Annotated in this window: 49 protein-coding genes and 2 pseudogenes (1 of these 51 running past the window's edge); 14 read left to right on the plus strand and 37 right to left on the minus strand. The window is 51.3% G+C overall.

Translation table 11 applies throughout. From position 1 onward, the window contains the following. Positions 1 to 163 precede the first annotated feature (163 nt). The 3 genes from FEK47_RS21185 to FEK47_RS21195 all read right to left on the minus strand — a co-directional run bounded on the left by FEK47_RS21185 (position 164) and on the right by FEK47_RS21195 (position 5,226). On the minus strand, positions 164 to 469 hold the full coding sequence (locus FEK47_RS21185; protein WP_240730982.1) for a hypothetical protein: 306 nt from the start codon (positions 467 to 469) through the stop codon (positions 164 to 166). Positions 470 to 979: 510 nt separating this feature from the next. Beyond that, complete coding sequence (gene xerC / locus FEK47_RS21190; RefSeq protein ID WP_135487788.1) at positions 980 to 2,080, minus strand: site-specific tyrosine recombinase XerC; 1,101 nt, start codon at positions 2,078 to 2,080, stop codon at positions 980 to 982. 353 nt (positions 2,081 to 2,433) lie between these two features. Then, positions 2,434 to 5,226, minus strand: coding sequence for a CHC2 zinc finger domain-containing protein (locus tag FEK47_RS21195; protein ID WP_135487789.1), 2,793 nt, complete (start codon positions 5,224 to 5,226; stop codon positions 2,434 to 2,436). Positions 5,227 to 5,323: 97 nt separating this feature from the next. Here FEK47_RS21195 and FEK47_RS21200 point away from each other — a divergent pair, with 97 nt between their 5' ends. Then, the gene (locus FEK47_RS21200) at positions 5,324 to 5,725 is read left to right on the plus strand and encodes a helix-turn-helix transcriptional regulator (protein ID WP_135487790.1); all 402 of its coding nucleotides are present in this window, start codon (positions 5,324 to 5,326) and stop codon (positions 5,723 to 5,725) included. A 72-nt stretch (positions 5,726 to 5,797) separates the two neighbouring features. Further along, positions 5,798 to 6,091: a SymE family type I addiction module toxin gene (locus FEK47_RS21205; RefSeq protein WP_135487791.1), complete on the plus strand. Its 294-nt coding sequence runs from the start codon at positions 5,798 to 5,800 to the stop codon at positions 6,089 to 6,091. Between the two features lie 43 nt (positions 6,092 to 6,134). Here the strand turns inward: FEK47_RS21205 and FEK47_RS21210 are convergent, their stop codons facing one another. From FEK47_RS21210 to FEK47_RS21230, 6 genes and pseudogenes are all read right to left on the minus strand, one after another. Continuing rightward, positions 6,135 to 6,599, minus strand: coding sequence for a hypothetical protein (locus tag FEK47_RS21210; RefSeq protein WP_135487792.1), 465 nt, complete (start codon positions 6,597 to 6,599; stop codon positions 6,135 to 6,137). Continuing rightward, a complete protein-coding gene (locus FEK47_RS21215; protein ID WP_138183363.1) occupies positions 6,593 to 11,233 on the minus strand; it encodes an RHS repeat-associated core domain-containing protein in 4,641 nt (1,546 codons plus the stop codon). The genes FEK47_RS21210 and FEK47_RS21215 overlap by 7 nt, the downstream gene beginning before the upstream one ends. A gap of 4 nt (positions 11,234 to 11,237) precedes the next feature. Next, positions 11,238 to 11,666: a DcrB-related protein gene (locus FEK47_RS21220; RefSeq protein ID WP_135487793.1), complete on the minus strand. Its 429-nt coding sequence runs from the start codon at positions 11,664 to 11,666 to the stop codon at positions 11,238 to 11,240. Next, complete coding sequence (locus tag FEK47_RS21225) at positions 11,666 to 13,645, minus strand: type VI secretion system tip protein VgrG (RefSeq protein ID WP_135487794.1); 1,980 nt, start codon at positions 13,643 to 13,645, stop codon at positions 11,666 to 11,668. Before FEK47_RS21225 ends, FEK47_RS21220 begins: the two co-directional genes overlap by 1 nt. Positions 13,646 to 14,436: 791 nt before the next feature. Continuing rightward, positions 14,437 to 14,568 (minus strand): annotated as a pseudogene (locus FEK47_RS25160) (DUF5445 family protein); the annotation flags it as partial. Between the two features lie 98 nt (positions 14,569 to 14,666). Continuing rightward, a pseudogene (locus FEK47_RS21230) lies at positions 14,667 to 15,283 on the minus strand (glutathione S-transferase family protein). Positions 15,284 to 15,548: 265 nt separating this feature from the next. On the opposite strand from FEK47_RS21230, the gene ansP reads away from it, so the two are divergent. Continuing rightward, positions 15,549 to 17,048, plus strand: coding sequence for an L-asparagine permease (gene ansP / locus FEK47_RS21235; RefSeq protein WP_032173839.1), 1,500 nt, complete (start codon positions 15,549 to 15,551; stop codon positions 17,046 to 17,048). A gap of 197 nt (positions 17,049 to 17,245) precedes the next feature. Here the strand turns inward: ansP and FEK47_RS21240 are convergent, their stop codons facing one another. Then, positions 17,246 to 18,307, minus strand: coding sequence for a YncE family protein (locus FEK47_RS21240; protein WP_135487795.1), 1,062 nt, complete (start codon positions 18,305 to 18,307; stop codon positions 17,246 to 17,248). 241 nt (positions 18,308 to 18,548) lie between these two features. On the opposite strand from FEK47_RS21240, the gene pqqU reads away from it, so the two are divergent. Then, positions 18,549 to 20,651, plus strand: coding sequence for a TonB-dependent receptor PqqU (gene pqqU, locus FEK47_RS21245; RefSeq protein WP_135487796.1), 2,103 nt, complete (start codon positions 18,549 to 18,551; stop codon positions 20,649 to 20,651). A 378-nt stretch (positions 20,652 to 21,029) separates the two neighbouring features. Here pqqU and mcbR read toward each other — a convergent pair whose 3' ends face one another. After that, positions 21,030 to 21,695: a colanic acid/biofilm transcriptional regulator McbR gene (gene mcbR / locus FEK47_RS21250; protein ID WP_135487797.1), complete on the minus strand. Its 666-nt coding sequence runs from the start codon at positions 21,693 to 21,695 to the stop codon at positions 21,030 to 21,032. Between the two features lie 198 nt (positions 21,696 to 21,893). Beyond that, positions 21,894 to 22,931 carry an NADPH-dependent curcumin/dihydrocurcumin reductase gene (gene curA, locus FEK47_RS21255; protein ID WP_135487798.1) on the minus strand — a complete coding sequence of 346 codons (1,038 nt, stop codon included), beginning with the start codon at positions 22,929 to 22,931 and terminating at the stop codon, positions 21,894 to 21,896. 180 nt (positions 22,932 to 23,111) lie between these two features. Between curA and mddA the strand changes: the two genes are divergently transcribed. Continuing rightward, positions 23,112 to 23,630 carry an L-methionine sulfoximine/L-methionine sulfone acetyltransferase gene (mddA, locus tag FEK47_RS21260; RefSeq protein ID WP_130222672.1) on the plus strand — a complete coding sequence of 173 codons (519 nt, stop codon included), beginning with the start codon at positions 23,112 to 23,114 and terminating at the stop codon, positions 23,628 to 23,630. After that, positions 23,627 to 24,076 carry a DMT family transporter gene (locus FEK47_RS21265; protein WP_001548534.1) on the plus strand — a complete coding sequence of 150 codons (450 nt, stop codon included), beginning with the start codon at positions 23,627 to 23,629 and terminating at the stop codon, positions 24,074 to 24,076. The genes mddA and FEK47_RS21265 overlap by 4 nt, the downstream gene beginning before the upstream one ends. On the opposite strand, the gene ydcY is transcribed toward FEK47_RS21265, so the two are convergent. Both ydcY and FEK47_RS21275 read right to left on the minus strand, forming a co-directional pair. Continuing rightward, entirely contained in the window at positions 24,077 to 24,310 is a 234-nt protein-coding gene (gene ydcY, locus FEK47_RS21270) for a DUF2526 family protein YdcY (protein WP_135487799.1), read from the minus strand. Positions 24,311 to 24,395: 85 nt separating this feature from the next. Further along, on the minus strand, positions 24,396 to 24,569 hold the full coding sequence (locus tag FEK47_RS21275; RefSeq protein WP_130219308.1) for a GhoT/OrtT family toxin: 174 nt from the start codon (positions 24,567 to 24,569) through the stop codon (positions 24,396 to 24,398). Between the two features lie 194 nt (positions 24,570 to 24,763). Between FEK47_RS21275 and yncL the strand changes: the two genes are divergently transcribed. Then, complete coding sequence (yncL, locus tag FEK47_RS21280) at positions 24,764 to 24,859, plus strand: stress response membrane protein YncL (RefSeq protein WP_074399477.1); 96 nt, start codon at positions 24,764 to 24,766, stop codon at positions 24,857 to 24,859. Positions 24,860 to 24,957: 98 nt separating this feature from the next. Here yncL and patD read toward each other — a convergent pair whose 3' ends face one another. The 8 genes from patD to hicA all read right to left on the minus strand — a co-directional run bounded on the left by patD (position 24,958) and on the right by hicA (position 32,673). Further along, a complete protein-coding gene (patD, locus tag FEK47_RS21285; protein ID WP_135487800.1) occupies positions 24,958 to 26,382 on the minus strand; it encodes an aminobutyraldehyde dehydrogenase in 1,425 nt (474 codons plus the stop codon). Positions 26,383 to 26,403: 21 nt separating this feature from the next. After that, complete coding sequence (locus FEK47_RS21290; protein ID WP_130222678.1) at positions 26,404 to 27,198, minus strand: ABC transporter permease; 795 nt, start codon at positions 27,196 to 27,198, stop codon at positions 26,404 to 26,406. Continuing rightward, positions 27,188 to 28,129 carry an ABC transporter permease gene (locus FEK47_RS21295; protein WP_001251315.1) on the minus strand — a complete coding sequence of 314 codons (942 nt, stop codon included), beginning with the start codon at positions 28,127 to 28,129 and terminating at the stop codon, positions 27,188 to 27,190. The genes FEK47_RS21290 and FEK47_RS21295 overlap by 11 nt, the downstream gene beginning before the upstream one ends. Further along, a complete protein-coding gene (locus FEK47_RS21300) occupies positions 28,130 to 29,143 on the minus strand; it encodes an ABC transporter ATP-binding protein (protein WP_130222682.1) in 1,014 nt (337 codons plus the stop codon). Between the two features lie 17 nt (positions 29,144 to 29,160). Continuing rightward, a complete protein-coding gene (gene ydcS, locus FEK47_RS21305; protein WP_130222684.1) occupies positions 29,161 to 30,306 on the minus strand; it encodes a putative ABC transporter substrate-binding protein YdcS in 1,146 nt (381 codons plus the stop codon). Positions 30,307 to 30,547: 241 nt separating this feature from the next. Then, positions 30,548 to 31,957: a PLP-dependent aminotransferase family protein gene (locus FEK47_RS21310; RefSeq protein ID WP_138183364.1), complete on the minus strand. Its 1,410-nt coding sequence runs from the start codon at positions 31,955 to 31,957 to the stop codon at positions 30,548 to 30,550. Positions 31,958 to 32,036: 79 nt separating this feature from the next. Beyond that, positions 32,037 to 32,453: a type II toxin-antitoxin system antitoxin HicB gene (hicB, locus tag FEK47_RS21315; protein WP_135487817.1), complete on the minus strand. Its 417-nt coding sequence runs from the start codon at positions 32,451 to 32,453 to the stop codon at positions 32,037 to 32,039. A gap of 43 nt (positions 32,454 to 32,496) precedes the next feature. Next, positions 32,497 to 32,673, minus strand: coding sequence for a type II toxin-antitoxin system mRNA interferase toxin HicA (hicA, locus tag FEK47_RS21320; protein ID WP_000813796.1), 177 nt, complete (start codon positions 32,671 to 32,673; stop codon positions 32,497 to 32,499). A gap of 221 nt (positions 32,674 to 32,894) precedes the next feature. On the opposite strand from hicA, the gene FEK47_RS21325 reads away from it, so the two are divergent. Continuing rightward, a complete protein-coding gene (locus FEK47_RS21325) occupies positions 32,895 to 33,125 on the plus strand; it encodes a YncJ family protein (RefSeq protein WP_130219296.1) in 231 nt (76 codons plus the stop codon). A 92-nt stretch (positions 33,126 to 33,217) separates the two neighbouring features. On the opposite strand, the gene rlhA is transcribed toward FEK47_RS21325, so the two are convergent. Further along, a complete protein-coding gene (gene rlhA, locus FEK47_RS21330) occupies positions 33,218 to 35,179 on the minus strand; it encodes a 23S rRNA 5-hydroxycytidine C2501 synthase (RefSeq protein ID WP_135487802.1) in 1,962 nt (653 codons plus the stop codon). Between the two features lie 72 nt (positions 35,180 to 35,251). Next, the gene (locus tag FEK47_RS21335; protein WP_135487803.1) at positions 35,252 to 35,788 is read right to left on the minus strand and encodes an XRE family transcriptional regulator; all 537 of its coding nucleotides are present in this window, start codon (positions 35,786 to 35,788) and stop codon (positions 35,252 to 35,254) included. Positions 35,789 to 35,840: 52 nt separating this feature from the next. Between FEK47_RS21335 and ydcO the strand changes: the two genes are divergently transcribed. Then, on the plus strand, positions 35,841 to 37,052 hold the full coding sequence (gene ydcO, locus FEK47_RS21340) for a BenE family transporter YdcO (RefSeq protein WP_135487804.1): 1,212 nt from the start codon (positions 35,841 to 35,843) through the stop codon (positions 37,050 to 37,052). Positions 37,053 to 37,086: 34 nt separating this feature from the next. Here ydcO and FEK47_RS21345 read toward each other — a convergent pair whose 3' ends face one another. From FEK47_RS21345 to tehA, 3 genes are all read right to left on the minus strand, one after another. Continuing rightward, positions 37,087 to 37,755 (minus strand): DUF3313 domain-containing protein, encoded by a 669-nt coding sequence (locus FEK47_RS21345; protein ID WP_064527441.1) that lies wholly within the window; start codon positions 37,753 to 37,755, stop codon positions 37,087 to 37,089. Between the two features lie 299 nt (positions 37,756 to 38,054). Next, positions 38,055 to 38,648, minus strand: a complete 594-nt coding sequence (tehB, locus tag FEK47_RS21350; RefSeq protein ID WP_130219288.1) for a tellurite resistance methyltransferase TehB — start codon at positions 38,646 to 38,648, stop codon at positions 38,055 to 38,057. After that, a complete protein-coding gene (tehA, locus tag FEK47_RS21355) occupies positions 38,645 to 39,637 on the minus strand; it encodes a dicarboxylate transporter/tellurite-resistance protein TehA (RefSeq protein ID WP_135487805.1) in 993 nt (330 codons plus the stop codon). The genes tehB and tehA overlap by 4 nt, the downstream gene beginning before the upstream one ends. Before the next feature lie 123 nt (positions 39,638 to 39,760). On the opposite strand from tehA, the gene ydcK reads away from it, so the two are divergent. After that, entirely contained in the window at positions 39,761 to 40,741 is a 981-nt protein-coding gene (gene ydcK / locus FEK47_RS21360; RefSeq protein WP_135487806.1) for a YdcK family protein, read from the plus strand. Here ydcK and rimL read toward each other — a convergent pair. From rimL to FEK47_RS21380, 4 genes are all read right to left on the minus strand, one after another. Next, positions 40,733 to 41,272 (minus strand): 50S ribosomal protein L7/L12-serine acetyltransferase, encoded by a 540-nt coding sequence (gene rimL, locus FEK47_RS21365; protein WP_130219282.1) that lies wholly within the window; start codon positions 41,270 to 41,272, stop codon positions 40,733 to 40,735. The two genes, ydcK and rimL, sit on opposite strands and share 9 nt — an antisense overlap. A gap of 62 nt (positions 41,273 to 41,334) precedes the next feature. Then, entirely contained in the window at positions 41,335 to 41,559 is a 225-nt protein-coding gene (locus FEK47_RS21370; RefSeq protein WP_064527431.1) for a YdcH family protein, read from the minus strand. Between the two features lie 140 nt (positions 41,560 to 41,699). Continuing rightward, complete coding sequence (gene opgD, locus FEK47_RS21375) at positions 41,700 to 43,355, minus strand: glucan biosynthesis protein OpgD (RefSeq protein ID WP_130219280.1); 1,656 nt, start codon at positions 43,353 to 43,355, stop codon at positions 41,700 to 41,702. Positions 43,356 to 43,579: 224 nt separating this feature from the next. Next, on the minus strand, positions 43,580 to 44,923 hold the full coding sequence (locus FEK47_RS21380; protein ID WP_131161509.1) for a VOC family protein: 1,344 nt from the start codon (positions 44,921 to 44,923) through the stop codon (positions 43,580 to 43,582). A 216-nt stretch (positions 44,924 to 45,139) separates the two neighbouring features. Here FEK47_RS21380 and FEK47_RS21385 point away from each other — a divergent pair, with 216 nt between their 5' ends. Next, positions 45,140 to 46,063, plus strand: coding sequence for a LysR substrate-binding domain-containing protein (locus FEK47_RS21385; RefSeq protein ID WP_130210229.1), 924 nt, complete (start codon positions 45,140 to 45,142; stop codon positions 46,061 to 46,063). 30 nt (positions 46,064 to 46,093) lie between these two features. Here FEK47_RS21385 and FEK47_RS21390 read toward each other — a convergent pair whose 3' ends face one another. Next, positions 46,094 to 47,734, minus strand: a complete 1,641-nt coding sequence (locus FEK47_RS21390) for a methyl-accepting chemotaxis protein (protein ID WP_135487807.1) — start codon at positions 47,732 to 47,734, stop codon at positions 46,094 to 46,096. A 400-nt stretch (positions 47,735 to 48,134) separates the two neighbouring features. On the opposite strand from FEK47_RS21390, the gene hokB reads away from it, so the two are divergent. Then, a complete protein-coding gene (gene hokB, locus FEK47_RS21395) occupies positions 48,135 to 48,284 on the plus strand; it encodes a type I toxin-antitoxin system toxin HokB (protein WP_130219272.1) in 150 nt (49 codons plus the stop codon). A 65-nt stretch (positions 48,285 to 48,349) separates the two neighbouring features. Here hokB and FEK47_RS21400 read toward each other — a convergent pair whose 3' ends face one another. Both FEK47_RS21400 and cybB read right to left on the minus strand, forming a co-directional pair. Further along, positions 48,350 to 48,523 carry a hypothetical protein gene (locus FEK47_RS21400; protein WP_130210233.1) on the minus strand — a complete coding sequence of 58 codons (174 nt, stop codon included), beginning with the start codon at positions 48,521 to 48,523 and terminating at the stop codon, positions 48,350 to 48,352. A 272-nt stretch (positions 48,524 to 48,795) separates the two neighbouring features. Beyond that, a complete protein-coding gene (gene cybB / locus FEK47_RS21405; RefSeq protein ID WP_130219268.1) occupies positions 48,796 to 49,326 on the minus strand; it encodes a cytochrome b561 in 531 nt (176 codons plus the stop codon). Positions 49,327 to 49,514: 188 nt separating this feature from the next. On the opposite strand from cybB, the gene gap reads away from it, so the two are divergent. Continuing rightward, entirely contained in the window at positions 49,515 to 50,516 is a 1,002-nt protein-coding gene (gene gap, locus FEK47_RS21410; RefSeq protein WP_130210237.1) for a type I glyceraldehyde-3-phosphate dehydrogenase, read from the plus strand. A gap of 40 nt (positions 50,517 to 50,556) precedes the next feature. Here the strand turns inward: gap and aldA are convergent, their stop codons facing one another. The 3 genes from aldA to hrpA form a co-directional block, all read right to left on the minus strand. Then, the gene (gene aldA / locus FEK47_RS21415) at positions 50,557 to 51,996 is read right to left on the minus strand and encodes an aldehyde dehydrogenase (protein WP_135487808.1); all 1,440 of its coding nucleotides are present in this window, start codon (positions 51,994 to 51,996) and stop codon (positions 50,557 to 50,559) included. Between the two features lie 195 nt (positions 51,997 to 52,191). Then, complete coding sequence (gene ydcF, locus FEK47_RS21420) at positions 52,192 to 52,992, minus strand: DUF218 domain-containing protein YdcF (protein WP_135487809.1); 801 nt, start codon at positions 52,990 to 52,992, stop codon at positions 52,192 to 52,194. Positions 52,993 to 53,264: 272 nt separating this feature from the next. After that, positions 53,265 to 57,167, minus strand: a complete 3,903-nt coding sequence (hrpA, locus tag FEK47_RS21425; RefSeq protein ID WP_135487810.1) for an ATP-dependent RNA helicase HrpA — start codon at positions 57,165 to 57,167, stop codon at positions 53,265 to 53,267. A 200-nt stretch (positions 57,168 to 57,367) separates the two neighbouring features. On the opposite strand from hrpA, the gene azoR reads away from it, so the two are divergent. Then, a protein-coding gene (gene azoR / locus FEK47_RS21430) for an FMN-dependent NADH-azoreductase (RefSeq protein ID WP_000048948.1) crosses the window boundary here: on the plus strand, positions 57,368 to 57,671 show its 5' portion. It continues 302 nt past the right edge of the window; 304 of the gene's 606 nt are visible here — the first part of the coding sequence; it begins with the start codon at positions 57,368 to 57,370; its stop codon lies beyond the right edge, outside the window.

Below are 57,671 nucleotides of genomic sequence, written 5' to 3' on the forward strand. Positions count from 1 at the left end.
GCCTTTTAGCCCTATCGGATCATCGGGACGATCCGGTACAGGTCATACTTTTTAACATGCTACCGCCCGCGCCGTTTCTGGCTTCCCGGCTATCACCTTTTACTTATTTAACAACACGTTAACCACATTTCCCCGACGCGCGTTTTCACGCCCGCTCACCATATCACCACCGCCACGAACCTGTCATTCCGCTTTCCACTAAGTCCGTTTCCGGCACCCCGTGACGGGGGGCCGCCAGGTCGCCACCGGCGGCATGGCGGGGCCACGGCGCGGGGTCTGCGGGTGCGGGCGGCAGAGAGTCCGCAAGCGACGGAACGGCGCTCTGTGGCACCGCTACCTGACCGGGGTTTGCCTGTGCATGACCACACGGACCGGGGCGGGCAGCGGAAGCTGGCGAGGCGGGAACGAGTAACGCGCGGCCTTTTTGCGCGGCACGAGCCGCCGCAGCCAGACGACGCCGGGCGGGCATAAAGCCCTTACAAGCGGAGGCCGCCAGGCCGACACCCTTTTCTGACTGACTGCCACACGATCACGCTGCCGCAGAACGGCACCGGAGCCGCCAGGGAGGGCGGCGACTGCGGGGCCACAGAACGGCACCACTGCTGACAGCAGAACGGAGCGCCAGCGAAGCTTTGCGCTGCACGGGCCGCGGAGCTGAACGCCGGGGCGCAAGACATAATGCGGATTGTGCGAACACGAGCCGCGCACAGCGGGTCGGGTTCGCCACTGTAGCCACCCGGCGAGAGTGCGCATAATCCCCCGCATTATGTTGAATGACGTTTGCCCCGTGCTGCATGGTCGCATGGGGCGCGGCTGCCTCCACGGGGCGGACGGCATTTACCCCCGCGCGCTCCGCTGGCAAGGGGGCAGTCAACCGCCAGGGATGGCGGTTGTCTGCCCTGCACCTCACCCCACGGCCTTACAGGGATCGCCCGCTAACTTTGCGGCCTGTCCGGCGACGCAGCTGCTTCGCCCGGTATCAGCGTCTCCGGCTGCGCTTCCTGCTGACCAGAGCACGCTCCATCTCCGCATGGTTACGCTCACGCCGCGTCTGCGGCTCTGCCGCCACCTGCGGGCTGCGTCGTTCCGGCCACGTCTCATCCTGCTCTTCCGGGTGCGTCAGCGCGTGAACTTCCTGTAAGTGACCGATGGCTACCCGCGTGTAGATCTGCGTCGTCTCCAGCTTCTCATGCCCGAGGATCGCCTGGATATGCCGCGTGTCCGCGCCGTTGTCCAGCATCTGCGTGGCCATTGAGTGGCGGAAGATGTGACAGGCTCCGGGTTTCTGTATCCGCGCCTTTTCACGGATGGTTTCCCCGCCGATCTGCGTCAGCGTTCCCCGGTTCAGTCCTTTGCCGTGGTACGTCACGAACAGGTGACCACTGTCAGCGCGTTGCGTCAGGTGAGGCCGCACACTGCGCAGGTAGCGCATCACCCACTCCAGCGCCACATGGCCCACCGGAACGACCCGATCCTTCTTCCCCTTGCCCTGGCGCACGTTCACCACGCCGCGCGTGAAGTCCACGTCTGACAGCATCAGGTTCGCCACCTCCATGCGCCTGATCCCGGTACTCCACAACACTTCCAGTATCGCCCGGTTGCGCAGTCCCAGCGGCTTCTCCGTGTCCAGACTGCCCAGCACCTGCCGCGTCTCCTGCTCGCTGAACACCTGCGCCGGAAGCCGTTTCTCCTCCTTCGGCAGTGTCAGCATCTCTGCCGGACTGTAGAGGATGACGTGCCGTTGCAGCAGCCAGCGGAAGAAGTTCTTCACCGCACTGAGGCGGTTAAGCTGCCCACTGACCGCCAGCGTGTTGCCGTCAGCCTTGCGGTAGCTGCGTAAGTGGCGCTGGTACGCTTCCAGCACCGCCAGGCTGACCTGTGGTGCGTACAGCAGGCCGCGCGCCTCGCACCATGTCATGAACGGTAACAGCCGTTCGCGGTAGCCTTCCACGCTGCGCGCGCTGTAGCCTGCGGCTTCCAGGCTTTCCAGCCAGGCGAGCATGTGCTGGCGCTGCGTCGTGTGTTCGTTCTGGCGACTAAGATAAAGGGCTTCCTGCCCCGGTGATTTGGGCTTTGTCATGATGATTGTCCTGATTGAGATTACGGTACGATGGGGATAAGAACAGAGGATGGAACAGTGGTTTTTCAGGCAGGCCGACCGCTTCATGGTATAAGTCTTACAGGGCGCGGCCTGTGGGGGTATTACGTTACCCGACCACCTGCCGACTGACTGCCGACCGGGAGCCGACTATTGCAGCCGCCACCCCGACCGGATGAGGTCATACTTATGCTTCGGTGTTGCTCCGGCCCGGACGGGCCGCAGTATGATTGCGGGGCAGGTTTTTTCCGTTCTGCCGGAACTGGGTTTTTTCCTCTGCCCCGACCGCTCCGGCCTGTAAGCCGCATCGAGTCTGGTCTGCGGTGGTTTTTTCCTTAACCCGACTGACTGCCGACCACTGCCCGACCAGAGGCCGACCGTTTCGCCATCTGCCCTGACCGGGCGGGGTCATGCGGCGTTTCCGGTACGTCGATCAGCCCGCACAGGTGCGCGGCGTCTGCGCTGCTGTCCCCGTCGAACAGCAGTTCATAGCAGAACGTCAGCCCGCGACGGTGGACCAGCAGATATTCCATTTCGACCAGCCTCGCCAGGTGGATCTTGAGCTGCGTGTCGCCCCACTGTACCGCGTCACGCAGTTGTTTACGGGTGAACCGCATCGCCTCACGCGCCTGGCCGCTGCCGCTCACCCATTGCTGGATCAGGGTTAACAGTTTGCGCGTCTGCGGCGGCATTTCGTCCAGGGTGCGCCCGAGTATTTCATGTGCCAGACGGTTCGCCAGGGCGATGTCCTCCCGCGTCACCTCGATGTACTCCACCACCTGCCCGCGATGCTCCACGCGCTTGATCTCCCGCTGGTACTGGTGCAGCAGCGCGATCGCCTGGATCAGCGTCAGGTATTTCATGTGGTCGCGCCGGGTGCGGGTTTTGTCGCTCATGAACGTGAGCTGTGACGCGAACGGGTTCACCACGTTGAGCGGGCGTAACAGCCGCTGCGCGTTCTGGTGAAGCTGAGTGATGTAACTTTTTTCATTCGCCGCCAGCAGGCCTTCCAGCGTCTGCGCGTAACGCTGCGCCGCGTGGATCGCTTCCGTCTGTTCCCGCGACTCGTTCACCGTCAGCACCAGGCAACGGTTGAGTAACTCTTCGTCAACGTCGATCGCCGTGGTGGTCAGCATCAGCATCACCGGGCCTTTTACCGTGTACTGCTTCGTCACCAGGTTGCCGCTGGCGTCGTCCTTGCCCGTACTGGCGATGGTCAGTTCCCCGTCCGACTGCAACAGCTTGAGCGCATACGCCGCCTGGCGCACACCTTCTTCTTCCGCGATGGCGAGGATCTTGTGTTGCAGGTTGGTTTCACCGAGGTAGAACAGGCTCTGCCCGGTCATGGCGCTGTACTGTAAGCGTTCTTCCGGCGGGATCAGGTTGAGCACCGCATCCATTAAGCTGGACTTACCCGCCGCGCTCGATGACTGGATCAGCACCGCCAGCGGCCTGTCCAGCTTACGCGACACCGCCGCCAGATACGCCGCCGTCAGGTTGGTGGATTCACCCACCACACCACACGCCGCCATGTCTGCCGCGATGCGTGATGCAAGATCCGGCGAGCGCAACAGTTCCAGCGCCGCCTCCCGATCCGTGTCGCTCATCTCCGGGGCGGCGTTTTCCGGCTGCGGTGCAGCCTGCCAGTGCTCCAGCGCCAGCAGCACTTTTCCTAACGAGCGACGCAGATCGCCTTCTGCAAGGCCCAGCTCTGCGGCGGCGGCCCGCGCATAACCGCCGCGACTACGGGCGCTCATCATATCCACCGCATCCGCGAACACCACGCCGCTTCCGGTGTCCAGTACCTGCGCGTTAACCTTCATCGCGGCAGCGTTCGGTTTGCGGCTTACGCCCCGGATCGTCCAGCGTTCGCCCGGTAAGGCTACCATCAGTTCACCATCAGCCAGGGTTTCCACGCTGACGCCCGGTGCAGGGGCGCTGACTGCCGGAAGTGCGGCAACATCAGCGGCTAATGAAGTCAGGTGTGCAGGCTCCGCGCTGGCCTGCGGCGCGATACTTTCCGCGTCGGCCAGATCACTCATGGACACCGCGCCATCCAGCAACAGACTGAACGCCTGCTCCGGCTCTGCCACCTGGCACAGATAGCCGTTCGCATCCATGCCCGCCGGGAACAGTACACGGAACGTGGCGATCCCGGAAGCGGCTAAGGAAGAAGCCAGTTTTACCGCCGCCTCATTACCCGCCGGATCGTTGTCGTAGGCGATCAGTATCTGCTTAACGCCGTGTGCCAGCAGTGCGGCCCGCATCTCATCGGTGAAGCCGTTCGCCCCGTAAGCCGCCGTGACGTTACGGAACCCCGCCACCCAGAACGACATGGCATCTATCAGCGATTCGCACAGGATAACCGACGCCGAACCGATCAGCGCCTGCTCGTTCCACACCCCGCCATGAGCACCCGGAAGGTACAGATGTAACGCCGTGCCTTTACGCAGATCATTACCGATCTTGCGCCCATACATCTCGCGGATCTGCCCGTTGAGATCAACAACCGGCACAACCAGCGACCCGGTGAAGTGTTCATGCCCGGACTCACGCAGCACACCCACACCCTTAAGCCGGGCGCGGATCTTCTCACCTGCCCGTGATTTAACCGCTGGCAGGCGATAAGGCAGCGTGCGGTTGGCGAAGCCTAATTTAAAGGCAGCGACCAGTTCAGGATGGTTAAGGCGGCGCTTTTCCAGATAGGCCACCGCTTCCGGCGCGTTCAGCAGCGTGTGATGGTAGAACTCCACCACGCGGGAGAGCAGTTGCTGACGGCCCGCTTCATCTTCCGCGAAGATTTCCGGCTCATCCTTTGTAACCAGCGGCACCACGGCGGGATTGTCGCCCAGCTCCGCTTTCAGGCGTTCCGCCGCCTTACGCAGGCTGAGTTTTTCCGTCTGCATCACCCAGTTCAGCACCGATCCGCCTGCGTTGCAGCCGAAGCAGTGATACAGGTTTTTCTCCGGCGAGATCACACAGGACGGCGTTTTCTCGTCATGGAACGGACACAGCGTGGTGAAGTCTTTCCCTTTCTTAACCAGTGGTCGCCCCTGCGCCTGAACCACGGCGACTAAGGAGACGGCGGCTTTCAGGTGCTGCAACTCTGCTTCCGGGATGCGGGCCATTTGCTACCTCTAAAACCTTGTCAATGGACATTAATGTGATATATAGTAATCACATTAATGTTGCATTACAACAGGCAGCTAAAAAAGAGGGCATACAATGACAGCTATTGATTTCCTGATGACAGGTCTTGATATGTCTGCTTTTTCCGAACGCCTGAAAGCACTGAGGGAAGCCAGAGGGCTGACCCAGACACGCCTTGCTGAGATGATCGACGTACAGCCGAGAGCCTATAACCGCTGGGAGCGCGGCCATATCTCGCCGCAACTGGAGACGCTGCTGAAGCTGGCTGATGTGTTACAGGTTTCGCTTGATGAACTGGTTGGCCGGGTTGATACCAGCAAGGATGTGAAGATCCGTAACGCTGAGTTGCACGAACTCTGGCAACAGGCTGATGCGCTACCGGATGAAGAACAAAGAGCGTTGATTATGGTGATTGACAGTTTTGTGACTAAAGTCAACGTGGAGAAGGCAGTCAAGAAGAGTGTGAGACAACGTTAAACAGCGCGGCGGCAATGAGTTCGCACCTCATTACCGCCGCTCACCACAAGCAACTAACAGGAGTAGTTAATTATGGCTGAACACGATATTACGCCAGAAGTCGCCATTTCCAAAACAGAGCGCCGCTGTACCGTGGGTTATCTTCCCAACCGCAGCGACACACCGGTGATCAAAATCAGCGCCAAATGGCTGAGAGAAGCGGGATTTGAGATCGGCACGGGCGTTACCGTGAGGATCTCGGAAGGCTGCCTGATCCTGCTTGCGGATAACAACGAAGTACAGGAACTGCGCAGGGAGCTTTGTCAGGTTAAACAGGCAGTTAAGGGGATGCGAGAAGGAATGTTTAGTGTGCTGAACAAAAATTAAATAATAAAAAGCCGGGAAGACTTAATACCTTCCCAGCCTTACCTTAGTCAATATAAGAAGTGCCAATAGCATTTTTATCCTGCTTAATCATTTTTATTATTAACTCCCAACCATCAACAATATAATTTCTCCCAGAAAAAATATATAACACATCGCCAGATGATAAGTTTTTATCCATTATTTCATTGCTTTCAAACTCTATTTGAGAAATAAATATCATGGGTACATCATCAATAAATCTCCAACTAGCGCCTCCAACCCATTTTGGCTTTTTATTCATAAATAAGAAATTTTCTTGAATAACATTAACCATCCATGATTTCACATCTAATGGAATGGATTTAATCCAGTTTACATTTGGTTCAGGGTAGGATGTTAGTAAATATTCATCATACACACGTTTCATGAACAATTCAGACTCGCTGTGACCAAGTCCTACGCTACAGGTCTGTGCTGCTAGCTCTGACAAAGCTGAAGAAAATAAAATATAATTACGATCAATCACCATGAACTAACCCCCGTAATAAGTTCTATAAATTCCATTCCTGAATGACGATATTTATCTACTTCTTGATGTTGCCATGGATCTACTTCGTCTAAATTATTTTTAGCGTGAACATTAGGTCCGCCTTGTCGCTGCGGTATATTTTTATGGTGTAACTCATATGGTATATCTCTTATCTCTATTTTACCCGTTTTAATTACTTTAACTCTAGCTGTGAATTTAGGTGCACGTCCACCAACCATTTCTAAAATATTTCTTGGCGAATATAATCCTGAAGGATTGGCTAACTCTTTTGCACCAACATCTTTCCAATAATTTTTTTGTTCTGTAGACCAACACTTAAGACCAAGTGGATCGATCCATGACAGCGGATTCGGCCCATAAGCATATAAGTTTAACCCGCCTTTTAGCCCTATCGGGTCTGGCTGGGTAAACCGCCCACACTCCGGTGCATAAAACCTGAACGTATTATAGTGAAGCCCCGTTTCTGCGTCAAAATACTGCCCCGAGAACCGCAGGTTTTGCCCCACTGTCAGGACTGTATGCGCACTTGCAGCCTCCGTTTCTTTCCCCCACAGTTCATAACGCGCTTCATACACCAGTTTCCCTGACTCACTTGTCATTGCTTCCGGCAGGCCGTTCAGCGCCGTGTGGTAGTAATATACCGTGGTTTTCGGCGGGCGCGTGTCCTGTGGTTCTATCACCTGCCGGGTAAAACGATCCACCCTTGCCAGCGGCTCATAACTGTCACCGTTGTAGACATACAGCACCTCTGTGGCCTTTCCCGGACTGTCTTCTCCCCGCAGCCGCATCCCGTCCCAGATAAAACGTACTCTCTCCGGGGCCGCTTCCGCTTCGCCCTCATCATGCCACCGGTACAGCCGTTTCCCCGTCCGCCGCCCGAGCAGGTCGTAGTCGTATTCCACCCGCTGCCACCGGGAGTACATCCTGTCCGCAAACCGCACTTCCACCATCCGGTTATCGCTGTTATAGCGGTAATCCTGCCGTTGCGCCTGCTCATCCGTGCGCCTGCTCATACGCCCGAAGGCATCATACTGGTAGTGCCAGCCCCGGTACTGCATTAACTGGTTATTCTTGATCGCCGGACCGCGCTCCTCCATCAGGTTTCCGGCCAGATCGCAGTACTGCCGCACCGTGAAATGCTGCTGTGCGCTCAGGATCTGCCCAGTGCAGTCATACTGGTACCAGGTGCTGCCGCTGCGTTCCTCCGGGGAAAGCAGCGCCTGCGCATCCTGTGTCCGGTGGTACCGGCTCATCAGGAAGCCACGCTGATCCCAGGTATAACGCCGCTCCAGCAACGGTGTTCCATGCCGCTGCTGCGCCATCTGCGCCAGACGGGCAGTTACCCGCCCGGCAGCATCATATTCCGTGCGCAGTGTCAGGCTGCCCTGGGTCCGGCTGATTTCCTGGTGCAGGCTGTTACGTTCAAACTCAGCCAGCACCGTCTGCTGCCCGTCGTTGTCTTCCAGATTGAGCTGTTGCAGATGCCCGCTGCCGTAGTACAGCCGCTTCAGGCGGCGACCATCCGGCATCTGCGTTTCTGTGCGGTTGCCCAGTTCGTCATAGCGGTGGGTAAAAACGCCCGCCGGGTTATGTTCTTCCAGCAGGCTGCCATACGCATCCGTGACCAGATGCAGCGTGTCCTGCGCAGCAATATTTTCATCCCCGCGCTGTTTCTTCTGCCAGTCATCCGGCGTAAATCGCTGGAGTGTCAGCGTGTTTTTCCCATACCGGTAACAGACAGCGCCATCCCCGTTCTCCCGGTACTGCACCCGTCCGGCAGCATCATACGCCAGCCGGGTGACCTGCGGTAAAAGCGCCTCCTGACCGGACGCCACGGGAGCGGGATAGCGGGTTATCTCACAGATATTGCTCCGGCTGTCATACCGGTACACTTCGCGGCAGCCCGTCAGATCGCAGGACTCTTCCAGCCGTGACAGGCTGTCCCGGCTGAAACGGTACGCTTCATTTTTCTGGTTATACAGCGCAATAAGCTGCCCGCCGGCATCATATTCGAAGCGCACCTGGCGCTGCTGAGGATCAGTGTGGCGGATAACCTGCCCGCGCAGGTTATAGTCAAACCGGCTGCTCTGACGTGCCGGATCGGTCACACCGGCAAGCTGTCCACGGGCATTGTAATGGCAGGTGGTTTCGCCACCATCAGGGCGGATTTGCTTTTGCAGGCGGCCCGCTGCTGAAAACGCCTGGCGAGTGCAGTTACCCTGCGCATCCGTCACGGCAGCCAGCCGTCCATACTCATCATAATACAGGTGGGTGGTATACCCGGAACAGTCCGTCTGCCGGGTTAACTGTCCACGATTATTCCAGCCGTAGCGGTACAGGTTGCCCCGGACATCCTGTATGCTCTCAACCAGCCCGGAAGCATCATGGTTATAGCGGGTGATGAGGCCTGCCTGGTCAATGGTTTTGATACGATCACCAAAGACATTGTAAACATGGCGTAAGACCAGCCCTTCGGGATATTCCTCTTTCAGCGGAAAGGCAAAATCCCGGTCCCAGTCAAACCGGTATTCCTGACCGACGGGATCAACCACCTGGATCAGGTTGCCGCGCTCATCGTACTTAAAGCTGTGTTCATACTGTGCGGGATCAACCACCCGCAGGAGTTCCCGGTTATCCCCCCATTCATACAGCCAGCAGATATCCGGGGCAGGCTGCCAGCGGGTAATGTTGTACTGCTCATCCCATTCATGCAGGCTGTCCGGCCTGCCATCACCATAATGCAGCGTGGCCCGGCGCGCCGCCGGATCGTAATCAAACAGGATTTCCCCGCTGCGCTGCTCTCCTTCCTGTAGCCAGTGCCGTGCGACATGAAAATGGCCGGGAAGACCGGAAGTTGGCTGCCAGCGGTAATGCGCCTGCAGGCCATCCACCGTCTGGTGCATGGTCAGGCGCCCGTGCTCCGCATCCCAGGCAAAACGGCGCATCACGACCCCGTCAGCATCCACGACGGCGGTGAGCTGCGCCTGTTCATTATATTCATAACGAATACGCAGTACGCCCGTCCGGGTATCCTCCTGCCGGTACTGCTGGTATACGGCCCTCAGACGGGAATGCTGCGGGTGATAGTCCAGATACAGGCAGAGGGCCTGAAGATCATCCTCGATCCGCACCGGCAGTCCCCGGTCATTGTAGTAATAGCGGATACCGTTCAGATGACGATCGCATTCCTGAATCAGGCGGAACCGGCCATCGTGCAGGGGATTTGCCTCAAAAATCTGGTACTGTCCCTGTGCGCTTTCCAGCACGAACATACCAGCCAGTGGATGATAAAGCCGGAAACCTTCGTCCACATAGAACATGGCTCCGCCCACCGGAACATCTCCCAGCCCCAGCTCCCTGCCGGACATGTCATGAAAAAATATCTGCGCGCTGTCCTGCGTTCCCGGCGCTGAAGGTTCCTGATGCAGGAACACTTCAAACGGCAGGCACCAGCCCCGGCCAAGAATGCCTTCATCGCTGTTAAGGCTGCTGTAAACCCGCTGCCATGCCAGCGGGATTACCCCGTCACAGGCAAAATCCAGCTCATCCTCTCCGCCCAGTATTTTTACACCGGAGGCGATGTGTACCGGCCTGGCTGTCTGTGATGACGCTTGCAGCCCTGAAGACAGGGACGATAATGAAGTGGAAAGTGTTCCTCCGGCCACTATCCCCAGCGTATTGCCCAGGACCGAACCCAGCATCAGACAGGGCAACTTACCCGCAAACTCCCTGGCCGTTATCCTGCAAAACAGAGCCTGCACTGAACTGACCAGAAATCCTCCGGCAATAAGCCCTGCATAGTAAGCGAGCATATTTTTGCCGGTGTGTATCTCCTTCACCACCAAGCTGCGCCCGCCAATACGGACTTTCGCACTGGCCTGGGTATGGGCAATCACCGCCTCGCAGGTACTGCGATCACCGTTACGGCAGGCGGGCTGGCTGTTAATACGTACGGTTTCTGAACCTTCCGCCAGATATTGTATCGGTTGCGGGGGATGTTTATCACAATGAATCGTGTCCAGCAGTCGTGGCTCGACATGCAAAGCCGGATCGGGGCCATCCACCACCGGATTGCTGATGGATTCCCAGACCTTACTCCAGAATCCCTGTTCATCTTCCTGAGACGGGGTACTTTCCCCTTTGAGGTAAGCAGCAAGTTTCTTGCCTGCCATCCTGCCCAGTTCTGCCGGCAAAAGAGGTAGTTTGGCAATCATAATAGTTTTTGCCACAATCCCTTTAACGAGTTGCATCCCCTTACTGTCAGGTGGATTAGCCGCTTCCGCCTCCAGCAGTGCCAGTAATATTTCATCCGGCACAGCACCTGCCGCACGGGCGGCTGGCCTGGATTTCACATTAACGTTGTTTGAGCCTGAGGTTATCGTTCCTGCAACATCCGGGGGAAACCAGCTACTGACCGTATCGCCGAGTTCAGAAATAACATCGCTGAAAATAAAGCCGGCAGTCAGCCCTACCGCCAGTCCAACAGGGTTGGCAGAGGCACAAAAAAGTACCCCATAGCATACCCCTTCGACCAGGCCCCCCATGAAATCCCCCAGGGCAGACGTGTGCTCAAGAGGATCTTCCATTTTGGCCGCCAGATAATCTGTTCCCATGACCTTACTCCGTTACCGTCTCACGCGGGACAAAACTGGCCAGGATATTCTGCCATGTCTGGTGGTCCTGCTCTGTAAACGGATGACCGAGCGTCCATGCCAGGGCCAGCAGCGATTTTCCGGACAGGATAATGTGTTGTTGCTGGTAATGAACCAGCCCGGAAATCTCTGCCTGGCAGGAAAACTGGCAGACGCGTTTTCCATTCTTCATATCAGTAAACTGCGGCTCCGGGATTTGCACATGGCGTGCATCGCGCTTAATTTTTTCAATCTGGGCGGTGACGTAATCTTCCAGTGCCGTGGCTCCTGACAGAGTGTCCCGCGAGATGGTCAGAACAGCCTGTAATTCAGGCAGTCGCAAAACATGCGTGGTGCAGTCCCGTCCTGAAGCCGGTAACGTAAGCTGCCCTTCATTAAAGTGATAATCCGGCATTATTTTTTCTCCGGTTGCTGCGGGGGAAACTCGGCGGTGACACGCTCAGAAATAGCCGACGGCGTCAGTGGACCGGGCTGTTCGATACCTGACTTTGCGCCGTCCATATTCAGATCCAGTATCTGGGCTGCGGTGATTTGTCCTCTCTGGTCGGCATAAATGTTGAAATTGGTGCAGGACAGGGCAACCGTACCGTTGGCCAGCATGACCAGTTCAGACTCACCACATTGCAGATGAATGGCGTTTCCTGCGGCAAGATGCAGCGTACCCTGTACGAGAACTTCATGATCCCCGCCGGTCACTATCGACTGCCCCTGCAGCACCGCAACCTGACGTAAACTTTCGACATGTGTGAACTGAGCCGATTTAACGCTGGTACTCTGCATCCCGGTCACTGAGATATCCTGGTTGCCTCCCACCGTTTCGGTATGGTTTACCTTCACATCCGTGGTCCGGTTATTCAGTACCTCGGTATCCATGTTCTTCTGGGCATGCATGTACAACTGCTCATTACCCGCCGCATCATCAAACTTCAGCTCATTAAACCCGCTGCCCATGTACGTCTTCGAGCGGATGGTCATCTGCGTCTTCGTCCCCGGCAGGCTGCCCGGCGAGCGGTTATCTTCGTGGTAAGTGCGTCCCATAATGATCGGCTGGTCCGGATCGCCGTTGAGGAAGTCCACAATCACCTCCTGACCCACGCGCGGTATCGCAAGGTTACCGAATCCGGTTCCCGCCCACGCCTGTGCCACCCGTATCCAGCACGAGCTGTCCTGATTTGCCGGGTTATAACGGTCCCAGTTGAATTTCACCCGCACGCGTCCGTGTTCGTCGCAGAAGATTTCCTCACCCTCCGGCCCCGTCACGACGGCGCTCTGCGGACCGTCCACCAGCGGTTTAAGCCGCGGCTGTGGTCGCCATGTCCGGTCTGCCGGGATTACCACAAAATGGTTCTCCAGCGCCGTCCCCGCGCCCCGCCATCCCGGCACCGCTTGTGGCTGTTCGCCGTGCAGCTCACTCGCCACCACCTGCCATTCCCGGTTCAGGTTCGCCTGCGGATGCCCCGTCAGCACAATTCGCCGTCCCGGCCATATCTCCGGCGAGCGGCTCATTCCCCGCGCGGTCTCTGCGTTGTTTCGCCAGCCGTCCATTTGCCAGCGGGCAAAGTTCTGCCCGTGGGCACCCTTGTAACGACCGGGGTAGTCATACACTTCATACTGCGTGCGCTGGTAATCCTGGTGCTGGCCTTCCTGATCAAAACGTCCGGCCCAGCCCGGCCGTTTAAAGGTGTAGTCTTTGGTCACCACAGAGGAAGGACGGATTTGTGCGCTGTAGCGGAACTGGCTGATGCAGAGGGTGCTCACCTCGGTACGAGTGTTCGGGTTCCAGGGGATTTCAAAGGATTCCGGCAGATAGCGGACCGTGTCGCACAGCACCAGACTCTGGTCGGTACTTTTCTGCGCGTGCTCCTCATAAAAGAAGATGCCTTCCTCCGCTGCCATCCGGCAGAGAAAGTCGTAATCGGTTTCGCCGTACTGGACACAAAACTCACGGGAAGGATGCGGCTCGCTGAACAGCGGGCTCCACTCCGTGACGTCGTTTTCCTGCAGTATGGTGCCAAGGATGCTTCGGATGTCCTCGTTCTGGAAGATACGGAAGTTCTGCCGCAGTCCTGCCCGCCACAGCGGCGGGTGCACCTTCATGCTATACAGCATCTGGTTTTTGTCGTTCTCGCCCAGTTCAAAACAGGTCACCACGCCTTTCACCCGGCGCTGTACGTCATCGCCCTGCCATACCGTCAGGTAGGCCATTTTGTCCAGCACCTGCTCAAATTCAAGGGAGAGAAACTGCTGACTGACCAGAGAGAGATCTAGGGAAAAAAGCGAAGAGAGTGACTGGTTCAGATGAAAGGAAACCACCGCAAAAGCATCCGGTGGCAGGCCGTCCACTTCCAGTGTGAAACGTAATCCGGTTGACATAGCAACCTCCGTGAAAATGAATAATAATCCGCACATATTGCATGTACAACATGTCGGGCGGATGAGATAAGCGAGTCGACATCTGGCGTTACCGGGGAATATCAGAAAAATGTCATGGTTATGTGATGATTTAGTCCGAGATTTTACTTCAGAGAAACGGGTGTCTGTTTAGTAAACAAAATAATCACAAACGCAACGGATGGGTTCTCGACGTTATTCACGTCAGGCTCGTACATTACAGCGAGTAACAAAAAAAACCTGATATGCATAGTCAAACCAATATTCATAATGTCTTTTTATTCACAATAATAAATAATTCAATAACAACCATTGAAATGAATGATGGTTTGTATAAGGAATATACGCTACCGCCCCACCCTGATAACATGATCTGCACATTGTCATCTTAACGTCGTTAAACACTGGCTTAATAGTGGATATTTTAAATTAGGAATTTATTAAATTCACCCGATGAATATAATAAGCAAATAGCATAGAAAATAATGACAACTCCCCCAAGAGGATCATTTCCAAAGCACTACACCACCACCTGGTGCCCTGATGATCTTGCTTCAGTGGTAAGAGTACCTAATTCATTGTTCCCAAAGTGGTGTTTTCCCCTGCCCCTCCAGTGATGTGTGGCTCTCACGTGATAATCTATTGATTAGGTTATATTAAGAATCAACATTTAAAATACATCCATTTTCTTGAATAAATCAGCATGTTTATTTATCAATAGCTGTTTTAGCTCCGACTCATCAAGCTCTCCATATTTTTACTACAGATAATCGCATATCCATCATTAAAAATATTTTGAGATTATAGAATATCTGTAATAATAACTGAAACATCTGCACAATGTGAATAGTTAGTTTCTTTTCAGAGGAAATGAAATAGACAAACCGAATAAAAATAAAAGCAATCTAAATTAAAAAAATAATAACATTACTCTAATTAATTACGCCCATCACTGTGGATAAAGTTACTGAATAATAAATAACATAATCCTCTGGTATCCCACTCAAATAATTTCATTCCTTTTTAATACTTCTTGTAACTTTGATACCTGGCATACAGCATCAGCAATCGCACTGATATTCGTGGCATTATCCTGAAACCATTCATGCCCAGGCCTCCATGTGCGCATAGTGCAAAGATAACAGTCCACCAGCGTTAGTTGCTCACCAAAGGCATAAGGTTCAGCGGTCAATTGTGAATTCAGCCAGATATAAAGAGATTTGCGATATTCAATAACATTCTTCTTTAACTGTTCAGGTGCGTCAGATACCCAACGCTCAGGGTAATCGGCGAAAGTGAACGTTGGATAGACATTAGCAACCAGCCAGACCAATAGCCGTTGAAACTGCTGACGTTCGGCGCGCCCAACCGGTGGCGCAAGGTCCGGGCGACGATCGAGAACCATCAATGCAATCGCCGCTGTCTCCGTCATAATCTCGTCATTTTCCAGCACCAGTGTCGGAACCTGACACAACGGGTTCAGGGTTTTCAATAACTCGCGTGAAGTACCCTCGCGGTCAAAACCACTGACATCAACGAACTGATAAGGAATATCAGCCAGTGTTAGCATCAGCTCACTGATTGTAAGCCCCATCCGGGTACGCCATACACCTTAATCATATGCCCTCACAATCTTTTAAAGATTAAGTGTAGGACAGCACACAGGTTAACCAGCAAAAGGATTTGTCATTTTTTCGTCAGTTGTATTAATCCCCTTCAGGATTGTAAGGGGATGTTTTGCATCGTTTATCGATAACGGGTAGGATGCTGCGCCGATAGTTTTATACCCATAAAGAATAATGGTGATAACTATCATCGCCAGGATGAATAAACATTGTTCATGGCAACTTATATGACGTTTTCATTAAAGCAATCAGGGAGAGCAATGAGTAAACACGACACCGACACTTCAGATCAACACGCCGCGAAACGCCGCTGGCTTAATGCCCACGAAGAGGGGTATCACAAAGCGATGGGCAATCGTCAGGTGCAGATGATCGCCATTGGCGGCGCGATTGGTACTGGTTTGTTTTTAGGCGCGGGAGCCCGACTGCAAATGGCAGGGCCAGCGCTGGCACTGGTCTATTTAATCTGCGGCCTGTTTTCGTTTTTTATTCTGCGTGCATTGGGTGAGCTGGTGTTACACCGCCCTTCCAGTGGCAGTTTTGTCTCTTATGCCCGAGAGTTTTTAGGAGAGAAAGCCGCTTATGTTGCCGGTTGGATGTACTTCATCAACTGGGCGATGACGGGGATTGTCGATATTACCGCCGTCGCACTGTATATGCATTACTGGGGCGCATTTGGTGGCGTGCCGCAGTGGGTCTTTGCGCTCGCTGCGCTGACCATCGTTGGCACCATGAATATGATCGGTGTGAAATGGTTTGCGGAGATGGAGTTCTGGTTTGCGCTTATTAAAGTGCTCGCCATTGTGACCTTTTTGGTCGTGGGTACAGTGTTCCTCGGTAGCGGCCAGCCGCTGGATGGCAACACGACTGGCTTTCACTTGATTACCGATAACGGTGGTTTCTTCCCCCACGGTCTGCTGCCTGCTTTGGTGTTGATTCAGGGCGTAGTGTTTGCTTTTGCCTCCATTGAAATGGTGGGTACAGCTGCCGGAGAATGTAAAGATCCGCAGACCATGGTGCCTAAAGCGATTAACAGTGTGATTTGGCGTATTGGCCTGTTTTACGTCGGCTCCGTGGTGTTGCTGGTTATGTTATTGCCGTGGAGCGCGTATCAGGCGGGGCAAAGTCCGTTCGTGACGTTTTTCTCTAAACTGGGTGTGCCATATATCGGCAGCATTATGAACATTGTGGTGCTGACTGCTGCCCTCTCCAGCCTGAATTCAGGTCTGTACTGCACCGGGCGTATTCTGCGCTCGATGGCGATGGGCGGTTCCGCACCGAGTTTTATGGCGAAAATGAGCCGTCAGCATGTGCCGTATGCCGGGATTCTGGCGACACTGGTTGTGTATGTCGTCGGCGTATTCCTTAACTATCTGGTGCCGTCTCGCGTATTTGAGATTGTCCTGAACTTCGCGTCGCTGGGAATTATCGCCTCGTGGGCGTTTATCATCGTGTGCCAGATGCGCCTGCGTAAAGCGATTAAAGAAGGCAAAGCAGCGGATGTCAGTTTTAAACTGCCTGGCGCGCCCTTCACTTCCTGGCTGACATTACTGTTTTTACTGAGCGTCCTGGTGCTGATGGCGTTCGATTACCCGAACGGGACTTATACCATCGCGGCGCTGCCGATTATCGGTATTCTGCTGGTTATAGGCTGGTTTGGTGTGCGCAAACGCGTTGCTGAAATTCACAGCACTGCGCCAGTCATCGAGGAAGATGAAGAAAAACAGGAAATTGTGTTTAAGCCTGAAACGGCGAGTTAATTGCAAAAATTCCCGGTTTAAAGCCGGATGCGGCGTAAATGCCTTATCCGGCCAACAAACTCAATATAAATCAAGTAATTATGCATATTGCAGGCCTGGTAAGACGCGACAGCGTTGCATCAGGCATTGTGCTCCGCTTGCCGGATGCGGCGCTAGCGCCTTATCCGGCCTACGAAAGACAAACTCCCCTGTGTCGATTACAGCGCAATACGAATCACATCGTCCGGCTGGGTAGCTTCCTGCTGTTTAGTGGATTTTTGTTTCACACTGACATACAGCGTTTTGCCATCGGCAGACAGCGCCAGGCTGTTCGGATGAGTCGGCGTATCGAACGTTTTCACCACTTTATAGCTGTTCGCGTCAATCACACTGACTTTACCTGCCTGACGATGCGTTACGTAGGCTTCATTACGCGCTGGGTTAAACAGCACAGCCAGTGATTCCGGTGCCGCAACCTTCGCCAGAATATTGCCATTACGGGTATCGATCACTAACACTTCTGCCGCTTTAGAGTCGGTGATAAATGCACGCTGCCTGGCGGTATCGAGGCTGATGTTGATAAAGAAGTGCTCTTTGCCGTCATCCAGCAGCTTTTTACGGCTGAGGATTTTATTGTCGGCAGTGTCGATGGTAATCAATTCGCCGTCAGCGTTAGTGGTGTAAAGACGTTTGCCTTTACTATCCAGCGCTAAACCAGTGCTCATTTTACCGGTGTTCTGGATGGCGGTTTTCAGTTTGATATTCTCGCCATCAACGACCCAAATCACGCTCTCTTTGCCAATACCACTGATGTAAACGGTGTTCGTGGCATCGTCAGCTACCAGTTCACGCGGCTGCAGCGGGCGCACCTCTTCCGTGCGCTTACGATCGTCCAGCACCAGACGCCCTTTCACCTCGCCCGTTTTGGCATCTATCGCCGTGACCGCACTGTTTACGGTGTTACCAAACCACAACGTTTGAGTAGCGTTGTTAATGGTGGCGCCAAACGGCTTGAGATCGTTATGAATCGCCAGAGTCACTTCCAGAGTGACCGGATCAAGACGATAAACCACGCCGCCTTTATCCAGTTTGCGGCTTTGCGAAGTGGCGAGCCACAGCGCGTTTTCTTGCTGGCTATAAGCCATTTCGTAGGCACCTTTACCTACCGCTTTACGCAGCATTTCTTCTGCGGCCTGCGTACTGAATGATGAAGCAACGAGCAATGAACCTAACAGTAATGAACCACGCAGGCGCGATGAAAACAGATGACGTAAATGCATGACGACTCCCTTTGATGAACCGATATTTTTGCTGCTTCACAATGCTTCGCTGAGCGTAATCATCGTTACACTCTTGTTATAAATGGGAATGGTAATCATTATTTTCTCAAATGTGGAGTATTTCTTGCCGTTGCGACTACAATTTTCTCAATCACTTAACGTATTGTGCCGTTTCGTTTTCCATAAATTTACAATTTCATTACCATGACGGCGTATTCCCATTCTTAACCTGGCTTTTTTCATGAAGATTTTCTCCGTCCGACAGACTGTTTTGCCCGCACTGATTGCCCTTTCCCCTTCCGCTTTTGCAACCAATGAACAAACCATGATTGTCAGTGCCGCGCCACAAGTGATTTCCGAGCTGGATACGCCAGCAGCAGTAAGCGTGGTGGATGGCGAAGAAATGCGCCTGGCAACACCGCGCATCAATTTGTCTGAATCACTGACCAGCGTGCCTGGTTTGCAGGTACAAAACCGGCAGAACTATGCGCAAGATTTACAGCTGTCGATTCGCGGATTTGGCTCCCGTTCCACTTACGGAATTCGCGGTATTCGCCTGTATGTGGACGGTATTCCCGCCACCATGCCCGACGGACAAGGGCAAACATCCAATATCGATTTAAGCAGTGTGCAAAATGTGGAAGTGCTGCGTGGCCCCTTCTCTGCCCTGTATGGCAACGCGTCTGGCGGGGTGATGAATGTCACTACTCAAACCGGACAGCAACCGCCAACCATTGAAGCCAGTAGTTACTATGGCAGTTTTGGCAGCTGGCGCTATGGGCTGAAAGCAACGGGCGCAACGGGCGACGGCACACAGCCCGGCGATGTCGATTACACCGTCTCAACCACACGCTTTACGACTCACGGCTATCGTGACCATAGTGGTGCACAGAAAAATTTAGCCAATGCCAAACTGGGCGTACGGATTGATGACGCCAGCAAATTAAGCCTGATTTTCAACAGCGTGGATATCAAAGCAGATGACCCTGGTGGATTAACCGAAGCAGAATGGAAGGCGAATCCGCAACAAGCGCCACGCGCTGAACAGTACGACACACGAAAAACCATCAAGCAAACTCAGGCTGGGTTGCGCTATGAACGTAGCCTGAGCGCGCAAGATGATATGAGTGTGATGATGTATGCCGGGGAGCGAGAAACGACCCAGTACCAGTCAATCCCGATGGCACCCCAACTTAACCCGTCGCATGCGGGCGGCGTGATTACTCTGCAACGCCATTACCAGGGGATAGACAGCCGCTGGACACACCGTGGCGAGCTGGGCGTTCCGGTCACGTTCACTACCGGCCTGAACTACGAAAACATGAGCGAAAACCGCAAAGGCTACAATAACTTCCGACTGAATAGCGGCGTGCCGGAATACGGGCATAAAGGTGAGTTGCGCCGCGACGAACGTAATCTGATGTGGAACGTCGATCCCTATTTACAGACGCAGTGGCAGCTGAGCGAAAAACTGTCGCTGGATGCTGGCGTGCGCTACAGCTCCGTATGGTTTGATTCCAACGACCATTACGTTACTCCGGGTAACGGCGATGACAGCGGTGATGCCAGTTATCATAAATGGCTACCTGCCGGATCGTTAAAATATGCGATGACCGATGCCTGGAATATTTATCTGGCAGCCGGGCGCGGTTTTGAAACACCGACGATTAATGAACTGTCTTATCGCGCTGATGGGCAAAGCGGTATGAACTTTGGTTTAAAACCATCCACCAACGATACAATTGAGATCGGCAGTAAAACGCGTATTGGTGATGGATTGCTTAGTCTCGCATTGTTCCAAACCGACACCGATGATGAAATTGTTGTCGATAGCAGCAGCGGTGGGCGTACGACTTACAAAAATGCCGGAAAGACCCGTCGTCAAGGCGCTGAACTGGCGTGGGATCAACGTTTCGCCGGAGATTTCCGCGTAAAAGCGTCCTGGACCTGGCTTGATGCCACATATCGCAGCAATGTTTGTAATGATCAGGACTGTAACGGTAACCGGATGCCAGGGATCGCCCGTAATATGGGCTTTGCGTCTTTGGGGTATGTGCCGGAAGAAGGCTGGTATGCAGGCACGGAAGCGCGTTATATGGGCGATATTATGGCAGATGATGAAAATACGGCCAAAGCGCCGTCTTATACTCTCGTCGGCTTATTCACCGGCTACAAATATAATTACCACAATTTAACTGTGGATTTATTTGGTCGTGTCGATAATTTATTCGATAAAGAATATGTCGGATCGGTGATTGTTAATGAATCAAATGGTCGATATTACGAACCAGCTCCCGGGCGTAATTATGGTATCGGCGTGAATATCGTATGGCGATTTGAATAACTATACTCTAAATAATTCGAGTTGCAGGACAAAACGACAGGGGCGTTTTGAACAACGCTTGCGTTGGCCCTGAAAGGGCGAGGCCTCAGGCCGAGTAACGCGACAAGCGAGTGACAAATTCGTCAGGAACGCATTTGCCCAGCCGCAGGCTGGCCTTCGGTGAGAGACATGGATGTCTCTCATTAATCCCCAGGAGCTTACATGAATAAGTGACTGGGGTGAGCGACAAATCCGCATGGAGCGGATTTGAACGCTGCTTGCAGCGGCCCCGTAAGGGGTGAGGCCCATGGATGGGCCGAATAACCCGCAGACGCAGCACATGCAACTTGAAGTATGACGAGTATACATTGATGCCCGGTATTTGCCGGACGTTTTTATTTAACAACTGTATTGCTGACACAACATAGCAACGTTTTTTTGCATAATTTCAGCAAGACAATGTCTGCATCCCTCTTTGTCTTTTGCTTTTAACGCGGCGAATAGTACATGATAGCTTTCTATACGCTCACGTAATTCCGCTGGATTAATCGCTTCATAAAGATAATGTAAACCAGGTCCCATCCTGACCCATAATTGCTCAATAATTTCACACAGGATGGGCATATTTGAGCGATGGTAAATCGCTAAGCGGAATAGTCTGTTTGCATTAATGAGTTGTTCAATATCGCCATTTTCTTGCGCCTGCTGTAATTTCTCGAGCAATTCCTGTAGTTCCGCTATGTCTTGCGAGGCAATGTTTTCAACCGCCTGGACAACTGCCATTAATTCCAGTTCGTAGCGGATCCGATTGATTTCGTCTAATTGACTTTGCCTTACTTCCGGTACTGTAAATGCTTGTGCAGGTGCGACAGAGAGCGCATTAACCGAAACCAGGCGTAATAGTGCCTCACGTACAGGTGTAATACTCATGCCTAATTGCTCCGCCAGATTTTTAGTGATCAAGCGTGCGCCAGGTTTCAGTGCGCCAATACTAAGCTGATGTTTCAGGTCGTTCTCAACCTGCATAGTCAAACTGATATGCGGTATTTTTTCCGTTCCAGGCATGTTATTTCCTTCACGTGTATTCGTTCCAACTCTGCCGGTATAGCAGAAGTCGTTTACCTGGTGTATGAAGCTGAATAACCATTATCCACTCATCTTTATTGTTATTAGCCGTCGAACAGTGATGTGGTTAGTTAATTAAAGCTGGAAATAAGATTTTTGCCTGGATTTTTGTGGCGGCTTTACGCCGCCGTCGTATCTTTAGTCATCACCCCCGACGCGAATAACAACTTTACCGAAGTTTTTGCCGTTCAGCAGGCCAATAAACGTCTGTGGGGCGTTCTCCAAACCGTTGGTAACTTGTTCACGATAGTGAATTTTTCCCTCTTTTACCCACTGCCCCATCTCTTGCTGAAACTCATGGATGCGGTGTCCATAATCCTGACTAATAATAAACCCTTGCAAGCGAATGCGTTTTTTCAGCACTGTTGCCATCAACAGGGGTAAACGATCCGGACCGGACGGTAGTTCTGTGGCGTTATAGCCGCTCACTAAGCCGCAGACGGGAATACGCGCGGATGTATTAAGTAAAGGTAGCACTGCATCAAACACCTTCCCGCCAACGTTTTCATAATAGATATCAATCCCTTTCGGACACGCTTTCGCCAGCTGCCCGGCAAAATCATCCGCGTGGTGGTCAAGGCAAACATCGAAGCCCAGCACCTCGGTAGCATGGCGGCATTTTTCCGCGCCACCGGCCACCCCAACTACCCTACTACCTTTAAGTTTTCCGATTTGCCCCACCGTCGCACCCACTGGTCCTGTCGCTGCAGCAACCACCAACGTTTCGCCCTCTTTGGGCTGACCGATATCCAGCAGGCCCATATAAGCGGTAAAGCCTGGCATCCCCAGCACACCCAGCGACCACGAAGGGTTTTCCGGATGATCGCCAAGTTTCACCAGTTCATCGCCACTGGATATGTCATAGTCCTGCCATCCACTGTAGCCAAGCACCCAGTCGCCAGGCTGGTAATCAGGATGATTCGACTCCACGACACGGCTCACCGTACCGCCGACCATCACCCTGCCAATATCAACGGGCGGTGAATAAGATGGCTCATCGCTCATACGTCCACGCATATACGGGTCCAGTGACAGATAAACGGTACGCAGTAACACCTGTCCTTCACCCGGTGAGGCGACATCATCTTCTTCAAGACGGAAATTCTCCGGAACCGGCGCGCCATGCGGACGCGAGGCCAGAACCCAACGGCGGTTACGCTGCTTTTGTTGCCCCATAATGCTCTCCTGTGCTTTTGGCATGAATCCATCAATAGTAGCAGGCTCACGGGATTGGTTTTGTTTGCAGCCGTCACATCCCCTCTGCGACACGTGATAATTTCATCAAGGAATCCGTTGCTTCGGGCTGTTTTCGATAGTATTGATAACATCATCATCAATATTTAATCGAGGCCAGACATGTCCATCCGTTTTGCCTGCAAAGCCGATTGTGCTGCTATTGCGGAAATTTATAACCACGCCGTGTTGTATACGGCGGCTATCTGGAATGACCAAACAGTGGATGCAGATAACCGAATTGCCTGGTTTGAAGCGCGGACTTTAGCAGGTTATCCGGTACTGGTGAGCGAGGAAAACGGCGTAGTGACTGGATATGCCTCGTTTGGCGACTGGCGTAGTTTCGACGGTTTTCGCCATACCGTGGAACATTCGGTTTATGTCCATCCCGATCATCAGGGCAAAGGTCTTGGGCGTAAATTGTTAAGCCGATTGATTGATGAAGCGCGGGATTGCGGGAAGCATGTCATGGTCGCCGGGATCGAATCGCAAAATCAGGCCTCGCTGCATCTCCACCAGTCGCTGGGATTTGTCGTCACCGCACAAATGCCGCAGGTAGGCACTAAATTTGGTCGTTGGCTGGATCTGACATTTATGCAGTTGCAACTCGACGAGCGCACTGAACCGGACGCGATTGGATGAATCAGTCGCTCACCCTTGCCTTTTTGATTGCCGCCGGAATTGGCCTGGTGGTGCAAAACACGCTGATGGTGCGCATCACCCAGACGTCCTCAACCATTCTCATCGCCATGCTGCTGAACTCCCTGGTGGGGATTGTGCTATTCGTCTCCATTTTATGGTTTAAACAAGGGATGGCAGGGTTTGGCGAACTGGTTTCCAGCGTGCGCTGGTGGACACTGATTCCTGGCTTGCTGGGATCATTTTTTGTCTTTGCCAGTATCAGCGGATATCAAAACGTTGGCGCGGCAACGACCATTGCAGTACTGGTCGCCAGTCAGTTGATTGGAGGGCTGGTGCTGGATATTTTGCGTAGCCATGGCGTGCCATTACGGGCGTTGATCGGCCCAATTTGTGGCGCAATTTTACTTGTGGTTGGCGCCTGGTTGGTGGCCAGACGCTCGTTTTAATCACAGGATAGTGCCGCCTTTGGTTAACTGTTCGTGGCGAGCTTCCATATCTTCTTTATGCTTACGCCCGTGATGAGCGATTGCTGTACGCAAACGCTGCTGCTGAGCGTAACGTTCTTCCCGACTTAACTCTGCGTCATCGCTCAGGGCGATTAATAATTCGTTCATATGGGCAATGACGCTCTCATCAATCGCTGCATCCACGCGTGCGATGACCTCTTCCAGATGCGACATACTTTCTCCTTAGCCACTTGTGAAAATTATCGATTCTCCCAAATGATATAAGTCTGCGTTGTGCCGTCAAGCTAGTGCTCAAGATTTAAAACAGCGAAAACAGCAGCGCCACTGGAAAACTCATCGGCCAGGTCACCGCCACCAGGAAGGCACTCAGAAAACGAATGTGCTTCTTCTCGTGGGAAAGAAACCAGGTAATAACAAACGCGATAGCTGCCATAACAGCATAAAAAACAAGCAGGTATTGATAAAGAGACATGTACGGGCGTCCAGCCAGAGGAATAAAACGCGCGCAAATATGCGTTATTTTTTGATGTACATCAAGTTTTACAACCCATTTGAGATATTTCCATAACCCGGGAGCTGCCCTTGTCCATCTTCAGAATGAGTATTATTGCGGATTTACTTAACCCGTACTATACACATAGGGGCTATGACAAAAGGTGGCAAAATATGAATGTTTCCAGTAGAACTGTTGTGCTTATAAATCTCTTTGCTGCTGTTGGATTGTTTGCTCTTATCTCTATGAGATTTGGTTGGTTTATTTGATGTAGCGATATTGCACGCAGTACACACTGTCAGAGAGATATCAACTCTCTGACAGTGCGTTAGATCTTCTCACACTCTCCCTGGCTACAATATTATCCTTAATGTTTAACCATTACGTGGCGGACAACGGTGTAATCCTCCAGCCCATAAAGTGACATATCCTTGCCGTAACCTGAAAGTTTCTGACCACCGTGCGGCATTTCACTTACCAGCATGAAATGGGTATTGACCCACGTGCAGCCATATTGCAGACGTGCACTAACGCGATGCGCCCGACCTACATCTTTCGTCCACACTGAAGAGGCTAAACCATACTGGCTGTCATTTGCCCAGTTCACTACCTGTTCTTCATTATCGAAGACAGTCACGCTCACCACTGGACCAAATACCTCTCTTTGAACGATAGCATCTTCTTGCAACGCACCTGCCAGCAGCGTCGGCGCATAGTAATAACCGTTACCTTTTCGTTTCTCCCCGCCAGTGATCACTTTAATGTGTCCCGTCGCTTTCGCCTCTTCCACTGCTTTGCTGACGCGGTCGAGATGAGCCTGGGAACTCAACGGCCCCAGTTCTGTTGATTCGTCATCCGGCGCGCCCGATTTCAAGGTTGCGACAGCGGCGCCGAGTTTTTCCACCAGCGCATCGTAAATGCCTTTTTGCGCGTAGATTCGACAAGCTGCGGTGCAATCCTGCCCTGCGTTGTAATAACCAAACGTGCGTACACCTTCGACCACAGCTTCAATATCAGCATCATCAAAAACAATGACAGGCGCTTTGCCACCTAACTCCATGTGGGTACGCTTTATGGATGGCGCGGTATGGCTGATGATGTGCTCACCGGTGGCGATGGACCCCGTCAGCGAAACCATACGCACTTTTTGATGCCCGGTCAGCGGATCGCCCACGGTCTGGCCCCGGCCAAACAGTACGTTGATCACGCCCGGCGGGAAGATATCTTTCGCCAACTCTGCAAGTTTTAGTGCGGTCAGCGGCGTGATTTCTGATGGTTTAAGTACCACGCAGTTCCCCGCTGCCAGTGCCGGAGCCAGTTTCCATGCTGCCATCATCAATGGGTAGTTCCAGGGTGCAATAGAAGCCACAACTCCCAACGGATCGCGGCGGATCATAGAAGTATGTCCCTCGAGATATTCTCCTGCTGCCAGACCATTCAGGCAGCGAGCAGCTCCGGCGAAAAAGCGAAAAACATCGACAATCGCTGGAATTTCATCATTGAACGCACTATGCAGCGGTTTGCCACAGTTACGGGACTCCAGTTCGGCAAACACCTGACCATTTTCTTCGATAACATCAGCCAGTTTAAGCAGGCATTCTGCGCGCACCTTCGGCGTGGTTTGCCCCCATTCGGCAAATGCTGCATCTGCCGCGCGCACAGCAGCATCGACCTGCTCTGCGGATGCCTCGGCAATCTCCAGTAAAACGTCCCCCGTTGCTGGATTATAGACAGGCTGTTTTTCCCCTTCGCCGCTAACCAGTTCTCCGTTAATCAGTAACTTATGTTGCATAGCATATTCCTGTATCAGTGGTTATTGACCATTGTCGCCTTCGCGGGTTAGCCACCAGGCCCCCAGGATCGGCAAGGTTGTTACCAACATAACCAGCAGTGCCACCACGTTGGTTACCGGTACATCACGTGGTCGCCCAAGCTGATTGAGCAACCACAACGGTAACGTTCGTTCATGACCTGCCGTAAAGGTCGTAACGATGATTTCATCGAACGACAAGGCAAACGCCAGCATCCCTCCTGCCAGTAGCGCCGAACTAAGATTCGGCAACACCACATAACGAAAGGTTTGCCAGCCATTGGCCCCAAGATCCATTGACGCCTCAACCAGACTCCAGGAGGTGCGGCGAAAACGGGCAATGACATTGTTAAACACCACCACAACACAAAAAGTCGCATGACCGACGACGATGGTGAAAAAGCCTGGCTCCAGATTGATGGTTTTAAACGCGGTTAATAGCGCCAGACCAGTGACAATGCCCGGCAGCGCAATGGGCAGTAGCAGTAACAGCGAAATGGCGTTTTTGCCGAAAAAGTCTCGTCGCCACAGCGCGGCAGCTGCCAGCGTCCCTAACACCAGCGCAATTAATGTCGCCAGCGCCGCCACTTTAAGTGACAGTGTCACGGCATCAAGAATATCACTACGCTGTGCTGCCACGTTAAACCAGCGCAGCGTCAGACCTTGCGGTGGAAAACTAAACGCCGCATCTTCAGTATTAAACGCATAGGCGGCGATAATCAGGATGGGAAAATGTAGGAAAACCACGCCGCCCCAGGCCGCCAGTTTGAGGAAAAACGGTGCGCGTTCAGAGTGCATCGAACGCTCCCAGACGTTTCACGAACGCCAGATAGAGTGCGATAAGGACTATCGGCACCAGAGTAAAAGCCGCAGCCATCGGCATATTGCCAATCGCCCCCTGCTGGGAGTAGACCATATTGCCGATAAAATACCCTGGCGGGCCAACCAGCTGCGGGACTATAAAGTCGCCCAGTGTGAGTGAGAAGGTAAAGATAGAGCCAGCGGCAATACCCGGGATCGCCAGCGGCAGCACCACATAGCGAAAGGTTTGCCGTGGACGCGCGCCAAGATCAGCCGACGCCTGCAACAATGACGGCGGCAAACGCTCAAGCGCCGCCTGCACGGGCAGGATCATGAACGGCAGCCAGATATAGAGAAACACCAGAAAGCGCCCCAGCCCGGAAGTTGACAGCGTATTACCACCCACTGCCGGTAGTGTGAGAAATGCCGTGAGTAGTGGCTCCAGCCCCAGATGTTGTAAAAACCACTGCGCCACACCGTCTTTAGCCAGCAATAAGGTCCAGGCATAGGCTTTAACAATGTAGCTTGCCCACATGGGCAACATCACCGCAATGTAAAAGAACGCTTTCATTTTGCCGCTGGTATAGCGCGCCATATACCACGCCATCGGAAAGGCCAGAATGGCACTGGCGATAGTGACTGCCACAGCCATTGTCAGTGTGCGGAGAATGATGTCGTAATTCGCCGGATTAAACAGCGCACGGATATTCGCCAGCGTCAGTTCCGGCGTTACCGACATGGTGAAATCGTCAAAGGTATAAAAGCCCTGCCATAACAACGTCAGCAGCGAGCCGAAATAGACGATACCAAACCACATTAGCGGGCCAAGCAGCAGCAAAAACAGCCCCAGCCCCGGATTACGCCAGAAGAAACCGGACACCTTACCCAGACCTGGACGTGAAGGTGATTGCAATACGTTCATCGCCATTCACCTCTCCTCAACCAGTGGCACCATCACATCACGCGCCCAGGAAACCATCACCTGTTGACCAGCCGTGAGCGTGTTGGGTAAGTCTTCGCCCGTTACATTTGCCTGGCTAACCAGCAGTTTTTCACCGCTGTTAAGTTTCAGTTCAAAACGTGTGGTTGCCCCCTGATATTGCACCGCCTGAATCGTGCCATTGGCCTGCACTTCACCTGGTGTATTCAGGCGAATATGTTCCGGCCTTAGGGCAAAACTGCCCATCATGCCGCAAAGATTCTCGGCCATTAGCGGATCAAAAACGTTGGATGTCCCGACGAATCCCGCAACAAACGGCGTGCGCGGGCGCATATAGAGATCGCGCGGGGAATCGACCTGTTCAATGCGTCCATTATTGAAAACCGCCACACGATCGGACATCGACAACGCTTCGCCCTGATCGTGGGTAACGAAAATAAAAGTGATACCGAGAGACTGTTGCAGCTTTTTCAGCTCAAGCTGCATTTGCTCACGCAATTTGAGATCCAGCGCGCCGAGCGGTTCATCCAGCAACAACACGCGCGGTTCGTTCACCAGTGCTCTGGCGATGGCGACTCGCTGGCGCTGACCACCAGAAAGCTGTGACGGTTTACGTTGCTGTACAAACCCCAACGCCACTTTCTCCAGCGCCTCTTGCGCCATTGCGTAGCGCTGCTTTTTATCCACGCCTTTAACCATTAGCCCGTAGGCCACATTCTCGAGAATCGACATATGGGGAAACAGCGCATAGTCCTGGAAGACGGTATTCACGTCCCGCTCCCACGGCGGTAGATTACTGGCCGGTTTGCCGAAGATAGCAATCGCCCCGCCGGAAAGCTGTTCGAAGCCAGCAATCAGGCGCAGGCAGGTGGTTTTGCCGGAGCCGGACGGCCCCAGCATAGAGAAGAACTCACCATCTTTTATCGCAATACTGACGCCATCTACCGCGCGCACGTCGCCGTACAACCGCGAGACGTTGTCAAACTCCACTGCGTACGTCATATAACACCCCAGCGAAGTTAGCGACCGCCCATAATGGCAATGTAATCCTGCGTCCAGCGACTGTAGGGAACAAACTTGCCCCCTTCGGCTATAGGCGTTTTCCAGAAGGCAATTTTATCGAAATAGTTAAAGCCGTTGGTTTCACAGCCTTTATCGCCCAGCAACGGACTGGCTTTGCAGCCTTCCGGTACTACCGGCAGCGAACCAAACCAGGCCGCTACATCGCCCTGCACCTTCGGCGTTAATGACCAGTTCATCCATTTGTAGGCGCAAACCGGATGTTTCGCTTCGCTATGTAGCATGGTGGTGTCTGCCCAGCCGGTAACGCCCTCTTTCGGGAAGACGGTGGCGATCGGTTGGCCTTCGCCTTTCAATGCGTTGGCCTGATACGGCCAGGCGCTGGAGGCCACCACGCCCTCGTTCTTGAAATCGCTCATTTGCACGCTGGTGTCATGCCAGTAGCGATGGATCAAGCCATGTTGATCGCGCAGCACTTTCAGTACCGCCTGATATTGTTGTTCGGTGAGTTGGTATGGATCGGAGATACCCAACTGCGGCTGAGTCGCTTTGACGAACAGCGCAGCATCCGCAATGTAGATAGGGCCGTCATAAGCCTGTACGCGGCCTTTATTACTCTGACCGTCCGGTAGATTCTGCTCAACAAAAACCACTTGCCAGCTATCTGGTGGTGTCGGGAAGGTTTTGGTGTTGTACATCAACAGGTTCGGACCCCATTGATATGGCGTGCCATAGACTTTGCCGCCCACGTTAAACCAGTCGCCTTTAACCACGCGCGGATCGAGCGTTTTCCAGTTGGGAATCAATGCAGTATTAATCGGCTGCACGCGTTTACCCATAATCAAACGCAGCGAGGCATCGCCGGACGCCGTGACCAGATCGTAACCTCCTTTGGTCATGAGGCTGACCATTTCATCGGAAGTCGCCGCAGTTTTCACATTGACCGCGCAACCTGTTTCTTTTTCAAATTGCGTCACCCAGTCGTATTGTTTATCGGTTTGTCCGCGTTCGATGTATCCCGGCCAGGCGATAATATCCAGTCGTCCTTCCGGTTTATCTAAATTGGTAGGCTGTTCGGCGGCGTGGGCGGTCATTAATGTCATGGTAAGCGCACACAGGCTGCTGCGGGCAAATGTCTTGCTCATAAAGTCTTACTCCTGTCGTAATTAATTGTTCAGCCGCCGTGCCGTAAAAATATCTCCTTGTTTAACCATAGACGGCGGCTTGCAGGCGCACCCTCGCCCCCGAGAAAATTTAATCAGGATGTGAGCTAACGCGCATTATGGCGTTTGTGAGGCTATCTTCTGGAGTATAGACAATGGGTTAGGAAATATAGCTTCTATTCGAAATTCATATTACCCAACCTGAGAGAAATTAAATGAGGATCTATTTCAGGTATTCTTTAATAAGGTGACCTAATTGTTTAACCGCTTGTTCTTCGCGCTCGCCCCACTGCCATGCAGTATTAAAACGGAAAAAACGTGACCAACTTTCGCCAGTAGAAAACATTTTACCCGGCGCAATACTGATGTGATGCGCCAATGCCTGAACGCTTAATTCGCCCGCATCTAACGGTTCGGGAAGCTCCAGCCAGAGAAAATAACCGCTGTCATTGTGATGAATTTTCACTTCCGCAGGCAGATAACGCAGCAGCGCCTGCCAGGCACGTTGTTTACGTTCCGCAAGCTGGCGACGTAGACGACGAAGATGGGCATCGTAACGGCGAGTAGAAAGGTAATCCACCAGTGCAAGCTGCATTGGTGAACTTGTGGAAAGCGTGCTCATCAACTGCAATCGCTGGATTTTGCGTGCATGTTTTCCGGCGGCGACCCAACCAATGCGAAAACCTGGCACCAGACATTTAGAAAATGATGAGCAAAGCAGTACACCATCGTGACGATCCCACGCTTTCGCGGGTAGCGGTTTTTCCCGACCAAAGTAAAGCTCACTGTAAACGTCATCTTCAATTAACATCACGTTGTACTGATTGAGCAACGCTACCAGCCGCGCTTTTTTCTGTGGCGTTAAGGTAAATCCGAGTGGATTCTGGCTATTAGTCATCAGCCAGCAGGCTTTTACCGGATACTCCTTTAACGCCAGTTCCAGCGCCTGAAGATCTATCCCTTCTTTAACATCCGTCGCCACCGATAACGCCTTCAGCCGTAGCCGCTCCAGTGCCTGCAACGCGCCGTAGAAACAAGGATTCTCGACAATCACCCAATCGCCCGGTTCGGTTACCGCTTGCAAACTGAGGTTTAATGCCTCTAACGCCCCGGCGGTAATGACAATTTCATCAGGAGAAATAGTGATGCCTTGTAAGGCATAGCGACGAGCAATAGCCTGACGCAGTTCTGCATTTCCTGGCGGCAAGTTTTCAATCACGCTCATCGCCGTGGCGGTTTTACTCACCTGCGCCAGTGAGCGGTTCAGTTGCTGTAGCGGAAACAGGTGCGGATCGGGAAAGGCTGAAGCAAACGGTACTACCGACGGATCGCGACTGGCCTGCAACATGTCAAAAATATAGGTGTTAATATCGACAGTTTCATCACGCGTTACCGGAATAGCAGGTGCCTGCGGTGATTTCACCGTGCGCGGCGCAACGTAATAACCTGACTGCGGCCGCGCAATAATATATCCCTGACTTTCGAGCAACTGATAAGCATGACCGACTGTCATAAAGCTCATGCCAGAAAGCGCAACCTGTTCACGTAGAGAAGGCAGGCGATCGCCGGGTTGCCAGATGCCTGACGCAATTTGCTCACGTAATAGTTCTGCGAGCTGCTGGTATTTTTTCATTAATTGGATCGTTATTATGTGCAGGTGATCCGGCAGTCTATATCAGTTGTTAAAAATGACAACTTTACGTTAACTGTAATTAAACCATTACCAGCGATAATTCTTTGCCCAGGGCTTTAGCCGCAAGCTGGACGGCGTCGATTTTTGTCGCATGGTGCAAGTTAAATAGGCGAGTAATCTCCTGTTTAGGTTTGCCAATTCGCATGGCTAACTCTTGCTGAGTGATATCTGACTGTAAAAAAGCATTTAACAGCAATACCTTAGAAGCGACACTTAAAGGCACTTCAATAAAGTGATCGTTGTTATTTAATGGCGAAGGCAACGGGATTTGCTCGTTATCTTCAAAATAAAAATCAAATGCGGTGAGTAAAGCATCTTTTGCTGCTTCCATCGCTTCAGCAACAGTTTCTCCCTGCGTTAACGCTTCAGGGATATCTACAAAAGAAACCACATAACCGCCTTCCGGCGCAGGTGTAAGAGTGACGGGATAACGCATAATTTTGACTGTCTCTCGCATGTCATTAACCTTCTGATGGCGATTAATTCAAACCGAGTTGTTTCAGGATTGCTTTACGCAATGGTTCTTTTATCTCGTCACTGGGGTGACGCGGCATGACACTACGTCGCCCCTGAAACCTGAGTTTCAAATGGTTGCTGCCATTCGCCACATCGACGCCCTGAGATTCGAGCCAACGTCTGAACTCGCTTTGTTTCACATCGCCTCCCTGCCGCTGAGTATATCAACAAAGTAAACATTAATGTTTACCTCCTTTTTTAATTTGCTCGAAAATAGCACTAATTCGCCGCAACGGTGGAAAGCAGTGCCAAATCAGGAAGGCAGGTTCCAGAAATTCTTTGCGCTAATTTGCAAAACAGAATAATAACTCAAAGAAACTATCGGCATCATAGCGGCAAAGTGTAATAAACGGGTGGCGGGATGTTTACGAAAGCGTTATCGGTTGTCTTATTAACTTGTGCGCTGTTCTCAGGACAGCTCATGGCGGGACACAAAGGACATGAATTTTTGTGGGTGAAGAATGTGGATCATCAACTACGTCATGAAGCGGACAGCGATGAATTGCGTGCTGTGGCGGAAGAGTCGGCGGAAGGTTTGCGCGAGCATTATTACTGGCAAAAATCACGCAAACCAGAAACGGGACAACGTTGAGTCGTTTGTTGCCGGATGCGGCATGAACGCCTTATCCGGCAACAATATCATGCAGATTCAATGAGTTGTGAATACCCCTGAAAGCTTGCGTTTTATCCTTTCCGTTTCGGCAATGTTTTCAGCAGATCATCCGGGCTTACAGATGCGACAACGCTTCCCGGTAACGGCATTTTCAGAATGTGATTTTTGATTTTACCGATGACGTGCATCTCACACGGGCGGCAATCAAACTTCAGCGTTAGTACTTCATCACCGTTAACCAGTTGCATCGGCGTTGCCTTCCAGCTTTTAATATTACCTTTCGCCTGTTTCGGACACAGATTGAAAGCAAAGCGCAGGCAGTGTTTGGTGATCATCACCGGGACTTCGCCCTTCTCTTCATGCGCTTCATACGCCGCATCAATCAGTTGTACGCCATAGCGATGATAGAACTCGCGTGCTTTATGGTTGTAGACGTTAGCAAGGAAGCTCAAATGCGTTTGCGGATAAACCGGCGCAGGTTCAGCAACCGGTTTACGACTGCCGCGCTGGTAGCTGGCAAGACGTGTAGCATCCAGCATTTCGACGGCTTCACGGCGGAACTGATTTAACAGACTGTTTGGCACAAACAGCGCCCCTGGCAAATTAATTTGCACATCGCGAGCGTAATAGATGGTTTGCCCCAGTTTTGCCAGGCCATCTTTCAGGTTATTCAGCGCTTTTTCGGCGTTATTCGCTTCGTCGAACTGCCCATCCAGGGTATGAGTGATGCTAACGCCCTCTTCGCTGGTTAACGTCAGAATGAGTTGTTCTTGCCAGCCACCCAGTTCAATGTCTACCGCTACCCGACGCTCGCTGGAGGTTTTCGTCAGTGCCTGTTGCCAGTTATGGTCAAGGTTACGGTTAAGCGGATGATGTGGGCGAATTTTATGCAAATCTGCTGGCATTTCATTTGGCCAGACGCGGTAGTGATTTTCTCCGGTTTTCTCTACCGTATTGGCGCGAAAGCCGACTACTTCACGTTTAATCATCACGTTCAGGCCATCGCCATTTGCCAGTGGCTCGGTGACGGCAACATCGAGATGATCTTTCGCCACTTTCAATACTTCACCCACCGGCAGGCCGATAAATTTCGGCGAATCGAACGCGCCAATGTCACCTTTACGCGCGTTAACAAAGTAGTCTGTGCTACCACGGTGGAAGGTTTTTTCTGTCGAAGGCACAAAGAAATGTTCAGTACGACCTGATGAAGCACGAGCTAGATCGCCGCGCTCTTCAATAATGGCATCCAGCATCTGGCGATAATGGGCGGTGATATTCTTCACGTAGCTCATATCTTTGTAACGCCCTTCAATCTTGAAAGAACGCACGCCCGCATCGATCAACGCGCCCAGGTTGGCAGTCTGATCGTTATCTTTCATCGACAGCAGATGTTTTTCATAGGAAACCACCCGCCCCTGATCGTCTTTCAACGTGTATGGCAAACGGCACGCCTGGGAGCAATCACCACGGTTGGCGCTACGTCCCGTTTGTGCATGAGAAATGTAGCACTGACCGGAATATGCCACACACAATGCGCCATGAATAAAGAACTCAATAGTCGCGTCCGTGGCCTGATGAATCGCACGAATCTGCTCCAGGTTAAGCTCACGCGCCAGCACAATCTGGGTAAAGCCAACGTCAGAGAGGAACTTCGCTTTCTCTACAGTACGAATATCACACTGCGTACTTGCGTGCAGTTCAATCGGCGGAATATCAAGTTCCAGAATCCCCATGTCCTGAACAATCAGCGCATCTACGCCTGTCTGGTAAAGATCGGTAATCAGTCGTTGCGCCGGTTCCAGTTCGTCGTCATGCAAAATGGTGTTAAGCGTGACGAAAATTTTTGCACCATAACGGTGGGCAAATGGCACCAGTTCGGCGATATCTTTCAGACTATTACTGGCGTTATGACGGGCACCAAAACCAGGGCCGCCGATATAAACAGCATCGGCACCGTGCAAAATAGCTTCGCGGGCAATGGCGGCATCGCGTGCCGGGCTTAACAGTTCAAGACGATGAGAAGATACGGTCACTTTCTTATCCAGTAGCTGAAAAAAGGCGGTTATTTTAGCCACAAGCGCGACGTTGCGAAATAGTTTTCCTGTTCAACTACGCGGGTAATGGATAATGGAATGAAAATGCACGGTTTGCTCGCCACGGTTGCAATAGGCATGGGCAACATCTGCGGCAAAGCGTTCACCTTCTCCACTTTTAAGGCTTCGCCACTCACCACCAACGCACAGGTCAAGCTGCCCATCAATGACGACAACATGCTCGATAACACCCTTTTCGTGCGGCGTCGATTCGCTCATTGCACCGGGAGCCATCATGATCGAGAAATGTTCAAAGCAGAGTTGCGGATCATAAGGAAATAAAGAAGTGATCACCATTGCCTGCTGTTGTGGATCATAAACAGATGGCGTAGCGCTTTGCGGCGGCGAAATAAACGACGAAAACGGTACGTTCATCCCGGTAGCTATTTTCCATAATGTTGCGACCGTCGGGCTGGATTCATTACGTTCAATCTGCCCTAACATCGCTTTTGAAACGCCCGTCGCTTCTGCCAGTCGCGAAAGACTCCAGCCCCGCTGCTGACGAAGATGTTTAAGCGTAGTGGATAAAAAGCGAGCGAGATTTTCCATGCGACTCCTCCTGCAAAACGGGAGTTTATCACTTGTGCGTTATAACGGACAAATGCTACGGTGCGTGTACGCTATAACGCACGAGGTAACTATGCGTCTGTTTTCCATTCCTCCTCCCACACTGCTTGCAGGGTTTCTGGCGGTCCTGATTGGCTATGCCAGCTCTGCGGCAATAATCTGGCAAGCGGCGATCGTCGCTGGAGCCACCACAGAGCAAATTTCCGGATGGATGACGGCGCTGGGACTGGCGATGGGCGTCAGTACTCTTGCCCTGACATTATGGTATCGCGTGCCTGTTCTTACCGCATGGTCAACACCCGGTGCTGCGTTGCTGGTCACCGGGTTACAGGGTCTAACGCTAAACCAGGCCATCGGCGTTTTTATTGTCACGAATGCGCTAATTGTTCTCTGTGGTGTGACAGGATTATTCGCCCGTCTGATGCGTATTATTCCGCACTCGCTGGCAGCGGCAATGCTGGCCGGAATTTTGTTACGCTTTGGTTTACAGGCGTTTGCCAGCCTGGATGGTCAGTTTATGTTATGCGGTAGTATGTTGCTGGCGTGGCTGGCGACAAAGGCTTTTGCGCCGCGTTATGCGGTAATTGCGGCGATGATTGTTGGGATCGTGGTTGTTATCGCACAAGGTGACGTTGTCACAAAAGATATCGTTTTCAAACCCGTTCTCCCCACTTATCTCGCCCCTGAATTTTCGTTTGCTCACAGTTTGAGCGTTGCACTCCCCCTTTTTCTGGTGACGATGGCTTCGCAAAACGCACCGGGGATTGCGGCAATGAGAGCAGCTGGGTATTCGGCTCCTGTTTCGCCATTGATTGTATTTACTGGATTACTGGCGCTTCTGTTTTCTCCTTTCGGCGTCTATTCCGTAGGTATTGCGGCTATCACTGCGGCTATTTGCCAGAGCCCGGAGGCGCACCCGGACAAAGATCAGCGTTGGCTGGCTGCCGCTGCGGCTGGCGTCTTTTATTTACTGGCGGGTCTGTTTGGCAGCGCCATTACCGGGATGATGGCTGCCCTGCCTGTAAGTTGGATCCAGATGCTGGCTGGTCTGGCGCTGTTAAGTACCATCGGAGGCAGTTTGTATCAGGCTTTGCATAATGAGCGTGAGCGCGATGCTGCTGTGGTGGCTTTTTTGGTAACGGCAAGTGGGCTGACGCTGGTAGGTATTGGCTCGGCGTTTTGGGGGTTAATTGCCGGTGGTGTCTGTTATGTAGTATTGAATTTGATCGCTAACAGAAGCCGATAATCAGAAGCGCCATCTTGCGATGGCGCGACTGGCATTACTTTTTGTTAACGTCAAACATGGTCGCGTCGGTCGCCATGTCATCAATAACTTGCTTAATATTTTCGAAAGCCATTGGGGTGCTTTCGTTGTTCAGGTCCTTACCTTCGCCCTGACGAACCACTTTGATAACTGGTTTGTTGGTAGCCGCATCAATCAGCTCACCTTCAAAGTACAGGCGGGTGTCCATGGTACGGTGACCCGTCGCCATTTGCGTCCCCGCTACCACTAATGCGACAGGAACAACTTCATAGAACTGTAACCCTTCTTTGCTGGTATCTACACCAGTAATAGCACCACGGAAAATCAGACTACGAGGCCCAGCGGTAGTAACCAGTGGTTTACGCTGTGAGATGGCTTCTTTCATTTCAGTATTGGTATAGCTCAAAATTCTATCCAGAACTTTTTGCCCTACCTGGGTAGAAGGTTTAGGCACCGGATAATAGGTGATCGGGTTCCAGACGATGCTGTCATATTTACTTTGATCAAAATTTGGATCAACCCAGCGTAATACCGGTTTGCCCGTTGCTGAAGTTGTTTCTTGAAGGTTGGAGTAATTGTTTAAAAAACCAGAATATTTATCTGGCTGGGTGATTTTAGAGGCACAACCTGACAGAGCCAACAAGCCGCATAAAGCCGCAACTTTCGCAATTGATGTGGTACGCATGAATAGTTTCCTGAGATGATTATATTACTTTTTAAGTTATAGCAAAAAGTACCGCTTCGTGTTGTGGCAAAAAAAGTGTTGGTGAAAATAAATTTTCCAGCCCCTTTTCTGACAATATAGTCAATGACGAAAAGGGGGCAGAGTCAATCGTCAGTTGTTAAATTTCAGGCAGTTAAGCCGATAAAAAACTTCAACCACTGTGATTTATTTCACATCACATCGATAAAAAATATGCTTACCGAAAAAAACAGCAGTTACACATCTCAACGTGGGCATTTTCATGCACCTTGCCCTTTAGCTTATTTTTTACGTGCCAGCATCGTGGCGAAACGTAGTTTAATACGATTGCCGTTAGCGTCGGTGCGGTGAAGTTCCCCCACGTCTTCATTGTATTTCAGCATCTCCCAGCCTTCATAATATTGACGTAACTCCCCTTCTTTAAAGGCAAAGGGGAATCCGACGGTACATGGAAAATCAGCTGTGTCCATTGCTGCCACAATCAAGTTATAACCACCGGGTTTGGTGCAACGCTGCATATTGGCAATCAGTCCAGGAATGGTTTTCGCCTCCAGGAACATCAGCACCACGGTAGAAAGAATAAAATCGTATTGTCCATCAAACGTCAGGCTATTTAGATCAACAACCTGGGTGCGCAAATTTTCCAGTTTTTCAATGGATTTGATGCGTTCGACGTTGGCAATACTCATGGCATTTTTATCCCATGCATCGACATCATAACCATTGGCTGCCAGGTAAAGGCTGTTACGGCCATTACCACAGCCCAGATCCAGCGTTTTACCCGGCTTAACCACTTTCACCGCTTCCAGAACTTCAGAGTGTGTGCGGGTTAATTCATATTTATCAGTGAAGTAGTTTTCATCACGAATGATCATTCTTTGTCCTCAGCTTTCATTAAAACGGCGCGCTCGGTTCTGATTAACAATTTTCCCTGCATCAGAAGCGCGAAAGTACGGATGAGCAGTAATGCGATAATAAAATTGGTAAAAATAAATAGCGGCACAGCCAGGGTATGGAAAAAGCCATTGTCGTTACCGCTTCCTAAATGCAAACCAGTGGTTGCTAGTGCAGATACGCCGAACGAGAAACTCCAGAATGAGGCATTAAATGGCTGGGAGAGATACCACGGCATCAGGCGTAACATAAAAAGAAGTTGCAGCAGACCGTAACCGAAAAGCATTTTCGCCAGCGTATCGCCCTCGCCACCGTTGACGCTCAACCAGGCACTACATGCCACCAGCGCAGGTGCAAGCTGAATACCCAACGATGTACGCAGTGCCGTGGGCAATTCTCCCGAGCTGCGCAGACGCTGAAGGATCACCGGCTCAAGACTTAACCAGGAGAAAACACCAGCCCCTAAAAATACCAGACCAGCATCGGTGTAGCCCAATGCTCCACAGGCCATTGCACTGATGAAGTTGTTGGCAACAGTAGGTAAATAAAGTCCGGGTGTCGTAGCTTCCTCAGGATGGGAACCGCGCCATAAACCGGCTGTTTGCCAAGCGGCATAAGTCAGTTGTATCACCACACCAATACTGAACAGGCCCACCGCCAGCGGACGAAACCAGGGGACAAAACCAATTGCCACCAGCATCGTCGTTGCCGGAAACAAACTCACAAAACTGCTCATCACTGGATGACGCACTTCCGCCAGCACGCTGTGAGGAAAACGTACCAGTCGGGTGATAAATGCCGTAGTCAGTAATCCCCAAATGATCATTGCCAGAATCACCAGCCCATCGCCCAACCAGTGACTGACCTGCCAAACCTGGCTGGCATAGCGCCAGGCAAATCCCATCCCTATCGTCCCCAACACAATGCCAAAGTAACCTGCCGGTAAATTGAGCACTTTATCGCTCTGCATCTTCTTACTCATTTTGTTGAATTTATAAAGTATATTTGAAATGCATTTTATGGAAATTTGCTAAACATAGCCAGAGTCACAGAATTTGCTACGGTTATAGTAGGTCACCTGCGGGAAAACGCTATGCGCAAATATCGTCTTAGTGAAGAACAACGAGCTTTTAGTTATCAGGAAGATAGCGATAAAAAGAGTGTTTTATTGCGGCAGATTATTGCCATCGCTGATTTTAATGACGTAATAGCCGGAACGCCTGGCGGCTGGATTGATAATGAAACCGTATTGGCCCAGGACGGAAATTGTTGGATCTATGACCAGAATGCCATCGCGTTTGCCGGAACGGTGATATCCGGTAATACACGCATCACCGGAAGCAGCGAGCTATGGGGCGATGTTTGCGCGAAGGATAACGTCTGGATCGATAATAGCAAAATCAGTCAGGGTGCCCTGATAAGTGACAACGTCACAATTCATGATTCATTAATATGCGGAAATTGCAGGATTTCTGGTCATGTCTGCATTGATCAGAACTCAATGGTTGTCGCTGCGCAAGGTTTAACGCCCGACCACCATCTTCAGTTGCAAATTTATGATCGCGCAAGAGTCAGCGCCTCGCGCATTGTTCATCAGGCGCAAATATATGGTGATGCCATTGTGAAATTTGCGTTCATTGAGCATCGCGCCGAAGTTTTTGACTTTGCACGTATTGAAGGTAATGAAGAGAACAACGTCTGGCTGTGTGACTGCGCGAAAGTCTACGGACACGCACGTGTGATCGCCGGAACAGAAGAAGATGCCATTCCCACGCTTCATTACAGTTCGCAGGTAGCGGAACATGCCTCGGTGGAAGGCAATTGTGTGTTAAAACATCATGTTCTGGTGGGTGGTCATGCACTCGTACGTGGTGGTCCGATTTTACTCGACAATCACGTCACCATACAGGGGAACAGCCGCATTACAGGTGCGGTGATGATTGAAAACCATGTGGAGTTAACCGACCACGCCGTCGTTGCAGCCTTTGATGGCGACACGGTTCATGTCCGTGGTCCAAAAGTCATTAACGATGAGGAGCGCATTACGCGAACGCCACTAGTAGGGTTATTGTGAATCGATAATACGCGCGTATAAGTTCACATCATCAAAGGCATCATTCAGGAACTCAGCCTGTTTAAGGCAACCTTCAAGGATAAAACCATTGCGCAAAGCTACCTGGTTGCTTTGCGGATTGTCCACCCGACATTTGATCACGAAGCGTCTGAGTTCACCAGACTGAGCGTAATGATGAATCAATGCCTGCAGCGCCTGAGAAATGATCCCCTGCCCCTGATGAGATTCGTCCAGCCAGTAACCGATTTCTGCGGCTTTGTTCTGCGGTTCAATACGGTTAAAAGACAGGACGCCAACAAGTTCATCTTCACTAAAGATCATGAACATTTTGGCATATCCACGCTGATGCAACATCATATTACCCTGCACCGTTTTTCGCGTGTCATCTTCGGTATTAACAGACTGTGGCCAGTTTAGCGAATTCTGTAACCAGCTTTTATTTTTACAGATTAAGTGATGAAGCGGCGTGATGTGATTTTCTGCAACGGAACGTAATTCAATTGAGTCACTAACTTTTATCGTCTCGGTCATGTCACCTCCGGTCAATCTGCGCGGCAATTTAAAAAGCCGCCCGCCAGGCGGCTTAAGAAAGTTTACACCTCTTTGACGCTCTCCTGTTGCAGGATTTTGAGCATCTCATCTTTCAACTGGAGCTTCTGTTTTTTCATGCGAACCACTTCCGCATTGTATCCACGACCATCAGATCCTTCCATTCTGGCAATCTCATGATCAAGTTTGTTGTGCTTATCGAACAAGGACATAAAGCGAGGATTTTCGTTTTTCAGGCGGGATATTAAATCTCGGTATTCTGGAAACATACGCACTCCCTGTTAGTGGCTGACAAAGTGTACATGAAATACACATCATCAGATTACTCAGATAGTTTGGGGAAAAATGCGAGCGGGATCGTGTTTCACCAGACGGCACCTTCCGTCAGAAGGTGCCGAAAAAATGACGATCAATTCATCACGCGATCGTCAACGTATTTGCGCTTATCCGGAGCTGGTGGAAAATACTGATACAGCCATGTTTCACTGATGGCATCGCCCTGACAGCGGAGATACATCCGCATATCAACCGGATCAGTAGAGTCCGAAGTCGGATACCAGTCAAATTGAATACGGTAACCATCAATCGGTTCAATGTAGAGAATTTCGATTTGCTTCGCTTCACCGCTGGAGAGCGTAATAACAGGTTCAATCCCCTTAGGCGCAGCCGCTTTCAGGTCACCACCAACAAAATCGACGGCAAAACGACGCGCCCATTTTTCTGGATAATGCTCACCCGGCGCCCAACCTTCCGGAAAACCTCCCATGCCGGTACGCGTCGCCATAACACGAGCCAATGGACATTGAACAGGGGGATGTGCGCTCCAGTACAGACGATACTGGAATGCAAACTCGTCCCCTGCTTTTACTGCTTTTTCTGGCTGCCAGAAGCAGACAATGTTATCCAGCGTTTCACCCGTTGTTGGGATTTCCATCAGACCAATGGTGCCTTTGCCCCATTTATTACGAGGCTCTACCCACAAACTTGGTCGTTTGTTGTACCAGCCCATGATGTCTTGATAATGGGAGAAATCACGATCCAGTTGCAATAAACCAAAGCCTTTCGGGTTATTGTCGGTGTAGGCATTGAACTGCAATTTCTGCGGATTATTTAGCGGACGGCAGATCCACTCACCGTTGCCCCGCCACATGGAAAGACGGTCGGAATCATGGATTTGCGGATGAATAGTATCGCACATACGACGTTCGTTAGTGCCGCAACTAAACATACTGGTCATCGGCGCAATACCCAATTGCTTGATCTCTTTACGCGCATACAGATGGTTTTCAACATCCATAATCACCTGACTCTTTTCACACTGGATGGTGAACTTGTAGGCACCGGTAATACTGGGGCTATCGAGTAAGGCATAAACGGTAAAGGTGGTTGCGCCTGGTTTTACGGTATCAAACCAGAAAGCGGTAAAGTCGGGGAACTCTTCTTTGCTGTCGGTATAAGTGTCGATCGCCAGGCCGCGGGCCGACAAACCGTATTGATACGTGTCATCAACGGCGCGGAAATAACTCGCTCCGAGGAATGATACTACATCACGCCGCGCCAGTTCGGGGGCTTTAAACACGCGAAAACCGGCAAAGCCGAGATCGCTTTGCCCTTCTAATTGTTTGGTATCAACACCCGCATCGTTGTATTTGAACAACTCCGGGCGAAAGTGAATTTCACGCGCCAGATGTGTTGCTGGATCAACAGAAAACATACGAACGCGGCGACGGAATCCCATCCCCATATGGAAGAACTGAGCGTCAAGCTGGCGGTTCTCGACGTTATGCCAGAGCGATTTTTCGGCGTCGTATTGAATACTGTTATAAGCCTGCGGCGTCATTGTCGCCAGAGTGTCAGGTAACGGACGCGGGGCACCACGCCACGCTGTTTGCGCTAAGTCGTGCGCCATTGACTGTAGAATGGAGAAGTCAAAACGCTGGGTTTGCCCGTCGGCAATATCAGAATCTGCCGCGAATGCCGCCTGAGAAAAAAGAGAAGCAATGCCGCTGGTACCGCACACGGCGGCCATAGCCATTGAACCTTTAATAAATCGTCTACGATCCATACCTGAAAGTGAGTCCTTCTGGTGTTGTGAATGGTCCCGCGCTGGTCGTTTTCAGCGGCAAGAAAGTGCTTATTTATGACCGCTCACTCTAGACAATATTTATTAATAATCCAATTGTTGAACTCAGAGAATATGCATAAATCGGCAATTTTTTTATGTCGATGGGAAGAGCCTGATTCATTTGTAAAATCAGGCAAATTTTTGCAAAGCAGGATGGCCCGACTTTAAAGCAATCCACAGCGGCGTTTACTGCGTTCTTCCGCTTCCTTGTATAACTGAAATTCATCAAAAACCTGGCAGCCCAGCGCCTGCTCGAATGCCTCACGACTGGCATTACCATGACTGCGCGTCTGCGTTTCGTTACCGAGATTGGACTGGAAGATCCCTGCCGCACTCACCGGCAAAAAATCCTCATAGGTAATAGGTTGTGCGACAACCCAGCCACGTTCGATCAAAGGTTGCGGATCGTCCCCAGGATGTATCGCCTGACGATGCGCTTCACCCGATGGTGTCAGTCGATAACGGAACCATGCCAGCCCTTGCTGGCGCATCAAAAATTCGCTGTCCGGGAAAGCGCGAAAGGTTTCCTGCAAATGCAGTTGATGAGTGAGATTATCCTGTCCAGTTCCGGCATTACGCAGAAGTTCATCATACAGTCGCCGCCCTTTCGGCGTTAACGCCACTCCGCGCTGCTCTATCTCACCAAATCGCGCGGTATGCCTCCCCTGCTGTTGCCCCACAAACAGAACCGTTTCTTCCAGTGCCTTAAAGCTGGTTTGACGCAATAAAATCGGCACCTCGCGGCGCGGCGGCCCTTCGATGAGAATTTTTGGTTCGATACCGCATTCGGGCATCATCGACTGCACCCGATCAATGTCCAGCGTGCGTGGCGTCAGGTGATTGATATGACAGCCCGGAAAACAGACTACATCAGCGATCAGCCGATGCTCGTTATGCAATGCGTGATAGGTTTCTTCATCTACCGTTGCTGACTGATGCCAACGAAATGTCTCCAGGGCTTCCCGCACAAACTCCCGCGCTTGCGCTTCGCTAAAACCGCCCTCCCGATCATATTCATCTAACAGTTGCCGACAACGTGGGGTAAAGATATCGCGCTGGCGTAAAATCTCCGCCGCCTTTTGGCGCAATGTTTTGTTTTCGATAAGCTCAAGGCGGAGCAATGAGGTAAAAACGCGGAAAGGATTACGCGCAAGCGAGGCATCATCGATGGGCCGAAATGCCGTAGAATGTACCGGCACGCCAGCCTGCGAGAGATCGTAATAACTCACCGGATACATTCCCATAATGGCGAATATCCGCCTTAATGTGGCAAGTTCCTGCGCGGTTCCCACACGTATCGCCCCATGACGTTCAACGTTAAGCCTCGCCAGTTCATCCGCATTCACCATTTTTTCATGCAGTTGGGGATTATTTTCCAGCACAGCCAGATTCACGTCAGCGACCAGTTCCAGCAACGTACCGTACTGTGGAACTTCTTGTTGATACATGGCTGACATTGCCTGCGAAAACTGTTCCCGAATCTCATCCGCTGTGATGCTGTTCGCCATAATGTCTACCCCCAGTGGTCAATTATCTCGAGTGTAGGTAACCGCATTCACTCTGGTGGGAAGAATTTACAAACTGTGATCTCGCCGCGAAATCATCAATATTATCGATTTCGATGTAACATAATCACTTTAAATGTTAATAATATTTTGCAATCAAGTTATCATAATCAAACAACATCACTTGTCAGCGGCACCGCTTCGTTTTTAACATCGCTTATGGAAAAAAATAGTCTGTTTAGTCAGCGCATCCGTTTGCGCCACCTTCATACATTCGTAGCTGTCGCACAACAAGGAACTTTGGGGCGCGCGGCTGAAACCCTTAATCTGAGTCAACCGGCACTCTCTAAGACATTGAATGAGCTGGAACAATTGACGGGGGCTCGCCTGTTCGACCGAGGACGTCAAGGCGCACAGCTCACCTTACCTGGCGAGCAATTTTTAACTCACGCAGTCAGAGTTCTTGACGCCATCAACACCGCAGGACAATCACTTAATCGTAAAGAAGGTCTTAACAATGATGTCGTCAGAGTGGGCGCGCTACCTACCGCGGCACTAGGGATATTACCTTCGGTTATAGGTCAGTTTCATCAGCAACAAAAAGAAACCACACTGCAAGTTGCCACCATGAGTAACACGATGATCCTGGCAGGATTAAAAACAGGGGAAATCGATATTGGTGTTGGTCGGATGTCAGATCCTGAACTGATGACCGGACTTAATTACGAGCTGCTGTTTCTCGAATCACTTAAGTTAGTTGTTAGGCCTAATCACCCCCTGCTTCAGGAGAACGTAACGTTAAGTCGGGTACTGGAATGGCCTGTTGTCGTATCACCAGAAGGCACCGCGCCACGGCAGCATTCAGAGGCATTAGTAAAAAGCCAGGGATGTAAAATTCCTTCAGGCTGTATTGAAACGTTGTCTGCATCACTTTCACGTCAGCTTACGGTTGAATACGACTATGTGTGGTTTGTTCCTTCTGGCGCTGTGAAAGACGACCTGCGTCATGCCACGCTGGTGGCCCTGCCTGTTCCGGGGCATGGAGCAGGCGAACCTATTGGAATACTGACCCGCGTAGATGCAACACTCTCTTCCGGTTGTCAGTTGATGATTAACGCCATTCGAAAATCAATGCCGTTCTGAAAAGTAAGGGATCTTACGATCCCTTTTTTATCACACCGTTGCCAAACTCACTGAATTCCCTGTTCCTTGTTGAGCCGCCTGAACTGGTTGTTTCTTCAGACGGAACACATCCACGGCTTCAGTTAACCGCGCCGCCTGTTCTTCAAGAGATACCGCCGCAGCTGAAGCCTCTTCCACCAGAGAAGCGTTCTGTTGCGTCACTCTATCCATTTCAGAAATCGCCTGGCTAACTTGTGTAATACCTCTGCTTTGTTCATCTGAGGCAGCAGCTATTTCTTGCATGATATGTGTGACGCTCGCCACGGCATCAACAATAGCGCTCATGGTTTTCCCTGCCGTTGCCACTTCATCGGCCCCCTGGCCAATTAACCTGACGGACTCACTGATCAAGCCTTCAATCTCTTTCGCCGCCTGGGCGCTGCGGCTTGCAAGTGTACGCACTTCGCTGGCGACAACGGCAAATCCGCGTCCTTGTTCACCGGCTCGCGCGGCCTCAACGGCGGCATTGAGCGCCAGGATATTGGTCTGGAAGGCAATACTGTTTATAACAGCCGTGATTTCAGAAATTTTCTTCGAGCTACTGGAGATATTACCCATTGTCCGCACTACACCGGAAACTGTTTGTCCGCCATCACCGGCTTTACTTGAGGCCTCTTGCGCCAGTTTGCTGGCATGATGTGCGTTATCAGAATTTTGCTTCACTGTTGCGGTGAGTTGCTCCATGCTGGCGGCGGTTTGTTCAATTGCCGCCGCTTGTTCTTCGGTGCGTGAGGAAAGGTCAGTATTACCGGCAGAAATCTCACTGGTGCCACGATAGATCTCTTCTGCCCCCTGGCGCACCGTTCCCACCGTCAGCGCCAGCGAATGCTGCATTTGCTGTAGATGGCGACTTAAGCGGCCAATTTCACTGCGGCCAGTGGATTCGTCAACCAAAGTCAGATCGCCACTGGCTATTTTTTCAATCCGTTGGGCGGCATGTTGCAGAGGACGAATGACAATCCGGCGTAACACCATAAAGGTTATCAGCGTCATAACCAGCGCAAGTATAAATGCGCCAATCATAAACATCCCTCCCAGACGAGTACGCTGATGCGCCTGTTCCGCTAGCTGGTTAGCTCTGGCGCTACGTATTTCAATGGCTTTGCTTAACTGCTGGTTATAGGCATTATCAAGCGTTCTGATCTGCTCACTTTCATGATTGATAATGGCTTCAAACATGCCATTTTTGGCATATTTCAACATGGGTTGCAGACCGGAAATATAAGCCTGGAAACGCTGATTTAATTCTCCGTCCAGCACATCGTCAGCGGGCGTTTTCACCAGACGAGTACGGTAAACGTTATAGCCTTGTTGCGATTGCTTTATTTGCAATTCCGCTTGCGCAATATTTCTCTTCATCTCTTCCATTTCAGCGATACGACTTGCTGCCCCGGCCTGAATCATATTGATCCGGGCTGAACGCAATAAATCAGAGCTGTTTGCTAAACCCGTGCGTATCTGGATCTCGTCACTGACGTCGCGCTGATCGCGGTCTGCCTGCCAGAGAAAATACCCCGCCACGGATGAGCTCAAGGCAAACAGAAACAGGATGCCGCCAAGAATGCAGGCAAATAATGGAACCAGCCTGATGTGATGTAAAAAGCCTAAGCGGTGTGAGGATGTTGTATTCATGACCGTTGTCTCTCTTCCTGGTTTACTCCCGATAGAGAGTCATCGGCAATCGATGGTAATTGCTTACTGGCAAAAACCTGTTCATATCACATTTTTACAACAATTTTTGCGATGAGAGATTATTACCATCGGAATGAAGAGACTTACGAGTAGTTATACCTTGTAAGGCGTATTACGAAAAATTCTGGAAAATGCCACGCAATTTCGTGAAGTGATTATTTCGCTGGTAAGGGTAATTACATAGGATGTTTGCGGGCGCCTGAGACTTTCTGTTTTCAGGCTTACCGGGAATCAGAAAGACGAAGGCCCCGACCGATATTTCTATCAACCGAGGCCGACGAATGAAACCAACAATTCAGATGTTAGCCTCTTACCCGCCATCCGGCAAGGAGAAAAGGCTATGAAGCGCAACCCCCTGGTGGTGTGTCTGCTCATTATCTGTATCACGATTCTGACATTCACACTCCTGACCCGACAAACGCTCTACGAACTGCGATTCCGGGACGGTGATAAGGAGGTGGCGGCTCTCATGGCCTGTCAGTCCAGGTAAGGGCCTGCGCGGGGAGCATTCCCCGCACATCTGGTTGACGAGTTCATTTTCTCATGGCGCCCCATTTAGTTAGTGCATGTTTTTTTCGATGCGCTGATAGAACCATCATTACAGACAAATTTGCCGCCTGCAGTACAGTGAGAGATCCCCCCTTTCGCACCAGAACAGGGTTTGCGCCCGGCATCAACATAAAAAGACATCAGTAATCCCATCAGTAAAATAAAGAGCAACTTTTTCATACAACCTCCATGGCTTGCCGAATCTTATGTTCGGTATAAAAGTTATACGCTGTGCGGTCTTTATTTCACTTAGGGAGATCAAGGATTGGGGAAATTGAATTTCAATCTTAACAGTAGATATGTTGATTAAATATCAACCCGTTGAACATATAAACTCGGATTATGGTTTTATTTGTCATACAAATAAATATAATAGGCGCTTCCGATGTAGGCCCGTATTCTTCGCCTGTACCACGGGTCTGGTTTAGTACAGGCGCTTTCTTCTAATACCCTCAGGAGCGCTTACGCGGCATCATGCGCAGAAGCGTGTTGTCTTTCCAGAAATAGTGGTGCGCCAGAGCTGCAGCCGCATGAAGCCCGATAACGAAATATCCCAGATTGGCCAACGTTTCATGCCACCACTTTAATCTATCCACCAGGTCAAAATTGGCCTCTGACGCGTAAGGCATCGTCAGACCAAACGCAAACCACGGATTACCCCGGTTATACATCATCACCAAACCAATCACTGGCAATACAATAAACAGGAGATAGATCACCAAATGTCCCAAATGAGCGAGTCCCGTCATCATGGGCCTGGGTTTCGGTACAATGGGCGGCGTTGGGTATTTCAATCTGAGTAACAGACGAAGCACCATCAGCACGAGAATTGAGATGCCACATGAAACGTGGATCATGTTGATCACCGGACGATCGCTACGCGGGAAAAAACCACGAAACTCCATTGCACAATAGGCTGCAATAACCAGCAAAAAGACCAGCCAGTGAATGCCAATTTGTAACCTTGAATATCTAATTCCCATAACATTTCCTGCTTTAACACAATTTGCCGTTAACATAACGAGCTTTTCTTAAAATTTCATTAAATATTGTTCACCCGTTTTCAGTACGTTACGTTTCATGGCAAAAATGTAGATTGCCCATCCTGTCATCCTGGTCTAAGCCTGGAAAGGACTAATTTTTACCCACAAGTTCTTGACTGGAGAAAACCATGAGCAAAGTTGGCATTAACGGTTTTGGTCGTATCGGCCGGCTGGTATTACGTCGGCTACTTGAGATTAAAAGTAACATTGACGTTGTCGCCATTAATGATCTTACATCTCCGAAAATTCTCGCCTACCTACTAAAGCACGATTCAAACTACGGTCCTTTCCCCTGGAGCGTCGATTTCACAGAGGATTCACTTATTGTTGATGGAAAAAGTATTGCGGTTTACGCCGAAAAAGACGCGAAAAATATCCCCTGGAAAGTAAAAGGGGCTGAAATTGTCATTGAATGTACCGGTTTTTATACTTCCGCAGAAAAATCCCAGGCGCATCTGGACGCTGGCGCGAAGAAGGTGTTGATTTCCGCCCCGGCAGGAGAAATGAAAACCATCGTTTATAACGTCAATGATGGCACTCTGGATGGCAACGACACCATTATTTCCGTGGCGTCATGCACCACTAACTGTCTTGCGCCTATGGCCAAAGCATTGCATGACAGTTTTGGGATAGAAGTTGGCACAATGACAACGATCCATGCCTATACCGGCACCCAGTCTCTGGTGGATGGTCCGCGTGGTAAAGATTTACGTGCATCGCGGGCGGCGGCGGAAAATATCATCCCCCACACTACCGGTGCGGCAAAAGCCATTGGTCTGGTGATCCCGGAACTTAGCGGCAAACTTAAAGGTCATGCGCAACGCGTGCCAGTGAAAACCGGTTCAGTGACCGAGCTGGTGTCTATCCTGGGGAAAAAAGTGACTGCTGAAGAGGTGAATAACGCACTAAAAAAAGCAACGACCAATAACGAGTCATTTGGTTATACCGACGAAGAAATTGTCTCTTCCGATATCATTGGCAGCCATTTTGGTTCGGTGTTTGATGCGACCCAAACGGAAATCACCGCAGTGGGCGATTTACAACTGGTGAAGACCGTCGCCTGGTACGATAACGAGTATGGTTTTGTCACTCAACTCATTCGTACTCTGGAAAAATTCGCCAAACTCTGACCCGCGCTGGCGGAGGAAAAACCTCCGCCTCTTTCATATCTTACGACTGCAAATAGACCACCTGAGTCTGCAGATACTCATGCAAACCATGTTTGCCATCTGCGCCGCCAATACCCGACTTACGCCATCCAGCATGGAAACCTTGCATAGCTTCGAAGTTTTCTCGGTTGATGTAGGTTTCGCCAAACTTGAGTCCTTTGATGGCTTTCATCGCCACGTTAAGATTCTCGGTATATATCGATGACGTCAGGCCATAATCGCTGTCGTTGGCCATGGAGATAGCCTGTTCCAGCGTGTCAAAAGCGACTACCGGCAGCACTGGCCCAAAGGTTTCTTCGTGCATAATGGACATTTCCTGTCGGACATCCAAAAGCAACGTTGGCGGATAATAATAACCTTTCCCTTCTACAGCCTTACCACCCAACGCGATTCTCGCGCCCTCTTCTACTGCCCGCGCTACCTTTTGTTCCACCCTTTCCAGAGCCGCAGCGTTAATCAGCGGCCCCATCGCAATATCGTTACGTTCGGCGGGGTTACCAAATTGAACCGCCTGCATTGCCTCGCCCAGTCGATTAACAAAGCGATCGTAAATACCTTTCTGCACATAGACACGTTCCGCACAGTTGCACACCTGCCCAGTATTTATCACGCGTGAATCAACAATGGCTTTGACGGCCAATTCAAGATCGGCGTCATCCATCACGATAGCAGGGGCTTTGCCCCCCAGCTCCAGACACACTTTGGTGATATTTTTCGCCGCGGTCGCCATGATTTTTTCTCCGGCAGCGACGCTGCCTGTCATGCTGACCATAGCGACTTTTGGATTACCCGCCAACTCCTGACCAACCGTTTCACCGCGTCCTAACACAAGGTTAAACACGCCGCGTGGTAAGCCAATTTCGTCGACGATTTTAGCAAATGCGATCGCATTGTTTGACGTAAATTCGCTCGGTTTGATGACGATGGTATTGCCTGTGAGAAGAGCTGGCGCCATTTTGCGAGCAATCAGGAAAAACGGGAAGTTCCACGGTAGGATACCGGTCGTTACGCCCAACGCACGTTTAAACAGCAGGATGTTTTCCCCAGGACGATCACTTTGAATAATCTCGCCCTCGTAGCGACGAGCCCATTCCGCCATGTAATCAATATAGTCAGCAGTAAAAGCGACTTCGACTTCGGCCAGCTGTTGAATTTTTCCGCCTTCCTCGACGATCAATGAGCTAATTTCACTGGCCCGTTCGCGGATCCCCGCAGAGATTTTCCGTAACCAGTTCGCTCGTTCAATCGCGGGTAATGCTTCCCATTCTGGCTGTGCACGCTCTGCTGCATCGATTGCTTTGCGAGCATCTTCAGCCTGACCATCAGGAATGCGGGAAATCACTGCCTCTGTTGCGGGGTTAACCACATCAATCCATGCGTCGCCGCGCCAGGTGACAAACTGTCCATCGATATACATAGGATGTTGAACGGGTACAGACATGGGCTACTCCTGCGATTGATATGTTTATATTTTGTAATTCATATGTTAATTAACATCATTCACAGCAGAGAAGGCATCGTGGATGTGCAATTTTGTGAAAGGCTTCATAAAAAGAGATACGACGGGAATAAAGAGAGGAAGAAAAAGATCAGATTATTACCCGTTTGCAATCATTTGTTCACAAACGGGCAATTATTAGCGCAGTGAACGACTCTCCATTGCCTCAATAAGCACTGCGTCATGCTGTAATAGCTGCCATGCCTGCGTAACTTCTGACGGAAAATCGACGTGAACGATAAAATCGCGTCCGCGCGGTCCATAGCCATCGCTGTCATCGCGCAAGCGTGGCAGCTCGCCAGTAAGTAGGGACAAATATCGCTCAACTGGCCATAGTCCTGTCAGCGGATTAGCAAACGTCACGCTGCCTGCATCATTTCCCAACTGTGGTACGAATCCCGGATAACTTAGCCAGCGAGGCGCATCAGGATTATCTCCTGTAATACGACGGAACGTCGCCATGGTTCGGCGTTGCATAGTGGGATCCTGGACGACAATCGTGGTATGGACTCGCTCTGCTAACTGATTCAATAATGCGATACTGAAACGGGCATTTTCCCCACAGTTAGTTGACTGATCTTCAATCCAGATTTTTTCATGTGGAATATGCCAAAACTGATGGGCGATATCCGCAAGGATGGTAGCTTCTGCCCTGCCAGTGGTGCGGATAGTGTTGTAGTGCGGATGCTGTGCAATGGCGCTATACAAAAAAGTTGTCGAGTGACCAATACCACCACTAATCAGTAAAGGAATTTGCTGATCTCTTGCAATCTTACAAGCGGCATCGATAGTGGGAATGACAGCATTGCCTGCAAGGATCACGCAATCGGCCTGATACGGAGCTTCACCGGAGAAATCATCCTGCGCCAGCCATCGACCGATAACGTTTATAGCATCAATGGTTGACGCTGAAAGCGTCGGAAACGGGTTAATATTCATGGTCCCTCCTTATCGTTCCCTTAAGAATACTGCGTGAGATAATAATGAGAAGCGGAGCACTCTGAAAGGAGGAAGCCGTATTTCCTTAACCGCCTCTCCGCAAGCCTGACATATCTTTTACGGAAAAGCTGTAGATAAACATTATTCATCTTGCAGCAGAGAATTGTATTTTTCTGAATTCCCCAATTTTTGCCCTTACCGTTTTTAGAATTAATAAAAAACCCGGCGCTAAATGCTTACCGGGTTTTAGATTTATCAGACAAATAGCAGGGTTAACCGCTAATCTGCTCCATCGCCTGCAAAATACGCTTATCTGAAATCGGATAAGGTGTACCAAGTTGTTGAGCGAAGTAACTAACGCGCAGCTCTTCTATCATCCAGCGGATCTCTTTCACGTCTTCATCCTCACGACGTGCAGGCGGCAGTTTGTTGAGCCATTGCTGCCACGCCTGCTGGACGTTTTCGACTTTCAGCATCTGTGCACGGTCGCGATGTGGATCAATCGCCAGTTTTTCCAGTCGTTTTTCAATCGCCTGCAAATATCGCAGCGTGTCGCCCAGCCGTTTGAAGCCGTTACCAGTGACAAAACCGCGATATACCAGCCCGCCCATCTGCGCTTTGATATCCGACAGCCCCAGCGCCATGGTCATATCCACCCGACCTTTCAGGCGTTTGTTGATATTGAACACCGCAGTGAGGATTTGCTCGACCTGCTTCGCAATATCCACCACCGTGTCATTCAGTTCGGCCCGCACTTTTTCATGCAGCGCAGCAAAGCCTTCTTCCGTCCAGACCGGGCCACCATTGGCGTCGATCAGTTGATCCACACCGCATGAGATACAGTCGTCAATCAGCTCCAGCACTTTGCCATACGGGTTAAAGTACAGCCCCAGCTTGGCTTTGTTTGGTAACTTCTCATGCAAATACTTGATCGGCGATGGAATATTCAGCAGCAGTAAACGGCGAAGACCGTTCCACATTGCCTGCTTTTGCTCCAGCGGGTTATCAAACAGTTTGATCGCCACACTGTCGCGCTCATCCACCAGCGCCGGCCACGCCTTCACTTTGTAGTTGCCACGCTTCTGTTCGTAGCTTTCCGGCAGCTGACCAAAACTCCAGATATGTAAGCCGCTCTGCTCGATACCGTCATCCGCCACCGCAGACAGCGTTTCCTGCACTTTGCCTTTCAGCGCATCTTTCAGATCTTGTAGCGAGCGCCCTTCTTTTAGCTTCTTGTTTTTGTCATCCACCACGCGGAAGGTGATTTTCAGGTGATCAGGCACCTGATCCCAGTGCCAGTCTTCGCGGTCAACGGTAACGCCGGTCATCCGCCGTAACTCGCGCTCAAGGCTGTCGAGCAACGGTAACTCCAGCGGTGTGACGCGACCTAAAAACGCTTCGGCGTAGTTTGGCGCGGGAACAAAATTACGGCGTACCGGTTTTGGCAACGATTTAATCAGAGCAATCACCAGTTCGCGGCGCAGACCGGGAATCTGCCACTCAAACCCGCTTTCCTCAACCTGGTTAAGTAACGGCAGCGGAATATGTACGGTCACACCGTCAGCATCCGCGCCGGGCTCAAACTGATAGCTTAAACGCAGCTTGAGATTGCCCTGATGCCAGAAGTTCGGGTAATCCAGCTTGCTGATTTTTTCCGCCCCTTCTTTGATCAACATGCTCTTTTCAAAGTTGAGCAAATCAGGCGTTTCGCGGCTGACTTTTTTCCACCAGCTGTCGAAGTGGCGTGCAGAGATCACATCATGGCTGATGCGCTGGTCGTAGAACTCAAACAACGTTTCGTCATCAACCAAAATATCGCGGCGACGTGTTTTGTGTTCCAGCTCTTCTACTTCCGCCCGTAGTTTCAGGTTTTCACGGAAGAATGCGTGACGCGTCTGCCAGTCACCTTCCACCAGCGCGTGGCGAATAAAGAGTTCACGACATAACGCCGGATCGATCTGGCTATAGTTAACCTTACGCGCGGCGACAATCGGCAACCCGTACACGGTGACTTTTTCCGTTGCCATCACCGCGCCCTGCGCCCGTTCCCAGTGCGGTTCGCTGTAGGTGCGTTTAATCAAATGCTGAGCAACTGGCTCCACCCATTCTGGATCGATGCGTGCCGCAATGCGCCCCCACAGGCGGCTGGTTTCTACCAGTTCCGCCACCATTACCCATTTCGGCGGCTTTTTGAATAAACCAGAACCGGGGAAGATGGAGAAACGCGCGTTACGTGCACCGGTATATTCCTGTTTATCGGCATCTTTCATGCCGATATGGGAAAGCAAACCAGTCAGCAACGCAATGTGAATTTCGCGATACTCCGCCGGTTCGCTGTTCACCGGAATGCCGAGTTCTTTCACTACCTGGCGCAGTTGGGTGTAGATATCCTGCCATTCGCGCACGCGCAGATAGTTGAGGTAATCGGTGCGGCACAGGCGACGGAAGGCGTTTGAAGAAAGTGCCTTTTGCTGCTCGCCAAGATAATTCCACAGATTTACAAACGCGAGGAAGTCGGATTCTTTGTCGTGGAAGCGACGATGTTTTTCGTCCGATGCCTGCTGTTTATCCATCGGACGCTCGCGCGGATCCTGAATGGAGAGTGCGGAAGTGATAATCATCGCCTCACGCACGCAGCCATGTTTTTGCGCTTCCAGCACCATACGCGCCAGACGTGGGTCGACAGGCAACTGCGAGAGCTGGCGACCGAGCGGCGTCAGTTTATAGGCGCTGGCCTGTTCATCCGTGGTGATCGCGCCCAGTTCTTCAAGCAGACGCACGCCATCCTGGATATTGCGTTTATCTGGCGCTTCGACAAACGGGAACGCGGCGATATCGCCCAGCCCCAGCGCGGTCATCTGCAAAATAACCGAGGCCAGGTTGGTACGCAGAATCTCCGGATCGGTAAACTCCGGGCGCGAGAGGAAATCGTCTTCGGAATAGAGACGAATACAGATCCCTTCTGACACACGACCACAGCGGCCTTTACGCTGATTGGCTGAAGCCTGCGAAATGGGCTCAATCGGCAATCGCTGCACTTTGGTGCGATAGCTGTAGCGGCTGATACGCGCCGTACCTGGGTCGATAACGTATTTAATCCCCGGTACGGTCAGCGAGGTTTCCGCGACGTTGGTCGCCAGTACAATGCGCCGTCCGCTGTGCGACTGGAACACGCGGTTCTGTTCGCTATTCGAAAGCCGCGCATAAAGCGGCAAGATTTCGGTATGGCGTAAGTTCAGCTTGTTCAGCGCATCGGCGGTATCGCGAATTTCCCGCTCACCGCTCATAAAGATCAGGATATCACCAGGACTTTCCTGGCTCAGTTCGTCTACGGCGTCAAAAATCGCCTGCAACTGGTCGCGCTCGGTGTCATCGGCTTCTTCAACAATCGGGCGATAGCGCACTTCCACCGGATAGGTCCGACCGGAGACTTCGATAATCGGCGCATTATTAAAGTGGCGCGAAAAGCGTTCCGGGTCGATAGTCGCGGAAGTGATAATGATTTTTAGGTCAGGACGCCGCGGCAGCAACTCTTTCAAATAGCCGAGCAGAAAATCGATATTCAGGCTGCGTTCGTGCGCTTCGTCAATAATGATGGTGTCGTACTGCATCAGCAGGCGGTCTTGCTGGATCTCCGCCAGCAGGATACCGTCGGTCATCAGCTTGACCATCGTGTTATCACTTACGTGATCGCTGAAACGCACTTTGTAACCGATGCAACCGCCCGGCTCCGTTTTCAGCTCTTCCGCAATACGGTTCGCCACCGTTCTTGCCGCCAGGCGACGCGGCTGGGTATGGCCGATCAGCCCTTTAATCCCGCGCCCCAGCTCCATACAGATTTTCGGTAACTGAGTCGTTTTACCGGAACCCGTTTCCCCGGCGACGATCACCACCTGGTGATCACGAATTGCTTCGAGAATGTCCTGTTTTTTCTGACTAACCGGCAAATTGTCCGGGTAAGTAATTTCCGGTCGTGCCGCTTCACGCAGCAGGACTTTCCCTGCCGCCTGGTCAATCTCTTTCGCCATCTCCTGGAAAATGGCCTGTTGTGCATCAGGATTTTTAACCTTCTTCACGCCGTGCAGACGGCGAGAAAAACGCAGTCTGTCACGCAGCATCAGCGAATCCAGCCGCTGCTGCAAGGCCGTAAAGGTCAATTTTTGTTGTTCTGTCATAACGTTAGTGGGCAGTAGTCTGCCTGATTAATTTTCTTTGAAATGATAGATATAGAGTACCACATCGCGGCTTTCTATGCGTTGTTCAATAAATTCGAACATAGGCTTCGATTTATTGCGCTATCTCTGTGGCAGGATTGTGAATAAAGTGTCAACAAGCAACGGGGCATCGCCCATTCAAATATCTATAAGGAAACACCATGAGCAAGGTATTAGTTCTTAAATCCAGCATCCTGGCAGGGTACTCTCAGTCTAATCAGTTGTCCGATTATTTTGTTGAACAATGGCGCGAAAAGCACTCCGCTGATGAAATCACCGTTCGCGACCTGGCTGCAAATCCGATTCCGGTACTGGATGGCGAACTGGTTGGCGCTCTGCGTCCGAGCGATGCGCCGCTGACTCCGCGTCAGCAGGAAGCTCTGGCGCTTTCCGATGAGCTGATTGCCGAGCTGAAAGCCCACGACGTTATCGTTATTGCGGCACCGATGTATAACTTCAACATCT

Origin of the sequence: Escherichia sp. E3659, assembly GCF_005781135.1 — a bacterium.
Classification (GTDB): domain Bacteria; phylum Pseudomonadota; class Gammaproteobacteria; order Enterobacterales; family Enterobacteriaceae; genus Escherichia.

Coding starts and splice junctions, on each gene's coding strand:
- ansP (WP_032173839.1), top strand. CDS start 15,549: ATGAGTAAACACGACACCGACACTTCAGATCAACACGCCGCGAAACGC.
- FEK47_RS21200 (WP_135487790.1), top strand. CDS start 5,324: ATGACAGCTATTGATTTCCTGATGACAGGTCTTGATATGTCTGCTTTT.
- FEK47_RS21385 (WP_130210229.1), top strand. CDS start 45,140: ATGGAAAAAAATAGTCTGTTTAGTCAGCGCATCCGTTTGCGCCACCTT.
- FEK47_RS21370 (WP_064527431.1), bottom strand. CDS start 41,559: ATGTTTCCAGAATACCGAGATTTAATATCCCGCCTGAAAAACGAAAAT.
- FEK47_RS21205 (WP_135487791.1), top strand. CDS start 5,798: ATGGCTGAACACGATATTACGCCAGAAGTCGCCATTTCCAAAACAGAG.
- FEK47_RS21275 (WP_130219308.1), bottom strand. CDS start 24,569: ATGTCTCTTTATCAATACCTGCTTGTTTTTTATGCTGTTATGGCAGCT.
- tehA (WP_135487805.1), bottom strand. CDS start 39,637: ATGCAGAGCGATAAAGTGCTCAATTTACCGGCAGGTTACTTTGGCATT.
- mddA (WP_130222672.1), top strand. CDS start 23,112: ATGTCCATCCGTTTTGCCTGCAAAGCCGATTGTGCTGCTATTGCGGAA.
- FEK47_RS21215 (WP_138183363.1), bottom strand. CDS start 11,233: ATGGGAACAGATTATCTGGCGGCCAAAATGGAAGATCCTCTTGAGCAC.
- FEK47_RS21195 (WP_135487789.1), bottom strand. CDS start 5,226: ATGGCCCGCATCCCGGAAGCAGAGTTGCAGCACCTGAAAGCCGCCGTC.
- FEK47_RS21335 (WP_135487803.1), bottom strand. CDS start 35,788: ATGGAAAATCTCGCTCGCTTTTTATCCACTACGCTTAAACATCTTCGT.
- mcbR (WP_135487797.1), bottom strand. CDS start 21,695: ATGCCTGGAACGGAAAAAATACCGCATATCAGTTTGACTATGCAGGTT.
- ydcF (WP_135487809.1), bottom strand. CDS start 52,992: ATGAATATTAACCCGTTTCCGACGCTTTCAGCGTCAACCATTGATGCT.
- aldA (WP_135487808.1), bottom strand. CDS start 51,996: ATGTCTGTACCCGTTCAACATCCTATGTATATCGATGGACAGTTTGTC.
- rimL (WP_130219282.1), bottom strand. CDS start 41,272: ATGACCGAGACGATAAAAGTTAGTGACTCAATTGAATTACGTTCCGTT.
- FEK47_RS21295 (WP_001251315.1), bottom strand. CDS start 28,129: ATGGCGATGAACGTATTGCAATCACCTTCACGTCCAGGTCTGGGTAAG.
- FEK47_RS21325 (WP_130219296.1), top strand. CDS start 32,895: ATGTTTACGAAAGCGTTATCGGTTGTCTTATTAACTTGTGCGCTGTTC.
- hrpA (WP_135487810.1), bottom strand. CDS start 57,167: ATGACAGAACAACAAAAATTGACCTTTACGGCCTTGCAGCAGCGGCTG.
- FEK47_RS21310 (WP_138183364.1), bottom strand. CDS start 31,957: ATGAAAAAATACCAGCAGCTCGCAGAACTATTACGTGAGCAAATTGCG.
- FEK47_RS21290 (WP_130222678.1), bottom strand. CDS start 27,198: ATGCACTCTGAACGCGCACCGTTTTTCCTCAAACTGGCGGCCTGGGGC.
- ydcO (WP_135487804.1), top strand. CDS start 35,841: ATGCTACGGTGCGTGTACGCTATAACGCACGAGGTAACTATGCGTCTG.
- FEK47_RS21380 (WP_131161509.1), bottom strand. CDS start 44,923: ATGGCGAACAGCATCACAGCGGATGAGATTCGGGAACAGTTTTCGCAG.
- yncL (WP_074399477.1), top strand. CDS start 24,764: ATGAATGTTTCCAGTAGAACTGTTGTGCTTATAAATCTCTTTGCTGCT.
- xerC (WP_135487788.1), bottom strand. CDS start 2,080: ATGACAAAGCCCAAATCACCGGGGCAGGAAGCCCTTTATCTTAGTCGC.
- FEK47_RS21400 (WP_130210233.1), bottom strand. CDS start 48,523: ATGAAAAAGTTGCTCTTTATTTTACTGATGGGATTACTGATGTCTTTT.
- ydcY (WP_135487799.1), bottom strand. CDS start 24,310: ATGTCGCATCTGGAAGAGGTCATCGCACGCGTGGATGCAGCGATTGAT.
- gap (WP_130210237.1), top strand. CDS start 49,515: ATGAGCAAAGTTGGCATTAACGGTTTTGGTCGTATCGGCCGGCTGGTA.
- patD (WP_135487800.1), bottom strand. CDS start 26,382: ATGCAACATAAGTTACTGATTAACGGAGAACTGGTTAGCGGCGAAGGG.
- FEK47_RS21210 (WP_135487792.1), bottom strand. CDS start 6,599: ATGGTGATTGATCGTAATTATATTTTATTTTCTTCAGCTTTGTCAGAG.
- FEK47_RS21240 (WP_135487795.1), bottom strand. CDS start 18,307: ATGCATTTACGTCATCTGTTTTCATCGCGCCTGCGTGGTTCATTACTG.
- tehB (WP_130219288.1), bottom strand. CDS start 38,648: ATGATCATTCGTGATGAAAACTACTTCACTGATAAATATGAATTAACC.
- hicB (WP_135487817.1), bottom strand. CDS start 32,453: ATGCGTTATCCCGTCACTCTTACACCTGCGCCGGAAGGCGGTTATGTG.
- FEK47_RS21225 (WP_135487794.1), bottom strand. CDS start 13,645: ATGTCAACCGGATTACGTTTCACACTGGAAGTGGACGGCCTGCCACCG.
- FEK47_RS21185 (WP_240730982.1), bottom strand. CDS start 469: ATGCCCGCCCGGCGTCGTCTGGCTGCGGCGGCTCGTGCCGCGCAAAAA.
- FEK47_RS21345 (WP_064527441.1), bottom strand. CDS start 37,755: ATGCGTACCACATCAATTGCGAAAGTTGCGGCTTTATGCGGCTTGTTG.
- opgD (WP_130219280.1), bottom strand. CDS start 43,355: ATGGATCGTAGACGATTTATTAAAGGTTCAATGGCTATGGCCGCCGTG.
- FEK47_RS21220 (WP_135487793.1), bottom strand. CDS start 11,666: ATGCCGGATTATCACTTTAATGAAGGGCAGCTTACGTTACCGGCTTCA.
- curA (WP_135487798.1), bottom strand. CDS start 22,931: ATGGGGCAACAAAAGCAGCGTAACCGCCGTTGGGTTCTGGCCTCGCGT.
- FEK47_RS21390 (WP_135487807.1), bottom strand. CDS start 47,734: ATGAATACAACATCCTCACACCGCTTAGGCTTTTTACATCACATCAGG.
- ydcK (WP_135487806.1), top strand. CDS start 39,761: ATGCGCAAATATCGTCTTAGTGAAGAACAACGAGCTTTTAGTTATCAG.
- pqqU (WP_135487796.1), top strand. CDS start 18,549: ATGAAGATTTTCTCCGTCCGACAGACTGTTTTGCCCGCACTGATTGCC.
- ydcS (WP_130222684.1), bottom strand. CDS start 30,306: ATGAGCAAGACATTTGCCCGCAGCAGCCTGTGTGCGCTTACCATGACA.
- FEK47_RS21265 (WP_001548534.1), top strand. CDS start 23,627: ATGAATCAGTCGCTCACCCTTGCCTTTTTGATTGCCGCCGGAATTGGC.
- hokB (WP_130219272.1), top strand. CDS start 48,135: ATGAAGCGCAACCCCCTGGTGGTGTGTCTGCTCATTATCTGTATCACG.
- cybB (WP_130219268.1), bottom strand. CDS start 49,326: ATGGGAATTAGATATTCAAGGTTACAAATTGGCATTCACTGGCTGGTC.
- FEK47_RS21300 (WP_130222682.1), bottom strand. CDS start 29,143: ATGACGTACGCAGTGGAGTTTGACAACGTCTCGCGGTTGTACGGCGAC.